The organism is Hymenobacter seoulensis (assembly GCF_054780535.1).
This window is the reverse complement of sequence record NZ_BAAGWD010000001.1, coordinates 1,724,030-1,779,928: the sequence shown is the minus strand read 5'-3', so window position 1 is coordinate 1,779,928 and position 55,899 is coordinate 1,724,030. Positions and strand designations below refer to the sequence as shown.

Sequence of the window (55,899 nt, the reverse complement as noted above, 5' to 3'; positions counted from 1 at the left end):
AGAAGCCGGAATCCGTTACCACTCAGTTTTTTCTGCTTTGCAATACCTCGAAGGCCGCAAGTACGTAGTCCAGGCAATTTTCCTGGCCGTCGCGCTGGTGTTTGCGACGCGCCTCTTCTATATCCAGGTGCTGGATGGCAGCTATAAGCTGGCCGCCGACCGCAACACGCTCCAACGAATTGTGCAGCCCCCTTACCGGGGCCTCATTTATGACCGCAAAGGCCAAATACTGGTACAGAACACGCCGGTATACGACCTGCTGGTAACCCCGCGGGAAGTGAAACAGCTCGATACGCTGCGCTTTTGTGAGTTGCTGCAACTGCCGCTGGAAGAAGTACGGGCCGGGTTGAAGGCCGCCCGCGCATTTAGCCGCGTGAAAGCCTCCCCATTGGTTCAAAACCTGAGCACGCCTGAGTTGGCTGCCTTCCAGGATAACCTCATTGATTTCCCGGGTTTCAGCGTGAAGGCCCGCATGGCGCGCTCCTATAACACGCCCAACCTGGCGCACGCTTTGGGCTATGTGGGCTCCATTCCGGCCACGTTTCTGGAGCGGCCGCAGTATGCCAAGTACCAGGCCGGCGAGTTCCTGGGCATTACGGGGCTAGAGTCGTACTATGAGGAGCAACTGATGGGCCGGCGCGGGGTGCAGTACCGAATGGTAAACGTGCGCGGCATCGAGAAAGGCGCCTTCCGGGGCGGTGAATTTGATACGCTTTCCGTAGCCGGCCAAGATCTGCACCTGAGCATCGACTCTGACCTGCAGGCGTACGGCGAGCTACTGATGAAAGATAAGCGGGGCTCTATTGTGGCCATCGACCCTAAAACCGGTGAAATCCTGGCCTTTGTATCGTCGCCGAGCTTCGAGCCGGCTACGCTTTCGGGCAAGGGCATGGGTAACCGCTACATGGAGCTACTCAATAACCCTGAGCGGCCCCTGTTCAACCGCCCTTTGATGGCCACGTACCCTCCTGGCTCCGTGTTTAAGCTGGTGAATGAGCTAGTAGCTCTGCAAATGGGAGTTGTGACCCCCACCACCGGCTTTCCCTGTAATCAGAGGCTAGTACGGTGCACGCACAACCACGAGTACCCGAGCAACTTGGGAATTGCTGTAAAGAACAGTTGCAACCCGTATTTCTACCAAGTGATGCGGGCCGCCGTTATGCGCGGACGCTCCGATAACCGGTTTGAAGACGCCCGATTGGGCCTGGGCGAATGGCGCCGGAAGGTGATGCAGTTCGGGCTGGGTGAGAAGCTAGGCGTGGATATGTCGCAGGAGAAAAAAGGCCTGATTCCGTCGCCCGATTTCTATGATAAGCGCAACGGTTACCACCGCTGGAACTACCGCACCGTGTACTCGCTTAGCATTGGGCAGGGTGAAATTGGTATTACCGGCCTGCAAATGGCGAATGTACTGGCAACCATTGCTAACCGGGGGTATTACTACACACCTCACTTCGTGAAGAATATTGGCCAGGGCGGCCCTTTGCCTCAGTTCCGGGAGCGGCACGAGGTTGGGGTTGATCCGATTCATTTTGAGGCGCTTATTCCGGGCATGCAAGGGGTAGTAGATGGTCGCGGTGGTACAGGTAGCTTGGCTTCCTTGGCCGAGTTTGGTATTTCGGTGGCTGGCAAAACCGGTACCGTGCAAAACCCCCACGGCGACGACCACGCCACGTTTGCTGCCTTTGCACCAGCCGAAGATCCAAAGATTGCCATTGCCGTCTTCATCGAAAATGCCGGTTTTGGGGGCACCTCGGCAGCTCCCATGGCCGCTCTGATGATGGAAAAATACCTGCGCGGCGACATTGCTCCCTGGCGCAAACGCTGGGAAACCTGGTTGCAAGGCCCCGCCGAAAAATTTGTCAAACGTCGTTAATTCAGCTGGCTGAGCGGAGTAGCAGCCCAAGCGAACTTCCTCTGAGAAGAGCTTGGTTTACTAGCCCCGCCCCGCCCAGCAACCCCTTATGCAAACCTCTCCCGCGCGCTACAGCCGCAGCATCGACTGGGTTACCGTCCTGATTTACCTGCTGATGATAGGCGTGGGCTGGCTCAGTGTGTACGCGGCCAGCTACTCGCCCGATGCGCCGGCTAATCCCTTCGACTCCCTTTCGTTTCAGGAGTTGATGGCCTTTAACTGGTTTAAGCAAATTCTCTGGATTGGTACGGCCATCGTGCTCATCGTTATCTTGGTCGTTGTCGATTACAAGGCCTACGATACGTTTGCCTTTGTGCTCTACGGGCTCATGATTGTGCTGCTTATAGTCACGCCATTTATTGCACGCCCTATTGCCGGCTCCCGCTCGTGGCTGGAAATAGGGCCGGTCCGGCTCCAGCCCGCCGAGTTTGCCAAGTTTATCACGGCCTTGGCCGTTTCGCGCTACATGGCGGGCATCAATCTGCGCCAGCAAAACTTCCGCGACCAACTGGTATTAGCCGGCCTTACCTTGCTGCCTCCCTTACTGATTGTGGCGGCTAATGAAACTGGCCAGGCGCTGGTATTCGGTGCGTTTCTGCTAGCCTATTTCCGTGAGGGAATGTCGCCCTTGATTTTGCTGATATTAGCGGCGGCCGGCGTTATCCTCATTCTGGCGCTACTAGTGCCCAAGCTATGGCTGATTGGGGCCTTTACTGTGATTCTAGGCCTAGTCTTTGCCTTCAACACCAAAGTGTTTCGCCACCACTTAGTGCTGGCCCTTAGCGTGTGGGCCGTGGTTGTTGGGATGGTGTTTGGTGTTGATTTTTTCTTCAACAACGTGCTGCAGCCCCACCAGCGCAAGCGCATCGAAGTGCTTATCAACCCTTCCGCCGATCCGCTAGGGGTGGGCTGGAACGTAACTCAATCCAAAATTGCCATTGGCTCGGGCGGACTGGCCGGCAAAGGGTTCCTGCAAGGCACCCAGACCAAGTTCGACTTCGTGCCCGAACAAAGCACTGACTTCATTTTCTGTACGGTAGGTGAGGAGTGGGGCTGGTTGGGTACAACAGTGGTAATTATACTGTTTATGAGCCTGCTGGCTCGAATACTGTATGTGGCGGAGCGCCAGAAATCGGTATTTGGGCGCACATACGGCTACTGCGTAGCCAGTATCATCTTTTTTCACTTCTGCGTCAATATCGGCATGACGATAGGGCTGGCACCAGTGGTAGGCATTCCGCTGCCCTTTTTCAGCTACGGCGGCTCCTCACTGTGGTCTTTCACCACACTGCTCTTTATTCTGCTCGCCATTGATGCCTACCGCAAGCAGGATTTGGAGCGGTACTAGGGGCACTGCGTTGTGAAACCCAACTGACGAGGGCAACTTGCAGACATGAACCAATCTAGCAGTTCGGCGGTGCTTTCTCCTCGTGTGCCGATGTGGGTGTGGGTTGGGTTACTGCTGCTGCATGCGCTGGCTTTGAGCTGGCAGATAACACATCATAACCACATCTTTCCAGACTCGAGGCGATACATACAGGCTGCCCACAACCTGCTACAGGCTGAAACGCTGTACACTAGGCCATTGTCAGCGCAGCCACTACAGCTGCAGGAGTATAGCATCCGCCCACCAGCTTATCCGGTATTTCTGCTCCTGACCGGCGGCTGGGGCAATAGCTTTCCGCTAGGTGCGCTGCTGGTGCAAAACCTGCTAAGCCTGTTGAATCTCGGCTTGGTGTTCCGCTGGGTTGCCCGGGCTACCGCCAATTTATCAACCGCGCGTTGGTTGGCCCTACTTACCTTAGTGGCTTTGGCGCCGGGGCAATTTATTTACGCCAATGTGGTGATGAGCGAAATGTTGCTCCAGACAGCCGTGGTACTCTTGGCTCTGGCCCTGCTTGCATTTTGGCAGAAGCCAAGTGGCCTTCAGCTTTATTTTGCGCTAGCAGCGGGCGCCGCAGCCGTTGCACTGCTCATAAAACCTGTCTTCTTTCCGTTTGCCGGCGTCTTTTTATTGATGGGGCTGGGCGCTGCTGTACTGCAAAAACGCTCCGAGCTGGCTTTGTTAGGAGCAGTACCGCTGGTGGTTGCTTTGCTGTGGATGGCTCGCAATGAGGCCCGCACCGGATACTTTCATTTTTCCAGCATTGCCGGAATAAATCTGCTGCGCTACAACATAAGAGGAGTGTTGCAAGCAACCGAAGGACCTGAAGCGGCAGAGGCTTTTGTGCGCCAAACAGTCGAAACCAGCACTGAGTTTACGGGGTTCAAAGCACAGCAGCAGTACATTCAGCGTCAGAGCTTAGGCAAGCTAGGCCAGCACCCGGTAGCGTACGCCGGGCAGCATGTGCGCGGGATGATCAACTTCTTTCTCGACCCTGGCCGGTTTGATATAGTCCAGTTTCTGCGTCTGCCTCAGGCTACAAGCCAGGGTGGGCTCCTGCAACAACTCAATAAGCACGGATACGGCGGTGTACTCAACTACCTGCAGCAGTTGCCGCTAGTGTGGCTGAGCTGGCTGATGCTTATTGCCGGCATGAATGTGATGCGGTTAGGCCTGGCTGTGCGCTTTCTCTTTGGTCGTTACTCCTTGGTGCATCGGCTAGTCCTGGGCGGGCTGATTGGCTATGTGGCCTTCCTAACTGGGCCACTGGGAGCAGCTCGCTTTGCCGTGCCAGTTCTGCCATTGCTCTTTGCAGCGGCCGCACTAGGCCTTCAAAAGCAAGCAGCCCCCACCATATAAAACCAGCTTCAATGTGGCGACTCTTGCTCTGAATGTACCCATCGAAATACAGGAAGGTGCGTGAGTAGAAGGGAAAATGCCACGGCAAACACAGGTGCTGCTAGGTAACCCATGCGGCCAAGGTCGCCGGAGAGCAGCATGTGTATACCTACGACAACACATAGGCCAAGTGCGGGTAAGCCAAGCGGTTTAAGCCATACCGCACGGGCGGTTTGGCTCCAAAGTCCGGCTAGTAGCGCAAGGCTGAAAAAGCCAAAAACACTGAACAGCTCGCCCGCGCCTTTCACCGAAAAGAGCCGGCGAATGGAGTACCCGATTGTATCTGCATGAGACAAGGCATTGTTAATGCTTTCCGATGGAGCTGCACCCACTTTGGTGTCAATCCAATACCTGAGTGCTAAAGCTGAAACGCTGCCCAGTAGCAGCCACAGCAGTTGCTTGTGCCAAGGCAGAGCGCGGTGCGCAAAAACCAGGAGCCAGGGCAACAGAAACACAAAGGATTCTTTGGCATGCGGGCCGAGCAGCAATATAGTAGCCAGTGCTGTGGCCGAGCGACTTCGCACCGCATAAAAAGCCAAGGCGAATACTACTAAATACAAGCTGTCAACGAGGGGTAGGCCCGCCGTATACACGGCCCAGCGGCTGGTTAGCACGGCTGCCACCGCTAGTGCAGCTGCCGGAGGCGCCGCGCCGTACAGCTGGCACGTACGGAATAAGATCAGCCCAAAGCCAGCCATTAGCAGGCAGTTAACCACGTAATATCCCAACCGCAAAGGCCATTCGCTAGCTGCCCGGTGCGGCCAAACCTTGGCATAGACCTGCTCAAGCGGCCAGGCTACAACTGCCGCCGCCCAGGGTACCAGCACCCGGTATCGCCGTGTGATACTGACACCTTTAAACTCGCCGCGAGCAATGCTCAAATAGCTGCGCGTATCAAGAGAATGAGAGAAGTCATAGTGCACATACATAGTGTAGGCCGGGCCTGCTACCAAGCCAAGTGCGAGCAGATACACTAAAAGCCAGCGTGGCCAGCGTAGTGTAGGAAAGGCCGCCGCAGTAAGCTCTGGCTTCATAGGAAGGGTAGGCAGAATAAATGAATTCGGATATAAACTGGCAGTCTCATTAAGCCATGTTGCCAAAGAAGCCGGCTGGTAGTATACCAGCCGGCTTCTTTCAAATCAACCCGAACGGCCTGACCAACACGCCCGACGTGCTATTGGCTGAATTTGCGGTCGATGAGTTTGAGCAGCTTGGTGACGTGCTCATCCTTGCGGACCCAGTTGTATTGGGCCGCTAGGTTCTCGGTTACGTAGCGCTTAGCGGTGCTGGCGTCAGGCAATGAGTCGAGGTGCTGAATAGCGGCGTGGTACTCCATATTTTCGCCATTAAACAGCTCATTGATAAAGCTGAACCGCTGGTTAATGGATATGGCCTCGCGCAATGATTCTACTTTGGGCGCCTTTTCGGCCAGCGTGGAGCCGGCCCGTTCTTGGCGTAGCGTTTCACTGAGGCTAGGCGCCGCCGACTGCTCTGCTTTCAGCTTGGCGTATAGCGGCACGGCGCTGCTCTCGGCCGGCTCCGAAAAAGTAGAGCGGCGTGGCTCTGGGCTAGGTGCTTCGGTGGGCTGAACCGCATGCGGCTTCTCCAGGGCGGGTTCTGGCTTAGGGGCCGGCTGGGGTGCCGCCGGCAGCGGCGGGGCCGCTACTGGCTGGCGCGGAATATCGGCTACGGGTGCTGCCTCTTGTTTCAGCGCCGGCTTATCGGCCGTTACAGGAGGGGGCGTTTCCTCATACAAATCGGTTTCCGTGAGCGGCAGTAGCACATTGAACTGCGTTATTATCTCGGCTACCGGTTGCAGCTGCGCTTCTGCAGACTCCTGGTGCAGCCGGAAGCGGCTCAGCAGGTAGTCCCGCTCCAGAACTTGCTCAGACGGCAGTGTGTCCAGAAAGCTCTCGAATACGGGCTTGTTTACATCGAGGTAGCGTAGCGCTTCCCGCAGTTGCTCGGGGGTGCCGGCCGTGAGCTCGCCAAACAGCTTGTGCCCAAACGTTTCGCAGGGGTCGAGGGCGCCGGCCAGGGTATCGTTGATGGCTTGCGCTAACAGGGGTTCAAATACGGGGCGGCTCAGCTTGATGCGGCGCGACAGCACGTTCATGAATTGGGTAAGGGCGTGGCGTACGTCCGCATCCTCAAAATCGAAGTACGGGCTGCGGAGCTTAGCCATTTCGGCCGTCCATTTGCCAAGCAGCTGCTGGACCACGAACAGGTTTACCTGCCGAATAGGAGTGAAACGCAGTACAGCCGGCCCATCGAGGGTGGCCGTAGGGCGGGCCCCAAAGTGCTGATCACAGAGCAGGGAGGCCAAAAGGCGGCCATATTGTTCACGCTTGGCGTGGCTATATTTGATCTTCATTGAAAGCCTGGTTCAACGGGCAATTTAGGGAAAGATGCCCACTCTACTTGTGCAAAATCTGCCCGGCGGGCCCATTTCCGTGCCTGCCGGTGCTACTCTTTTGGCTGCGGTGCAGGCCGCCGGTCACGACTGGCTGCATGCCTGCGGAGCCCGCGGGCGTTGTACCACGTGTCGGCTGGAAGTTATCAGCGGACTTGAGCTGCTAACGCCACCAACGGAGCCGGAGTTGCGCTACCGCGCCGCTGGCCGGCTCCTGCCTACTGAGCGCCTCACCTGCCAAACACGCCTACCCGAGGGCGACGTGGAAGGCCGGGTGCCCGAGGCCACCAAACTTCCCCACGTGCACTACCTCTAAGCAAGGCACCAAGTGGTAGGGGCGCGGCCCTAATTAGGCGTGCCGTTGGCTTCGCAAGCATCCGGCCAGAAATACTAGCCTGATTCTCTGAGGGTAGCGCCGGCCACCGTAATTTTTGCCGCGAGGAAGCCAAAGCAAACTCGTAATTTCGAAAGCCGGACCGTATGCCTTGCAGGTTATGGTCTGTTCCTTTTACCTCTTCTCATTTCATCTGCCGTGTTCATTGAACCCCGCGTCGGTACTGGCCGCGACGCAGCCCGCCGGGGCTGGATTGAAGTCGTGTGTGGCTCCATGTTTTCGGGCAAAACCGAGGAGTTGATTCGCCGTCTCAACCGCGCCAAAATTGCCCGGCAACACGTCGAGATATTCAAGCCCGCCCTCGATACCCGCTACCACGTGGAGGATGTGGTGTCGCATAATCAGAACAGCATCCGCTCAACCCCCATTCCGGTGGCCCAGGAAATGCTGCTGCTGGCGGCTGGCTGTGATGTGGTAGGCATTGACGAAGCGCAGTTTTTCGACGAATCGTTGGTGGAGGTGTGCGTGCAGCTGGCCAACCGGGGTACGCGCGTTATTGTGGCGGGCCTCGATATGGATTTCCAGGGCCAACCCTTCGGCCCCATGCCTGCCCTAATGGCCGTTGCCGAGTTCGTAACGAAGGTGCATGCCATTTGTGTATGTTGCGGCGAGCTAGCCTCGTATTCTTTCCGCGTAACGGCCTCGGAGGATAAAATTTTGTTGGGAGAAACCGAAGCCTACGAAGCCCGCTGCCGGCCGTGTTTTCAGGAAGGCATGAAGGAAAAAACCACCGAGCCGGTTGTTCGGGCCACGCTCAAGTAAGCCGGTTTACGCCAGAGGAAGGGGTAGTGCGCTAGGGCAGAACCAGGGCAGCACGAAAGCTAGGCGGGCAGCGTTATCTTGCCACTGCATTTGTTGCGCCACTAGCCTCTGCCGATGACCTTACTGTTACGCCTGCGCGCCGCTTTCTGGGCGTTACTGCTTTGCTTGCTCAGCTTATCCGGGAGTTTGGCGCAGTCTACGGCCGGCTACGGCGACTGGCAGCTGCATTTGCCCACCAACAGAGCTAAGGCGCTGGCTGAAGCCGGCAGCCGGGTGTATGTAGCCACCGAGGATGCTTTCTTCTTCTTTGACAAAGAGCGCAACACCACGCAGCTGCTTTCCCGGCGCGATGGGCTGAACGATGTGGGCGTGAACACGCTGGCCTACGACTCAGTAAGCCAGCAAGTAGTGGTAGCTTACCGCAGCGGCAACCTTGATATTCTGCGCCTGAAAGATGGAGCCGTTATCAACCTCAATGATATTGCCCGCAAACAAATCAGCGGAGGTAAAACCATCTACCACATTCAAATCAGCGGCCGCCTGGCGTACCTGGCCTGTAATTTCGGGATAGTGGTGCTGGACCTGGTGCGCCTGGAAATCCGCGACTCGTATACGGCCATCGGCCCGGGGGGCAGTGGGGTACGGGTGTATGCCACGGCTGTAGCGGGTGGCGCCTTGTTTGCGGCTACTTCCAACGGCCTGATGCGCGCGCCATTAGCGGGCAATTTGCTGGATTACCGCACCTGGACTACTGATGTGCCCGCCCGCCCCAATGACCCCTTCCGGACCTTGGCCGTGCAGGGAGGGGTAGTGTTTGCTGGCATCAACGGCGACCAGCTCTATCAGTACAATCCGGCGGCTCCGGCTAGTGGCTGGCAGCCGGTAACGGGCGCGCCAACTGGCGTTGAGTTTCGGCAGCTTAGCTCGTCTCGGGTGGGGTTGCTCCTAGTCGATGAACGCCAAGTTTCGGTGTTGAATACGGCTAGTGGCACCATAACCCAAACGCTGCGCCCAGCCCTGCTGCAAGACCCGCGGGCGGTGCTAAAAGCCAGAGAAGCCGGCTATTACCTCGCCGATTTCCGAAATGGCTTACTGAAAACCCTAGACGGCCAGCAGGCCGAGCAATTTGTAACCAACGCGCCGGCTCAGGCCACGGCTTATAGTGTGCTGGCCGATGCGCGCTCCAACACGGTAACCATATTTAGTGGCGGCTACGCCGACCGCTATTTGAGCCTGGATCGATATCAGGGGTTCTTTGAGTATAAAAACGGGCAGTGGACCAACATTACTGCCCAAACGCTGTCGGCAGGCCAGTATCCGAACCCGAAGGACGTGTCGAGAGGTGTTCGGACGTCTGATGGGACGCTGTATGTAGCCAGCTATGGCAACGGGCTGCTGGAATGGAAAGGTCCCGGCGAGTTTCGCTTGTTTAACCCTACCAGCAACCAGCCTAACCCCTTGCTTAGCGCCATTCCAGACCCCAACTATACCCGCATAACCGATGTCACTACGGATCAGGAGGGGAATGTGTGGGTAGTGAACCGGCATCAAATGCAAGGGCAATCGGGCTTGTTTGTGTTCAGCCCCACCCAGAACAGTTGGCGAACGGTGCCTTACTTCAGCGAAAGCGACAACCTAGATCGGATTGTGCTGGATGACTTAGGCGTGGTGTGGGCCAGCCAGGCGCGGGCTCCTGCGGGCCGCAAGCAGGGTATAGTAGCGTATGATGAAAAAAACGCAACCACTCGCAGCTTTTCCGATGCCGACGGCCTGCCCAGCGCAGAAGTGTACGACCTAGTAAAGGACCGACGCGGAGATATTTGGGCGGCAACGCTGAAAGGCCCCGCCGTTTTCAACGACCCGGGCAGTGCCTTTGACCCCAGCCTGGGCCTAGTATTTCAGGTGCCCAACGTGCAACGCGGCGAGGGAACAGGCTTACCGGTACTCTTCAACGAAGCGGTGCGGGCCATTGCCGTGGATGGTGGTAACCGCAAGTGGTTTGCGACTGACAGAGGCCTGTGGCTGTTCAATGAAGACGGCACTGAGGCGCTCCAGCACTTCACTACCGCCAATAGCCCCTTGCCCTCCGACCGTATTGTGGATGTAGAGGTGAACGATAAGACTGGGGAGGTATTCGTGGTCACGGACCTGGGCGTGGTGGCGTACCGCGGCACGGCCACCGTTACGGAAGGCAAGCCTAGCTGCGCCAGCGTATTCCCCAACCCCGTCCGGACCGATTTCACGGGGCAAGTAGGCATTGCGGGGCTGGCCAACAATGGCTTCGTCAAGATTACGGATGTGACTGGTAAGCTCGTGTATCAGACCCGCGCCAGTGGCGGCACCGTTACCTGGAACCTAGCCGACTATAATGGCCGCCGGGTACAATCAGGCGTATACTTGGTGCTCTCTTCTGATGCCGATGGCAAAAACGGGTGCATCAGTAAAATTGCCGTGGTAGAGCGCTAAGTAAGGCGCAAATCCACACGCCAAGCGGAATGCCCAACTCAAAAAATGCGTTTCAGGAGTAGCATAATTTGCTGCCGGCTGGTTGAAAGCAGCACTTACTAGGGTGCTACTTCTGGCAAACCCTTGCCTGGCTGCCGGCCAGTTCCTATTCACTCTCATGCGTCCAGATAGATGTTAATCAAAACCCGGGGTATTGTTCTCAATTACATGCGCTACCGGGAAACCAGTATCATTGCGCGCATCTACACCGAGCGCTTGGGCTTGCAGAGCTACGTAGTGAACGGCGTAAGAAAAGCCAAGCCTCCTGGCCGTATTGCGTTGTTTCAGCCCTTCACACTTCTGGATTTGGTAGCCTATACCTCGCGTAGCGGTGGGCTCACGCGCCTGTCGGAGTACCGTTGTGCCGAGCCTTTCCGGAGCTTGCCCTACGATGTGCGCAAGAGCAGTATTGCCTTGTTTCTGGCTGAAATTGTGGGGCGCGTATTGCAGGAAGAAGAGCAAAATGAGCCGCTATTCGTGTTTCTGCACGATTCCATCTTGGCCTTCGATCGGCAGGAGGAAGGCTTTGAAAACTTTGCCTTAGTATTCCTTCTCGGGCTCACGCACTATTTGGGATTCGGGCCTGAAACCGGGGAGCAGATTACCACGCAGGTGGCTTTTGCCTCTGAGGTGCCCGGGGGCTCCAGCGGCAGTGCCGGGCCCAAGGTTATGCGGTTTCAGGAATTCGATGAGCACTTTGATGCCCTGCTTCACAACCCAACGGCCGCAACTATTCCCAATGGCCGGGTCCGTCGCGAGTTGCTTGGCGTACTGATTCGGTACTATCAGCTGCACGTAGAGCACCTCGGCGACATTCGGTCGTTGTCGGTGCTTTCGGAGGTGCTGGCGGAGCTCTAAAGCCAATTGGGGAAGGCTACCTGCGTTGAACGCATGGCGGCCTTCCCCAATTGGTTATTTTACATCTACTAGCTCCACTGTAAAGCGAAGAATGCTGTTGGGTGGAATATCGGCGCCGGCGCCGCGGGGACCGTACGCCATGCTGGAAGGGATAAGCAGAATAGCTTTACTACCCTTATTGAGCATGGCAACCCCTTCGTCCCAGCCCGGAATCACTTGGCCTTCCCCCAGCGTAAACTCAATGGGCTTGTTGCCATGCTTTTCCGAGGAGTCAAACTCTTTGCCGCTGAGCAGTTGCCCTTTGTATAGTACTGAAACCGTTTGGCCCTGTTTGGGCTTGGCGCCCGTGCCGGGTTTGGTGATGACGTAGTACACGCCTCCGGCCGTTTTGAGCCCTTGCAAGTTGTTTTGTTTGAGGTAAGTCTGAATGCTGGCGTCTTCTTTCAACGCCAGGTCTGCCGCTTGCTTTTCGGCTTTCTCCTGGGCCTGCAGCATCTGTTGCTTCATGTCCTGCATGGCCTCCTCCTGGGTCTGAACTTTCACGGCTTTAGCCAGCACCGTAAGGGTAGGGCCGGCCTTGCGAACAAACGAGGGCACCGGCTGGCGGAATGATTTTTGAAAAACCGTATCGATGTTTAGCCGAAACACGCCGGAGTCGCCGGGCTGCAGCAACGACAGCGCTTCTTCCACGCCGCCTCGTTGCGCCTGGCGAATTGTATCCAAGGGTACCCGCACGGTTTGGCCGTTGCTCTGGCGCCTAGTATGCATCAGCACCGAGTCTTTAGCAGTCCGGAACTCTAGGTGCAGGCTCATGATGCGGCCGGTGCGGGCATTATACGTAGGGTCGCCGGTGGCGGCAAAAGCAGGGCGCAGCACGTAGCGGCCATTTTCGCGGCGGTATATCCGGTATTCCAGCCCCGATTTGAGCTTGCGAAAAGGAGTAGGATCTCCCTGAAAACTCATCAGGCCTGCGGCCCCGCACGTAGCAGCCAGGAAAAAGCGAAGTCGAGAGGAAGATGGCATACAAAACACGTGTGAGGCTATACTACTCTTGTAAAAAGGCTTTGGGCCAGAAGGGAGCCTAGGGAGTTTTCCGACGTCAAGTGAAAACAATACGGTCCGATGGGTGTGCCACCGGACCGAGCTGCTATTTGATTTTTACTACCTCCAGCTCAAACACCAAGTCGGAGTTCGGCGGAATAAGAAACCGTTTTTCGTCGTCCGGGTCGCGCTGGCCTTTGGAGCCGTACCCCAGTTTAGCCGGAATCCAGACGCGGGCGCGGGCACCTTCCGAGAGCAGCAGCAGCACTTCATCCCAGCCTTTAATTACCTCGCCGCGGCCAGCCCGCAGTTTTATGGGGCCACCCTGCTTCACGGAGGCATCGAAGATGTGGCCATCCGGCAGGAAGCCGGTGTAATGCACCGTCACCTTGTCGCCAGGATGGGCCTTAGCTCCCGTGCCCGGCTGCCGAATGGCATACCGTAAGCCAGAGCGCGTAGTAACAGCGCGCGTTAGCAGGCTATCGGGAGTGGCTGCGGCCGTGCTGGCATTGGGCAAGCTAAACTGCGCGTAGCCTAGCCCTGGCGCCAGCACCAACCCTGCTACTAGGCCTGCGGCGGCCATAAAGTGTATGCGGTGCAGCCTACTCAACATTAAGAATTTCCATATCGAAGAGCAGAGGCGTATTGGCCACGATAGTGCCGTAATTCGTCGCCCCATATGCCAGGTAAGACGGAATAAAGATCAGCTTCCGGTCGCCGAGGCGCATATTGAGTGAGGCTGTGTTCCAGCCGGTAATAACGCCCGCCGAGCCATTGGTGAAGCCAAAGCAGCCGCACTGCGTCCGGTTGTTGCTGGAAGCATCAAACACCTGGTCTTCGTTTTTCTCATCAATAAACTTCCCAACGTAGTTAACCGTCACCTGTTTGCCTGGTGTAATCAACGGGTTAGAGGTAGGGCCATCGGTGATGCTTACCAGATAGATTCCGGATTCCAGCCGCGTGAAGTTCGTGATGTTGTGGCGAGTCAGGTAGGCCTTGATGGCTTCCTCGTCCAGTTTTTTCTGCGCTTCCTCCTGGTTGCGAATCCGCTGAATATAGTCAGGCTCGGTGTTGCAGCTGGTAAGGGCCGGCGTCATCGTAAGGGACAACGCAAACAGGGCAAGGAATAAGGAAAATTTCTGTTTCATGGAAAGGGAAGCTTACGCTTGCTAGGTACCTGGGGCCTGTGGGCCATTGGCAGGAAGTGAAAGCGCTAAATTACTCAATGTTAGCTACCTCTACGTCGAAACGCAGGACAGCATGCGGCGGAATCAAGGCACCCGCGCCGGATTTGCCATAAGCCATATCCGACGGAATTAACAAAATGGCTTTGCTACCCAGGTTAAGCTTGGTAAACCCTACGTCCCAGCCTTTTATTACCCCGCCTACTCCCAGCACAAACGGAAATCCCACTGTTTTAGGATCACTTTTGTCGAACACGGTTCCGTCGAGGAGCGTGCCTACATACTTGGCCGTTACCTTTTGGTTTTTCACGGCGTTGGCGCCGCTGCCAGGTTTTGTAATAGAGTAATACAGGCCCGTTTCGGCATCTCGCTCGAAGCCGGTGAGCTTGTTATCGGCAATGTAGGCCGTGATAAGGGCCTCATCCCGCGCTGCGTAGTCGGTGGTGTCAATTTCCTCTTCATCCTTTTTACAGGCTGATAGGAACAAAGAGAATATGCTAATCCATAAGATTGGCAGCCAGGCCGCCCGAAAGCGAAAAAGAGAAGTACGCATACTCAAAAATAAGCAACAGTGTAGAGAGAAGAGCAAAAAGCCCCCGGCCCGGTTGCACCGGACCGGGGGCTTTTTAGGGGGTAGTACCTGAAAAGTTACTTGCCCTGCTGCTGGCGCTGCAACTCCTGCAACTGGCGCTGAATGTCGGCCGCGTTGGGCTGACCAGCGCCGCCAGCGGGAGCAGGCGGGGCGTTCTTCACGTCCACCAATTCCACGTCGAAGCGCAGGATAGCATCAGCCGGAATGTCGGCGCCAGCACCGCGCTGTCCGTAGGCCAGCGACGAAGGAATCAGCAAGGTAGCTTTCGAGCCCTTGTTCAGGAGCGGAATGGCTTTGTCCCAGCCCGGAATCACCTGGCCTACGCCAATTGGGAATTCAATGGGCTTGCCAGCGTTGCCTTTAGCTGAAGAGTCAAACTCTTTGCCATCCAGCAAGGTGCCTTTGTACTGCACCGAAACCAGCTGACCCTGCTTGGGCTTGGGGCCGCTGCCGGCCTGCGTTACGGCTACATACACACCAGACGCATCCTTCTGAGCCTTCAGGTTGTTTTTCTTGATATACTCCTGCAGCGTAGCGTCGTCCTTTTTCAGTTGGGTCTCCGCGTAGGCCATCATTTTCTGCTGCTGCTCACCTTGCATCTTCTGCACGTCGGCCATCGCTTCGTCGCGGCTCTGCACCTTGTCCACTTTCACGAACATGGTCATCACGTTGCCGGCTTTCTTCATGAAAGGAGGAACCGGCTGACGGAACGACTTGGCGAAAATAGTATCCACGTTAAAGCGGAATACGGCCGAGTCGCCGGGCTGCAGAAGGCTGATAGCTTCTTCCAGGCCGCCGCGCTGCTCTTTGCGCACGGAATCCAGTGGTACGCGTACCGGGAAGCCCATTTGCTGCTTGCGCGAGTTGAACAGGATGGAATCTTTGGCGGTGCGGTATTCCACGTGCAGCGCCATGATTTTGCCAATCCGCTCTTTGTAGGTCGGGTCACCTTCAGCACTTACCTCGCGGGCATCGTACTTGCCGGTGGTGCCTTTGAAAACTTTGTATTCAATCCCCGATTTGGTCTTGCTGAAATCACCGCCTTTGTTGCAGGAGGCGAGGCCCAGGACGCCGGCAGCGAGGGCCAGGCTCAAAAGGTTGCGTTGAAGGAGCATGAAAGGGTTTAGTGTTAAAACGGAATGTGCGCCCAAGTTACACGGAATTATACCGATGGTGGCGTTACGGCAAGCGGAGCGGTAACTAATTGGGTCTGGTATTCGGGAAGTAAGCCCAAGAAGCGGTCTACGGTAGCTTCCAGCGGCTCGTGGCTGATGCCGCCGGCGGCATTGTGGTGGCCGCCGCCCTGGAAATGGCGGCGCGAAAACTCGCTTACCGAGAAGTCGCCAACGGAGCGGAAGGAAATCTTTACCGCCTGCCCCCGGTCAATGAGAATAGCGGCAAAAACGATACCCTCAATGCTCAGGGCAAAGTTTACCAGCCCTTCGGTGTCGCCGGTTTTGGAGTGGTATTGGCGCAGCTCATCGGCGGTAATAGCAATGTAGGCCGTGTTGTATTCGCGCAGTACCGTGAGCTTATCCTTCAGCACAAAGCCTAGGAAGCGCAGGCGCTCCTCGGAGTGCGAGTCGTAGATGCGGCGGTGCACATCGCTGAGGTTAATGCCGGCATTCAGCAGCTCGGCAATAATCAGGTGCACGTTGCGCGAGGTGCTGGGGTGGCGGAACGAACCCGTATCGGTCATGATACCGGCGTACAGGCATTCGCCAATACCAGTATCAATCAGCGCTTGGTCGCCTAGGTCCCGGATTACCTCAAACACCAGCTCCGCCGTAGCAGCCGCTTTTGAGTTGGAGTAATCAAGGTCGGCAAAAGCCTCCGGCTCCTGGTGGTGGTCAATCAGCACCTTGGTGCCCCCGGCGTGGCGGATGTACTCTCCAAGCTCGTTGATGCGGTTCAGACAGGAGAAGTCGAGGCAGAAAATTACCTCCGCTGATTTGATGATGTCGCGAACTTGGGCGTCGTTTTCACGCGGCTCGTACACCACCACTTCCTCATTGCCGGGCATCCAGGCCAGAAAGCTAGGGTAGTCCGACGGCGTAACCACCGTAACGGAATGCCCCTTTTTGCGCAGGTAGCCAGCCAAACCCAATGACGAGCCCAGAGCGTCAGCATCGGGCTTGTGGTGGGTGGTGATAAAAATCTGTCGGGGTTGCGCCAGCAGCTCCTTCAGCTCAGATATTGTGGACATTGCCTACAGGTAGGTGACTGAATTTCGGTCGTTTAGGCCGCGTACAAAGGCGGCAAAAGTCGGAAATATTCTGGGTTCCAACAAAACACCTTTCCGAAAGGTGCGTTTAAGGCGGTCATTGCCTGTTGAGAATAGCAAGACAGTTTTCTGCAATGCTTCAGTTCCAACACGCAATACCAGCGAAACCCGCTACTTTTGCGCCCGCAAACTCGCGTTGCTTTTCACGCAGCAATTTACTTAACCTCAACCATACCAGAGCCCATGGCCACGAACCGCACGTTCACGATGATTAAGCCCGACGCAACCCAGGAAAACCACATTGGTGGCATCCTGAGCATGATTGAAGAGGGCAGCTTCCGCATTGTAAGCCTGAAAAAAGTATTGCTGACCCCCGAGCGCGCCGGCCAGTTTTACGAAGTACACAAGGAGCGTCCGTTCTACGGCGACCTAGTAAAATATATGTCTTCGGGCCCTATCGTAGCGGCTATTCTGGAGAAAGACAACGCCGTAGCCGACTTCCGCACCCTGATTGGTGCTACCAACCCGGCCCAAGCTGCTGAAGGCACCATCCGGAAGAAATACGCTAAGAGCATTGAAGCCAACGCCGTACACGGCTCTGACTCCGACGAGAACGCACAGATTGAAGGCAACTTCTTCTTCACTGCTGACGAGCAGTTCTAAGCGCACCTGTCGGTTTACACGTTACCAGTAGCTAGTACTTCGGTAGCGCTGTTTTCCAAAGAAAAGCCCGCCCTGCAGCTTGCAGGGCGGGCTTTTCTTATGTTCAGGAGTAGGTATTACGCTTGGTTTACCGCCAGCTGGGGTTCTTCGGTAGTTTCTTCTACCGCCTGCGGATTATGCTTGTGCTTGAAGAGAATAACAAACAGCACCGCAATAACCAGCGCGTAGGCAGCAAACGTGAGCCAGATGTTGTGCCAGTCCTTGGTTTGGTCAATGGGGTTGGTGAAATACTTCTCGATTACGATGCCGCTGACGGAGCTACCTAGTACGGCACCAAAGCCGTTGGTCATCATCATAAACAAGCCTTGCGCGCTAGCCCGGATTGAGGACGCCGTTTGGGTTTCCACGAACAACGAACCCGAAATATTGAAGAAGTCGAAGGCCATGCCGTACACGATGCACGAGAGGATAATCAGCCAGATGCCCGGCTGATCGGGGGTGCCATACGCCAGCAGACCGAAACGGAGTACCCAGGCAATCATGCTAAACAGCATCACTTGCTTGATGCCAAAACGACGCAGAAAGAACGGAATAGCCAAAATGAACAGCGTCTCCGAAATCTGGGAGATGGACATAATGATGGCCGGGTACTTCACGGCAAACGTGTCCTGATAAGCAGGTACCTTGTCAAAGTCGTGCAGGAAGGTGTCGCCGTAGGCATTGGTGAGCTGCAGGGCGGCTCCCAGCAACAACGCAAACAGGAAGAACGTGAGCATCTTCGTGTCGCGCAATAAGGCAAAAGACTTTAGGCCCAAGGCATCAACCAACGAACGGCTTGAGGCACCCTTGGAAGGAGGCGGGCAGGCGGGTAGGGTGAAGGAGTATACCCCGAGAGCAATGGCTGCTGCCGCTGCTACGTAAAATTGGTTGGCTGATTTTTCGAAGCCCAAGCCACTCACCGTCCACATGGCCGCAATGAAGCCGATGGTGCCCCATACCCGGATGGGGGGGTAGTCTTTCACCACATCGAGGCCTTCGCGTTTGAGTACCGAGTACGATACGGCAATGGACAAGGCCAGCGTGGGCATATAGAAAATCATGTTCAGCAGGATCACCCAGAACATGGTGCTAGGGTCATTCACCAAGGGTACCGTGCACAGTACGATGCCGCCTAAAATGTGCAGAATGCCGTAGAGTTTCTCCGCATTAAACCACTTATCCGCTACGATGCCCATAAGCGAGGGCATGAAGATGGAGGCAATGCCCATGGTGGAAAACACTGCTCCGAACTCAGCTCCCGACCACTGCTTGGTCTGAAACCAGTACGCTCCGATGGTTATCAGCCACGAGCCCCAGATAAAAAACTGTAAAAAGCTCAGGATAATGAGACGCAGCTTGGTACTCATGTAAATGCGGTTGAGAAGAAGGGGGGAATACAATTCGGAACCTAAAGATACAAGAATTCTTTCCGGAGAAATAAGCTGCTAGGCCCCCAAGGAGCCTGAACTGTACGAAGCGCACCCCCAAACAGCTAGCAGTGCTCAACACGCAAAAAGCCCTTTTGCATGGCTGCAAAAGGGCTTTAAGTGAAACGAGAACCTAGTGTTTAGGCTACGCGGCTGCGGCGAAGCGCTTGTTTACTTCGTCCCAGTTAATGAGGTTATAGAAGGCCGCAATGTAATCGGGGCGACGGTTCTGGTACTTCAGGTAGTAGGCGTGCTCCCACACATCAAGGCCCAACAGAGGAGTGCCTTTGCAGCCAGTGTCGGGCATCAGGGGGTTATCCTGGTTGGGCGTAGAGCAAATCTGTACGGAGCCATCGGGCTGCTTGCACAACCACGCCCAGCCGGAGCCGAAACGGGTAGTAGCGGCCTTGGTGAATTCTTCCTTGAACTTCTCGTACGAGCCAAACGACTGGCTGATAGCCTCGCCGATTGCGCCTGTGGGCTCACCGCCACCATTCGGCGACAGAATCGTCCAGAACAGGGAGTGGTTCCAGTGGCCGCCTCCGTTGTTGCGCACGGCAGCTGGTGCGGCAGCAATATTGTGCATCAGCTCTTCCAAGCCTTTACCTTCCAACTCAGTGCCAGCAATGGCATTGTTGAGGTTCGTAACGTAGGCCTGGTGGTGCTTGGTATGATGGATTTCCATGGTCTGCGCATCAATGTGCGGCTCCAGGGCGTCGTAGGCGTAGGGGAGTTGGGGCAGTTCGAAAGCCATAGTAGAAATGTTTTTGTTGGTTGGATAGGACAAACTAAAACGCCGCGCCCCAGAGCAGCAGAACCGCTTGCCAGGAAGCTCGTAGGGTTTGCGGCCCTAAACCAGCTAGTGCGCGTGGCCGTGAAGCCTGCTCCAGCTCGTGCGTGGCGTTCCAGTACTAACCGCTTCACTAGGGCTAGGGTTGCGGAAGTAGTCAAAAGTAGCCTATTTCCGCTTCTGTGCGAAAAAATCACGCATCAGGCTTTCGCACTCCGGCGCCAATATGCCACTGACCAGCTCCGCCCTAGGGTGTAGCAGGTTGCCGTGGCGCCGAAACCCAAATTTTGGCTCGGCCGCGCCGTATACCACGCGTCGCACCTGCGCCCACGCCGTCGCGCCGGCGCACATCACGCAGGGCTCCACGGTTACGTACAAGGTGCAGTCTTGCAGGTATTTGTTACCGAGGTGGTTGGCGGCAGCCGTGAGGGCCAGCATTTCGGCATGGGCCGTTACGTCCTGTAGCTTTTCGGTCTGGTTGTAGGCGCGGGCAATGATGCGCTTGTCTAGCACTACCACGGCCCCAATCGGAATTTCTTCTTCCTCGAACGCATAGCGGGCCTGTTTCAGGGCCTCCTGCATGTACTGCTCATCGGAATAAAGCGAAAGCGTCATAGATGGTGAAGTTGTGAAAGGGGAAGTTGTGAAATCCTCTTATTGCGCTGTTCCTGTAAGCTGAACCCGACACAATTTCACCTTTCACAACTTCACCGCTTATTTCATTACCACGCTGCTCATGACAGCCTTGGCCGTTGGCTGCCACTGCGCTTGCTCGTCGGCGGGTGCTACAAAAGTGAACACAAACAGCTGGTCGCCTTCAATAGCGTATTGCACAAACTGGTACTTGCGGATGGGGGCCAGATTACTACCCCGCTTATTGTCCGTAACCGTCGAGACAAACTCCAGGGCCACGTAGTCGCGCTTGTTTACCGTCCGGATGTCTTCCTGCAGAAACTGCACCTTGGAGTACATGTTCTGAATGCTGGCTTTGTAGATCTTGAGCAGCAACGCGTAGTCGCGGCTCTGGAAAGTGGTGGGCTTCTGCGAAACACTCAGGTCGATGCGGCCGCTGGGGTTGCTGAACACAGCCAGCGGCTTGCGCGGGGCTGGATACTTGGCCGCAATGCCATCATCGGGGAGGGGCGCGAAGCCTTCGGGCACACCAATGGTAATGTTTTTACCAACAGGCGTTTTCTTGAGCTTGGGGCCGGCAAAGGCCAGTAACAGCCCTAGTACCAGCAGCAACGATGCCGCACGAAAAAATCGAAAGTAGGTTTTCATAGATCAAAAAGGAAGTAGGCGCAACCTACTAGGTTTGCAGGAATTGGAAAACGCTCCGGAAACACGAAGCTCCGAAGCCGTAACGACTTCGGAGCCCAAAAACGTGCTAGTAAGCGCTTAGCGGCGCTTCTTGGTTTTGGCCTTGGCCACCGTTGGGTACTTAATCATCACCTTTTTCCAGTATACGTAGTTGCCAGTTTTGGCTTCAATCAGGTAGCTGCCCGCCGGAATGCGGCCCAGATCAACGGGTTCGCCGGTGTTGTTGGCCGGGTCAAGCTCCGTGGTATAGATGGGCTGCTTTTTATAGTTGGTCATTATCAGCGTGCCAGGCTTAGTGAACTGCTGCGTGAAGCTAAGCATGATGCTCTGTCCGTTAGAAGCCGGGAAAACATCAATACCCGACAGCGTTTCTACGCGCTTGATGGGGCCGGTCAGGGTAACAGCGTCAGACTCCGAAGTAGTTTTGATTTCGGTGCCGTTTGCTGCTTTGGTTTTGGTCTTGACCTTGGTCTGGGCCTCCGCGGCCGAGAAGGTAAACAGCAGGGCGGCTAGGGCGAGCAGAGCGGGGCGTTTCATATGCGTAGCGAAGAGAAGTAGCGCGTGAAGGTTGATTCTGGAGGAGCGGTTTGCATACTCCGTGCCGAAATTGTTTCGGCCGACAAAAAACGGCTTTTCCCGGCGTAAATCATATTTTCTATCAGCTGCGCCCAGGTCCTTGCCACTTCTTCGCTGCACGATTTTTCGGCTTCCGACTGATTTTTCCTGCCTACCTTCGCTCTTGTTATAGAACCCGGAACGCCGAAGGCAAGAGGCAGATGGGCGGCATGCCGTACCTGCTTTCCTGCTGAGGCTAGGCGCCGGGTTCTCACCTCACAGCTCTATTACCATGCTCCGGACTCATACCTGCGGCGAATTGCGCCCCGAACACATTGGTCAAACCGTTACGCTTTGCGGCTGGGTACAGCGCACCCGCGACAAGGGCGGCATCCTCTGGATTGACCTGCGCGACCGGTATGGCCTTACGCAGTTGGCCCTGGAAGAAGGGGTAGAAACAGCCGAGGTGCGCGAGCAGGCCCGCCAGCTAGGCCGTGAGTTTGTGCTCAGCGTGACCGGCAAAGTGGCCGAGCGCCACTCCAAAAACGACAAAATGCCCACCGGTGGCATCGAAATTCGGGTGCAGAAGCTGGACGTGCTGAACCCCGCTAAGCTGCCGCCCTTCCTGATTGAGGATGACACCGACGGCGGCGACGACCTGCGGATGAAGTACCGCTACCTCGATTTGCGCCGCAACCCCGTGCGCCAGAACCTGATGCTGCGCCACCGCGTGGCCCAAGCCACGCGCCGCTACCTCGATGGGCAGCAGTTCATCGAAGTGGAAACGCCCGTACTCATCAAAAGCACCCCGGAAGGTGCCCGCGACTTTGTGGTGCCTTCGCGCATGAACGCCGGCGAATTTTACGCGCTGCCCCAAAGCCCCCAGACCTTCAAGCAGCTGCTGATGGTGTCGGGCTTCGACCGCTACTTCCAGATTGTGAAGTGCTTCCGCGACGAAGACCTGCGTGCCGACCGCCAGCCTGAGTTCACGCAGATTGACTGCGAAATGTCGTTTGTGACGCAGGAAGACATCCTGAACACCTTCGAGGGCCTGGTGCAGTACTTATTCCGCGAGGTGAAAAACCTGGAAATCGGCCAGCTGCCCCGCATGACCTACGCCGATGCCATGCGCTTCTATGGCAACGATAAGCCTGACACGCGCTTTGAAATGCGGTTTGTGGAGCTCAATGACCTAGTAAAAGGCCACAACTTCCCCGTGTTTGATGCCGCCGGCCTAGTAGTGGGCATCAACGCAACCGGCGCGGCCTCCTACACCCGCAAGCAGCTCGATGAGCTGACGGAGTATGTGAAGCGCCCGCAAATTGGCGCCACTGGCCTGGTATACGCCCGCGTGGAAGCCGATGGAACCGTGAAATCGTCGGTGGACAAGTTCTACTCGCAGGAGGTGCTCCAGCAGGTGAAGGCAGCCTTCAATGCCCAGCCCGGTGACTTACTGTTGCTACTAGCCGGCGAGGCTAACAAAACCCGCAAGGCTCTCTCGGAACTGCGCCTGGAAATGGGCCAGCGCCTAGGCCTCCGCGACAAGGAAACCTTCTCGGCGCTGTGGGTAGTGGATTTTCCGCTGCTCGAGTACATCGAGGAAGAAGGCCGCTACTTCGCCATGCACCACCCCTTCACCTCACCCAAGCCTGAAGACATAGCGCTGCTCGATAACCCCGACACCATTGGGGAAGTACGCGCCAATGCCTACGATATGGTGATTAACGGCGTAGAAGTAGGAGGCGGCTCCATCCGTATTCATGACCGCGCCGTGCAGGCCCGCATGTTCTCCTTGCTAGGCTTCTCCGATGAGGAGGCCAAGGCGCAGTTCGGCTTCCTGCTCGACGCCTTCGAGTACGGTGCACCGCCGCACGGCGGCATTGCTTTCGGCTTCGACCGCCTCTGCAGCCTCTTCGGCGGCGCCGACTCTATCCGCGACTTCATTGCCTTCCCGAAAAACAACTCCGGCCGCGACGTTATGATCGACTCACCCTCACCCATTTCTGATGCGCAACTGAAGGAGTTGAGCATTGCGACGGCAGTGGTAAGGAAGTAGGAATGGAGCCTGAGGAGTACCCACACATATTTCGCACGTCGACTTGGGTTGGGTACCCCGTCATTCTGCTGGGTCTGATAATAATTTTGCTAGGCCTATATGGAGCAGCAAACGCCAGAGTAAACGCAGGCTTGATTGTAACCTTTTGGCTTCTGGGTGGCCTAGTAGTATGGCAGGGTAGGAAAATAGCAACTCACAAACCGCCGCTTTTCCAATTTGGATCAGCTGGCCTCTGGACACCAAAGATTGGCTTTAGGGCTTGGGAAACGGTAGAGGTCAGAATAGAGTCTGTATCTGGTTTCGGTGTAGGAGTTATCAGAAATTTGGTGATAACGCAGCGTAAACCTCATCAGTCGCTTGATACTATAGCTCTCATGTCACTAGGTGCTTCGGAAGCTGAGGTAGTGCGATTGATTAAAGGATATACAACCATTGAGACACCACGACGGTAACGAAAAAGCGGCTTCTGATGCATCAGAAGCCGCTTTTTCGTTATGTAACATGGTAGGATAAAGTAGACAAAAAGTAAAATTGTGTGGCTATTACATATTTCATGAATAATTAGATATTTGTCTAAATACCTAACAGCACTTGAACGCTCTCTTCAAAGCCCTCAACGACCCCACGCGCCGCGCCATTCTGGAGCTGCTGCGCGAGCAGCCACGCACGGCCGGGGAAATAGCCGACCACTTCCAGTTCTCGAAACCTACTATCAGCCACCACTTGGACTTGCTCCGCCAAGCCGACCTAGTAACCAGCGACAAACAAGGCCAATTCGTGACCTATACTCTTAATATGACTGTAGTAGACGAGCTGCTGGGCTGGCTGCTACAGTTCAAACCTAGTAACGATTCAAGTCTATGAAACCGAAACTTACCATCTGGAACTTGTTGGTTCTGCTGCTGCTCGTACTGCCCGTAGCATATCTGGTGTATACGTGGCCACTGCTGCCGGCTCAGATTCCAACGCACTTCAGTGCAGCGGGCGCAGCCAACGGATTCACGGCGAAAGAAAACGTCTGGTTGCTGTGTCTGGGAATGCCGCTGGGTACCTATCTGCTGCTGGCGTTCCTGCCTCGCCTCGACCCTAAAAAGCGCCTTGATACCAGCAGCGTAAACTACCAGAAGCTGCTGCTAGCCTTGGTGGGCCTAACGAGCGGGCTAGCCGTATTCAGCCTGTATGCTGCGCTGCATCCGGCGGTGCAGCCGGGTAGAGGGTTGGCCGTTATCATGGGCGTATTCTTTGCCCTGATGGGCAATTACCTGACCACCGTGCAGCCCAACTATTTTGTGGGGTTCAAGACGCCATGGGCCCTAGAGTTTCCGCTTATCTGGGCGCGTACGCATCGGCTGGGAGGTAGGCTATTTTTTGCCACCGGTGGGTTGAGCGCCTTGCTGGGCCTAGTAGGGTCAGCTGAAATAGCAATGGCAGTACTGCTCGTAGGCGTATTGGGTACAGTGGTGGCCGTGTATGCCTATTCCTATTGGCTATATCAGCAGGAAATGAAGCAAGCCCAGGCCCACTAGTCTAACTATAGGCACACAACCTCAATAAAAAGAGCCGCCTGGTAAGGCGGCTCTTTTTGTTACGTGTCGTTTCAGTGGGCAACAAGAAACTACAGCTCCACCGCTTTGGTATTGTCTTCCAGCGTCCGGTCCACCAGCATGTGGTAGGGGTCTACGCCAGCCTTGGCGGGCTTTTTCGGCACAATGAACTCCAGGTAGTTAGTGCCCGCGTGCAGGCGGCGCTTCGTCATGGCTAGTGGCAGCACAGGCATTTTTTCTTTGCCTTGCTCCGGGAAAACGGCCACCGGCACCCAATCCTGGTACTTTGCATCGCGCTCATTGCCGAGGCTATCGGCGTAAAACTTCCGCGACTCGATGGTCATCTTCACCTTGTACTGGCCGTTCGGAAGCTTCTGGGCGGTAGCGGCCGTCATGCGGTTGTCATAAAGCGTGATGTTCTCGAACATGTCCTTCACCAGGTACTGCAACGAGTCGGGGGTAGCGCGCTTGATGTAGCCCAGAAACTCGGTGGAGTTAGTGAAGGGCGGGCCCTGGTAGGCCACGGCTTTCGTGTACTCCTTTAGGGCGGCGTTCAGCTTGGCTTCCCCAATGTAGTCGGCCAGGGCATACATTACCACTGAGCCTTTGCGGTAGTGGATGTAGGGCTGGTTTTCTACCTGAGCCAGCGGTACTTCCTTTTTACGCTCCGAGGAGCGGCCGCCTAGGTAGCTGTTCAGCTCATACTTCAGAAACTTCTGCATGGTGTGCGCACCGTAATGGTGCTTCATCACCATCAGGGCGGCGTATTGCGAGAGGGTTTCCGACATGAGCGTCGAGCCCTGCACATCGCCTCCAATCACCTGGTGGGCCCACCATTGGTGCGCTACCTCATGCGAGGTCACGTAGAAGGGGTAGTCGATGTCGTCGGGGTTCTTGTCATCCACATCGGCAATGAACCCGATGCTTTCCGAGAACGGAATGGTGTTGGCGAAACTCTGGGCAAACGAAGCATACTGCGGAAACTCCAGAATACGCACCTGCCGGTGCTGGTAGGGGCTGAAGTTGCGCGAGAAGTAACTCAACGACTCCTTCACGCCCTTCATCATGCGGTCGAGGTTGTACTCGTGGCCGGGATGATAATAGATTTCAATCGGGATGGTGCGCTGACCCACGGAATCCACCCACTTGTCCTTTTTCACGGCGTAGCGGGCCGAGAGGAAGGAGTAGAAGTTGAGCATAGGCCGGTCCATCTTGTAGTGGAAGTAGCGGCGGCCATCTGTGGTCCATTCCTTCTGCAGGTAGCCAGGCGCAACGGCTACTTGGTCGGGAGAGGTGCTAACGGTGGTTTCAAAGCGAATCCAATCCGAGTCGTGACTGATATATGTGTTCTGTCGGGCCTTCAGGTCATTTACGCGGGCCATGCGGGGCTTGGGCTGCAAGTCGTTGCGCTTGCGCACATCATCGTCGCTTAGCTCTCGATTTTCCGAATACCCTAAGGAAGGCAGGTAGCTGCTGTTAAAAAACGTACCGTTGTACACGATGCTCGTGTTGGAGCCACTGTTCGGGAAGCCTTTCTCCTCATACGCTACCTCCAGGTTCAGGCGCAACGAGTCGCCGGGCGCTAGGGGCTGGCCCAAGCGGTAAATGCGGTAGAGGTAAGCCGAGTCGTTCAGTACTAGGGTCGCGCCGGGCCCAAAGTCGAGTTTCTGGATGTGGGCGTCCTGCGGAATGGTTACGTGCACCGAATCGAGCGGCCGGCTGGTTTTATTTTGCAGCACAAAGTAGCCCGTGAAGTTCACCCGGCGCGCCTCAGGAAAAATATCGGTGTTCAGGTTTACGGCCGTAATACGCGGCTGCGGAGCATTCAGGTAGCGGCGGTACTTCTTCTCGAAGGCGGCCTGCATCTGCTCTTCCGCCTTGGGCGTGCGGTAGTCGTTCAGTACGTTGGTGTTGTAGAAGATAAAGCCTCCCGACACCAGTATCACCAGCAGCCCCAGGCCGGCCGCTACCCAGGCCGGGCGCCGGAACCGCCGACCAGCTTCCTGCCGGCGCCAGCTTAGGGAAGCCTCCGTGCCGCGCACCCACAGCAGGTTGCTCAGCACCGCCAGCAGCACCGCAAAAGCCGCCCAGTACACCTTAAACCACACAAAACCCTGCACAAAGTGACCATATCCGTTCATGGCCGAATACGGAATGTCGGGGTTTCCGCCGTAGTCGAGCAGATGGTGGTTGAGGCCGAGCTGCCCACGGAAGATGTTGGCGACATAGTACAGCACCATCACGAAGTGGCCAACATACTTGTTGTTTACCAGCACCTGCACCAGCATCGCCAGCACGCACAGCAACAGGTAATCCGGTAGCCGTCCGCCAAACAGTCCTTTAAGGTACAGCAGTGGCTCGTATTGGAAGTAGCCGTGCGCTGTTTGTATCAGCACGCCGCACACCAGCACCACCAGCAGCAACACCACCTGAATCAAACCCAGGGCCGTGAGCTTGGAAAAGAACGGCACCCAGTTGGGTACCGGTAACGAATCGGTGATTTGAGAAATGTTGGATTCCCGCTCCCGCCACACCAGCTCGCCGGAGTAATAGGTAATGATGATGAGCATGAACAGGGCAAAGTTGCCGCCCAGCGCATCCATGATTTCGTTGGTGACGGGAAACACCGTGGTGCCGTACATCTTGCCCACCTGGGTGCCGATTACGAGCAAATAAATAGCGCCCGAAGCCACAAGGGCAATGAAATACACACTCCGCACAATACCGCGGAATTCCATCTTGGTCAGGCTCCACCATTGGCGCCAGCTCATGGCCGAAGTGAACAGCTGAGCAACCTTTGGGAGCTGCAATTGGGTAGGGGCGGGCATGGCGGCGGCTTGCGCAGCGGCGGCAGCTAGCGAAGCTGCTTTGCGTTTACCCGGTTTGGCCTCCGAAGCAAAGGCCGAGAAGCGGAACCGCGCAAAGCATAATGCCAGTAAGGCCAACGCCACACCGAGCCACACCCCGCGGTTCAGCAGGATGTATTTGCTCAGGGGCAGCAGCAGCGTGTTTTTCTCCGCTGGCGTCCAATAGCGGGTAGTGAAGTAAATGGCGCCCGCGCCAAACGCATCCAGGGAAGAGGCCAGCACCTCATTGTCCATGTCGGAAAGGTAGGATTGGGCCACAATGTACCCTAGCAGCAGCACCACCGAGCCAATGTACGTGCTCAGGATATTGCGCGTGAGTGTGGCCATCGTGAAGAACACTGCTCCTGAAAACAGCAGGTTTGGCAGCACCATAATCAGGTAAGGCCACACATAATGGCTCAGCTGCGTGGGCCCCAGCTTTTCGGGCTTGATCCAGGGCATAAGGGTAGCCAGCCAGATACCCAGCCCGATACCCGTAAACACCACAATGGCCACCACAAACGAGCCCAGGAAGCGCCCGCCCAAATAGCCCCACTTGCTGATGGGGGTAGTGAAAAACAATGAGTGCGTTTTGTGCTCGAAGTCGCGGTATACGGAGTTGCTCATTAGGGCCGAAGCCACCAGCACCCCAATCCAGCTCAGTACCGAAATCATGGTGCTGATGGTGTGCGGCGCGTTGAGCTTCACGTTGGCATTGCCCCCAATGCTCACGCTGGAGCCTGGCAAACCACCTCCGGCCGCCGTCACCAGCAGAAACGCCATCAGCAAAAACAAGCCAAAGTAAATCCAGGTAGCGGGCCGACGGAAGCGGTATTTCAGCTCAAAAAGGAATATGGGTAGAAACATACGGGAGGTAGGAAATCAGATGAAAAAAGGAGGGAAGCAGCCGGCCGACTAGGGTCCGCCACAAGGCAAACCTCAGCTAACGGCCGCCGGATAAAGCGTACCTGCGCCTATACCGCGGCGGCTTCTACCATCACCTTCCGCCCATTGATTTGGGCGAAGTACACATCTTCCAGGTCTGGGTTTACCTCTTCAAACGCGCCGTCGGGGCGGTCTTCGCTGAGTACGTGCACCACTGTTTTTCCCGCAAACAGGCGGGAGCTGATAACGTTGTGGTGGGTTTGCAGGGCCGCTAGCTCCGTTTTCTCCACCAACTTGCGCCACACGCGGCCGCGCAGCTCTTCCATTACCGTCAGCGGGTCGCCGTGCAGCAGCACCTGGCCTTTGTTGATGATGGCCATGTTGCGGCACAAATCCGACACGTCGCTGACGATGTGCGTGCTCAGAATCACGATGATATTCTCGCCAATCTCGCTCAGCAGGTTATGAAAGCGGTTGCGCTCGGCGGGGTCGAGGCCGGCGGTAGGTTCATCCACGATAATCAGGCGCGGATTGCCGAGTAGCGCCTGTGCAATGCCAAAGCGCTGCTTCATGCCGCCGGAGTAGCCGCCCAAGTTTTTCTTGCGGGCTTCCCACAGGTTGGTTTGTTGGAGCAGGGCTTCCACAGCCTCTTTCCGCTCTTTGGCATTTCCTATGCCTTTCAGCACGGCCAAGTGGTCGAGCAATTCCTCCGCCGATACGCGCGGGTACACGCCAAACTCCTGGGGCAGATAGCCCAGCACGCGCCGTACGCTGTCCTTTTCACGTAGCACATCCAGGCCGTCCAGCAGTATGGAGCCATGGTCGGGTTCCTGTAGCGTAGCAATGGTGCGCATCAGGCTGCTTTTGCCTGCGCCGTTGGGGCCCAGTAACCCGAACATGCCGGTCGGGATGGTGAGGCTGACGTCCTTCAGGGCTTGCGTGCCGTTGGGATAGGTCTTAGAAAGATGCTCAATTACTAGGGCCATATCAGAGAGAAAGTGGGTAAATGATATACTGAAGGCGTTGTCCGGTACCACATCAATATCCCGCGGAGCCGGGTAGGTGTCTGATGATGAGAATGTAAGATGCAGCTGGAAGGGCGCTAGGTAATATTATATAGCCTAATTCTAATGTTGGTGCATATTCAACCAACAGGCCACTATTGCCCCTCAAAAGGCAGTGGATGAGGGTTTAGCCGTGGTGCAAGGCTAGTAGGTAGAGTTGCGGTGCTTTGGTGGCGTAGGAGCTAGTTGCCGGAAAGGCAGAATCCTAAGGCATGATCAAAAATACCGCAGACGACTACAGCTATAAAGCCGCGGTTTTGCTTGAAACTGCGATTTTGTGGCTGTTTCTTCTATCTTTCCTGCTTCTCTGCACTTTTTTCCGCGTCCGTATGCGTCTGCTCCGCGACCTGAAGCTCGATGAGGTATTTGTCCTCGACATCGAAACCGTGCCTTGCGTGGGCTGCCACGACGATTTGCAGGAGATGCTGAAGGAGCTGTGGGAGCACAAATGCCACGCCCTGCGCCGTGAAAAAGGCTGGATTTCGCACCACGACCATATTGCACCCCTGCCCGATGCGCTGCACGCCGCTTCGTTGTTTGAGCAGGCGGGCATCTATGCTGAGTTTGGGCGGGTGGTGTGCATTTCGGTGGGCCGCTTCCGGTACGCGCCTACCGGCGAAGTGTGCTTCAGCGTGAAGTCTTTTTATGGGCACGATGAGCGGAAGCTATTGCTGGAATTCAGCAAGGCTATTAGTCACCGGCCACATTTCCGGCTGTGCGGACACAACGCCAAGGAGTTCGACTTTCCCTATATCTCGCGCCGCATGCTCATCAACGGGCTAGAGTTGCCGCCTCACCTGGATACTGCTGGCAAAAAGCCCTGGGAAGTACCCCACCTCGATACCATGGAGCTCTGGAAGTTCGGCGACCGGAAATCGTTTACGTCGCTGAGCTTGCTGGCCGCCATGTTCGGTATCCCTACCCCCAAAGATGATATCCAAGGTAAGGATGTGGCCCGGGTATATTACGAGGAAAACGACTTGCCTCGCATTGCCCGCTATTGCCAGAAAGACATTATCACTACGGCGCGCCTGCTGCAGAAATTCCGGGGCGAACAGCCTTTCACTGACGACGCCATAGCTTACGCCGACGAAGAAACCGTGCTAATGCGCCGTACCTAAGAATTGTTCGGCGTGAAGGCAGCAGGCTAAACCACTGAACTACAAGCTCATTATATAATAGCCTTTCTTCAGCTAGAGAAAGGCTTTTTTGTGTACGCGTGTATTTTACGTAATAATTCAAATAAAAAATTATACTTTACAATATGTTGGTTAGACAGGGAAAGCTATACTTATGAAACAAACACAAGTACATTCATCTCATGCCTTCTTTACGGAAGATGTGCTGGCTCGCCTTGCGCTTGACACGCAGGAAAGCCTCACTGCCATTGGCAAGGGCCTGACGCAACTGGTTCCCCTAGTGGTTCGTGCGCTGGCTGGCCGCTCCAACGGCCCCGACGGTCCAGAAGCTATATGGCGCCTCAGCCGCGAAGCCTACGGCGCCAACGTATTAGAAACAATATTTGGGGCTAGCCACACTGACTGGATAGCGCGCGGCGATACCATCATGCATGGGCTACTGGGCGAGTCCTATCACTTCACGGGCCTGCGTGTGGCCTCGGCAGCCGGTATCAGGGAAGCAACGGGGCATTATTTGCTGAGCTTAACCACCGTTGTGGCCCTGGGCATCGCCGGCGAGTACAGCCAGGAACATGGCTTCGATGCTATGGCATTGGCCCGTTGGCTACAGCAGGAAGAAGATACCATACGGCACTTCCTGTTGGCTGGTAGTGCGCCCACAGCAGCAACGGCGGGCTCTGTGGTATTGCCGGAAGTAGCGCTGGGCGTGGGAACTTCTGATTCTGCTGCCGGGGCCTGGGCGGCGGCCGGTGCGGGCCGAACCTATACGCCTGTTACCCCTGCGGTAGCGGCGAAAAGCAACGGGCTGGTGTGGCAAGGAGGCTTACTGCTGCTCACAGCCGTCGGGCTGGGGTATTTCTTTGGGCAGGGCAGCTTTTTCAGTATGGATGCCAAAGCAGGCCTAGCGACTACGGTGCAGGCTGCACCTACCACGGCCGCCGTACCGGATGGTGAATCGGGAGGGCGCTACGATGCCACTTCCGGTAACTACATCTACGACACCGGCCAGCCAATCATCCTGCGCCTCGCCGATGGTACCACGCAGAAAGTAGGCGCTACCTCAACGGAAAACCGCCTCTATACCTTCCTTTCTGACCCAACCATAGAAGTTGATTCCGTAAACCGCACCAAAGGCTGGATCAACTTCGACCGGGTGTATTTCGAAACCGGCCAGACGACCCTCACCGATGAATCGTTTCAGCAGCTGCGCAACGTGGCCAGCGTCCTGAAAACGTTTCCGAACTCCATTATCAAAATTGGCGGCTACACCGATAGCACTGGCAATTCCCTCAAAAACTTTCAACTCAGTGAAGACCGGGCCAAGACTGCCATGCTGGTACTTGCTACCCTCGGCGTCGACATAAACCGCATGCAGGCCAAAGGCTATGGCGGCAAGTACTTCGTTACGCCCAACACCACCCCCGAAGGCCGCGCCCTCAACCGCCGCATCAGCATTCGGGTGCTGCAGAAATAAAAGGCATCATTAAACAAGGAGAGCGGCCCAATGGGCCGCTCTCCTTGTTTAATGATGCCAGAAATACTAGGCTATAAAATTCCAGCTACTAGTCCCGGAAGTACGCCCAACACGACCGTCAGCAACGCAAGCAGGAGCAAGGCCGCCGACTGAAACGTGGTTACCGGAACTGGAGTGGCAGTCGTTACATCGGGGTTGCGCATATACATGGCGATGATGGGGCGCAGGTAGTAGTAGATGCTCACCATTGACATCACTACCGCAAACACCACCAACCCAATGTAGCCATTCTCCACCGCTGCCGAGAAGACAAAGAACTTACCGAAAAAGCCACCCGTGAGCGGAATACCGGCCAAAGAAAGCATAGCTACCGTCAGGACGAAGGCCAGAAGCGGGTTCGTTTTTGCCAAGCCAGTAAGTCCGTTATAATCTTCCCGCGAACGGGAATCAGCTACTAGTTTAAGCACCCCAAAAGCGGCTACAGTGGCAATAGAATATGCCAAGGAATAAAAGAAAATGCCGTTAGCTGAGGCCCCTTCCAGTTGCCCATTGAACGCTACCAGCCCGATGAGCAAGTAGCCCGCGTGCGATACGCTGGAGTATGCCAGCATGCGTTTGAGGCTGGTTTGTGCAACCGCCCCCACGTTTCCGATGAGCAAAGTAAGCACACACATAGCCGTAAGCGTAGGCAGCCACACCCCCTGGGCCGAAGCCGCGGGGAAAGCCTGCACCAGCAGTTTCAGGAAAGCCGCAAAGCCAGCGGTTTTCACCACGGTGCTCATGAAAGCAGTGAAGAAGGTGGGGGTGCCCTCGTACACATCCGGCGTCCAGAAGTGGAACGGAGCGGCCGAAACCTTAAAGCCAATACCAATTAGCATCATCAGCATGCCGATGTACAGCATGGGCGTTAGGGAGGCGTTAGATGGGTTTTGCACCGCAAAGCTGATGTCGCGGAGCACAAACGTGCCGGTAGCACCATATACCAGTGCCATGCCGAAGAGCAGGATGCCGGTCGCAAAGGCCCCCATCAGGAAGTACTTCAGGGCGGCTTCGTTGGAGCGTAGGTTTCGCTTATCAGAACCCGCCAGCACGTACATGGCAATACTTAGCGTCTCGATGCCCAGAAACAGCATCAACAGGTGGTTATAGGCTACCATCATGATAGCGCCTACCAGCGAGAACAAGAGCAGTGAATAATACTCCGCCAGATTTGCTTCTCCATCGCGCACGTAATGCTGCGAGAAAGGAATCAGCAAGAGGGCCGTCAGGACAACGATACCAGTGAAAGCCACCGAGAAGTTGTCAATAAGCAGCATGTCGTTGAAGTACGACTGCGACGTGCCCCAATCCAGGAAGTTAACGCCGAACACCACCGCCAGCATGAGCATGGCCGCAGGCAGCAGAAGCCGGTTGGAGCGGCGGAAACCTAAGAAGAGGTTACCGAGGCCAAGAACGGAAAGCAGAATGATTGAATTCATTAGCGTAGGAGGTAGCCGGGGCCGGAGCCGCGGGCTGCCGTCAGTTTAGCGTTTTACTACCTCGTTCAGAATCTGCATCACACTACCTTCCGATAGGTGCAGGAAAGTATTAGGGAACAAGCCAATCCAGAATACCAACAGGATGAGCGGGACCAGAAGGGCCAGCTCCGCGCCACTGAGGTCGGTGAATGTAGCGGTATGAGCCGAGTCTGGACCTAGCATAACGCGCTGGAACATGCGCAGCAAGTACACGGCTCCCAGAATGATGGTAACACCAGCTACCGCTCCCATCCAGGCGTTGTATTGGTACACTCCGGCTAGCAGCAGGAACTCGCCTACAAAGCCATTGGTGAGCGGCAAGGCCACTGTGCCCAGTAGCAGCACCAGGAAACACACCGTCAGGACTGGCGCCTGGCGGGTGAGGCCACCCAGGTCGGCAATGTTGCGGGTGCCGGTACGGCGCTCAATGGCATCGGCAATGAAGAACATGCCCACCACGTTGACACCGTGCGCCAGCATCTGAATGCTGGCACCCTGCATGCCTAGTTGCGTCAGAGAGAACACCCCGGCAATCATCAGACCCACGTGCGAAAGCGAAGAATAGGCAATAAGCCGCTTCACGTCCTGCTGCCGAATCGCAATGATAGCTCCGTAGATGATGCCGATAACTGCCAGAATCAGCACCAGATTTTGCCAGTAATCAGTGCCTAAGGGCAGCACCGGAATCAACCAGCGCATACAGCCGTAGATACCCATTTTCAGCATAATGCCCGAAAGCAGCATGGTAGCCGGAGCCGGAGCCTCAGTGTAGGTATCGGGCTGCCAGGTATGGAACGGGAAGATGGGCATCTTCACGGCGAAGGCCGCGAAAATCAGCCAGAACAGCCACAGCTGCGTTTCGGCGGGCAGATTCAGGCTGTAAAAGGAAGCCAGCTCCGAGTTGTGAGCTGATAAGCCGTTCGCGGCCGGGCCCGTCTGGAAGTAGAGGTACACAAAGCCCGCTAGCATAAATAGCGAGCCGACAATAGTGTAAAGGAAAAACTTGAACGTGACCTTGGCGCGGTTCTCGCCGCCCCAAACACCTGCCAGGAAGTAAATCGGAATCAGTGCTACTTCCCACATAAAGTAGAATAGGAAGGCATCCTGCGCCGTGAATACGCCAATCAGGCCGGTTTCCATAAACAGCACCAGCGCATAGAAAACACTTTCGTTCTCAAAATTGCGGCGGAAGGCAGCCAGCAGGATAATCGGAACCAGGAAGGTAGTGAGCAGCACCAACAGCAGGCTGAGGCCATCCATACCTACATGGAAGTTGATGCCTGCGGAGGCAATCCAGGGGTAGTTGGCTTCAAACTGAGCCGCAGCGGCATTACCGAAGGCCAAACTGGCACCAGAGAAACCAGCGGCGTAAAGCGCGATGGCAAATTCAACCAGCGCCGCGCCAAACGCCGCGACCCGGGCCGCACGACCTTTAAAGAAGTGCAGCAGCAGGGCGGCCGCCACGGGCCAGAGTAGGAGAAGGACAGTCAGCATTAGCTAATCAGGTTATTCCAATGACGTCTGCACCGGAAGGAAGCAACCGCTTCCTTATCAGCAGGCGACAGTTTCAGCGCAAGTTGAAGAGCAGCAAACCATCCGATGATAGTCCAGCCCAAAAGCAGATTTAAAAGAAATATGGTGCCTGCATTCTGCTGTTCGCGGCCGAAAATGGAGGGCATGAAGTAGCCAGCCAAAAGGAGGAAGATTCCGACCGGAGAGAAGCCGAATTCCAAGGTGTCCGCTAAAAGCAAAATGCCAAGCATATGCTTAAAACTTCACAAAGTTCAGTGCCAGCACCAGCACAATGCCCACTACCATCAGGATGAGGTACGTTTCCACGGAGCCGGTTTGCACGTAGCGAAGTAATTGCCCGCCACCCATGATAATGCGGCCTAAGCCATTCACAATGGGGTCGATGATGCCGTTTTCCACGAAGCGGTAGAGGCCGCGCGAAAGGCCCATGATGGGGCGAACGAACAGGGCATTGTACAGCTCGTCAATGTAGTATTTGTGGTACACCAAATTCTCGGGAGCCGAGCGCTGGGCTTCATCTTCAGCTGGGCGTACGCCGCGGCTTACATACTGCACGTAGGCTAGAATAATACCCAGCACGCCAGCCCCAACTGAAAGGCCGATGAGCATGTACTCCGTGGCATGGTCAACCTCAGCGCCGAAGGCTTCCGGGTTGATGCGCTGCGAATAAGTGAAGAGTGGCGCGAGGTAATCGGCTAGGTAGCCTTTGCCCAGGAACAGTGGTGCGTTCATGAAACCACCTACAGCTGCCAATATAGCTAGCACGATAAGCGGCAGCGTCATGGAAGCGGGCGACTCGTGCAGGTGGTGCTTCTGCTCTGCGGTGCCGCGGAACTCGCCGAAGAAGGTCAGGAACAGCAGACGGAACATATAAAACGCCGTCAGGAAAGCGGTAAACAGGCCTACTGCATACAACACTTTGCTGTGCTGATAGACGTGCAGCAGAATTTCATCTTTAGAGAAGAAGCCCGAGAAAGGCGGAATGCCCGCAATAGCCAAGCAGCCCACCAGAAAGGTGATAAACGTGATGGGCAACGATTTGCGCAAACCGCCCATGCGGCGCATATCCTGCTCATTGCTCATGGCATGAATCACGGAGCCGGCGCCCAGGAACATCAGGGCCTTGAAGAAGGCGTGCGTTAGGACGTGGAACAGGGACGTACTGTAACCCATTACGCCCAGAGCCAGGAACATGTAGCCGAGCTGCGAAACGGTGGAGTAAGCCAGCACCTTTTTGATGTCGTTCTGGGCCAGGCCGATGGTAGCGGCAAATAGCGCGGTAGCGCCGCCGATGATGGCAATAACCTCAAGCGTATCTGGGGCGAGCGTGAATAGTACGTTCGCGCGAATGATCATATAGATACCCGCCGTCACCATGGTAGCCGCGTGAATCAGGGCCGAAACGGGGGTAGGACCGGCCATTGCGTCGGGTAGCCAGGTATACAGCGGCAGCTGGGCCGATTTGCCGGTAGCGCCCACGAATAGCAGCAGCGTAATCACCGTGACGATGCTTGCCGTGTAGTCGCCAAACTGGCCTAGTGCTGCCTTCTGAAACACCTCGCCAAACTGTACCGAACCAAAGGTGAGGTAAATCAGGAAGATGCCGAGCAGAAAACCCAGGTCACCTACACGGTTGATAATGAAGGCTTTCTTGGCGGCGTTGTTGTAGCTGGTGTTCTTATTCCAGAAGCCAATGAGCAGGTAAGAGCAGAGGCCTACGCCTTCCCAGCCTATGAACAAAATCACGAAGTTGGCGCCCAGCACCAGCACCAGCATGCTGAACACAAACAGGTTCAGGAAGCTGAAAAACTTGCCCACATTTTCATCGTGGTGCATGTAGCCAATGCTGTACACGTGAATCAGGAACCCGACGCCCGTAACGAGCAGCAGCATAATCAGGCTGAGCTGGTCGATTTGGTAGGAGAAGGGGATATGCATGGTACCTACCCGAATCCACTCAAACAGCGTGACGGTGTAAGGGTACTGGAAGGTAGCAAACAGGGTAGCCGAAATCAGGAACGAGCCTAACACAGCCGCTGAGCTGATAACGCCTGCCACCGTACCGGAAAGGCGCCGGTTCAAGAGCCCGTTGATGAGAAAGCCCAGGAACGGCAACAGCGGAATCAGCACGTACAGGAAGAGCGGGTACGGAGCGCCGGCAGCGGGGATTACTTGTTCTTGCATAGGTTGGGGGCTTGGGCTCCTGGGGCGGCTGACTAGGTAGGCAAACAGCGTAAACCGCGTGCCCGGCCTGAAGTCTTCGGCTCCAGAATCCTAACTCAGAACTTCAGTCGGTTAAGCAGATTGACGTCGGTATTCTGGAGGTTGCGGTAAATCATCACGATGATAGCCAAGCCCACTGCCACTTCGGCGGCGGCCACGGCCATGATGAAGAACACGAAAATCTGTCCGTTTGGGTCAGCGCGATACGCCGAAAAGGCCGTCAGCAGCACGTTTACGGCATTGAGCATCAGCTCTATGCACATAAATATGATGATGGCATTACGCCTTGTGAGCACCCCCAGCACGCCAATCGAAAAAAGAGCCGTGGCGAAGAAGACGTAGTATTGTAGAGGTACCGTTTGGATAACCTGCGGTATGTTCTGATCCATGCAGTAAGGCTGACGGCGAAAGGACGTCCCGTTTTACGGATGAGGTAGGGACAACTAGCCGGCAAAGGTATCCTGAAAATCGGAAAACGCCACCCTTAAAATTGGCGTAGCTACGCGCCAAATCAGCTTATCTGCTAGGTGCCAGCCAGGGTGAAGCCTCCGGCCTGCCACCACGCGTGCCAAACCGCCTCCTGCGCATGTGCCCAGGTGAAAAGCCAGAGGCTGGATTGATCCAACGCATTACCTTCGTTCTATTCACCACCAACTGCACTTAAATGAGCATTACCATTAGCAGCCTAGCCGAGCTTCAGCGCTATGAAGGCCATGAGTTAGGCGTATCAAATCCGCATACCATCACGCAGGAGCAAATTAACCAGTTTGCGGCCGCTACCCTCGATTTTCAGTGGATCCATCTGGATGCGGAGCGAGCCCGTGTGGAGTCGCCGTTTGGGGCCACCATTGCCCACGGCTACCTCACCGTATCGTTGCTACCCTATCTCTGGACGCAAATCGTGACGATTGAGAACCTGAAGATGCAGGTGAATTATGAAGTGGAAAGCCTGCGTTTTAATCAGGCCGTGGTAGTGGATAGCCAAGTGCAGTTGCGGGCCAAGCTGCTTTCTGTAAAAGATTTGCGCGGCATTGCCAAAGCCCGGATTGAGGTAACGCTGGAAGTTATTGGCAGCCGTAAGCCAGCGTACACGGGCATCATTACCTTCCTATATCACTTCAACTAGGCTAGCAGTACCGGGCAAAGTTTCCCGCCATTTTACTACCCCTTCTATACTCAGCAACCCCCTTTTTTTGCCAGCGTTTTTTGGTTAGAAGGAGGGTTGCTGAGTATAGAAGGGGTAGTAAACGAGTGGGAGCGGAGCAGGTTAAATTATTTTCGTTTGGAATAAAGTATTTTCCGGTTGCCCGCGTCTTTCAGGGCAGAATGGATACCATCGCCCTACCACTCGACGCCTCACGCATGACGGCCGGCCACCAGGACCTGCAGATACAGGAAGCCGTGCGCACCCAACGCACCCGGCTGCTGGCCTTTATCCGCCGCCGTATTCCGGATGAAGCCGAAGCCGAGGATGTACTGCAGGATGTATTTGCCGAGCTAGTAGAAAGCTACCGCATGCTGAAGCCTGTGGAGCAGGCCGCCGCATGGCTGTTCCGGGTGGCACGCAACAAAATCACCGACCTCTACCGTCGCAAACGCCCTACTTCTTTGGAAGAAGAACTAGCCCGGGGGCTCGACGAGGAAGAAAGCACGCTGTTGCTGGCTGATATTCTGCCCGCGCCAGATGATGCACCCGAAAACCGGCTGTTGCGCGAAACCCTTATGGAAGCCCTAACGGATGCGCTGGCCGAGCTACCTGCTGCCCAACGGCAGGTATTTATCTGGCACGAGTTGGAAGACAAAAGCTTCCGCGAGATGGAAGCCGAAACGGGCGTGCCACTCAAAACCCTGATTTCGCGCAAGCACTACGCCGTACAGCACCTGCGCAAACGCCTCCAGACGCTGTACACGGAGCTGTTTACCGATTAAGCACACCCGCTTCCGCATGAGGCATTACGTTGCTGCAACTGCCCGTGCCTGCGCTTGGACTACTAAATTCCCTACTAAAATGAACCGCTCTTCCTGGCTGCTTCGCGGCCTCAAATTCCTGCTCTTCGGAGCGCTACTGGTTGCTGTGGCTGGCTTCGTGACCATGAGCCTCTGGAACTGGCTGATTCCCTCCCTGTTTAATGGGCCTTACATCACGTTTTGGCAAACCTTGGGGCTGCTAGTGCTTTCCCGCATTCTGTTTGGAGGCTTCCGAGGTGGGCGGGCAGGGGGCTGGGCCCGTCACCGCCGGGCGTGGCGGCAGAAAATGGAGTCGCGCATGGCCCACCTGACTCCCGAGGAACAAGAGAAATTCCGGCAAAAGATGCGCGCCAGCTGTGGCCCCGCCTGGTTGCGCCGCCAGCCCGCCGAAGACACGCAGACTGCTCCAATGCCCTAATACCTTGCGGGGCAAGCCCCACTACTAAACGCAACGAAGCCCGTGGGTAGATACTACGGGCTTCGTTGCGTTCAGTAGGCTAGTTCGTACTAGTGTGTCCGGTGAGCAAAGTTCGTAAGCGCACCAGATAGGAAGGCGTTCCGGCATGTTCAGCTGGGGCAGTACGCTTGGGCTGAACGGCCGGCACCGCTTGTTTCTTGCCTTTAGCACGCCCTTTACTAGCTAGCCCCCGGCGAGAAACCGTTGGTGCTTTTGCTTGGGCCAACGGAGCCGCCGCAGGCATCTGGAAGCGGAGTGTTGGGTTGCCATCAAATATATACACCGGCGCCATTTTGTCGTTTTCTTGCATCCGGTATTCCATCACGCGGGCATAGTAGATATGGCCCGGCTGAAGTCCGTTGAGCCGTACGAGGCTATCGGGGCCAGCGGTTACTACAAAGTTGCCGTGGCCTAAGGTGGCACCTTGGCCTAGTATGCGGCCGCCAGCATAGCTGCGTCCTTCCAGCGGAAACGCATTTACCGGCCCACTTTCGCGCACTACCAGCAGCCGGTGCGTACCATTGCCATTGGCCCAGGCCAAGGTGGCTGTATTCGGCGAAGCCTGAGCTAGGCGCAACTCAGAGGCATTTTGCTCGGGCGGGAACAGGTCGTAGCTAGGCCAGCTGTTGGTACTATTAATGCAGTCCCAGCCCAAGTCCTCTAAGTCTTTCCAAAAGCGGTTGTTGCTCGGGAAGGAATTTATCAGGATGGCCCAGGTGTAGCCATCGGCATTGCGAGCTACTAGGCTTGCTGACCCATTGAGGCATCCTGTATGCCACCACACGCCACGCTTATTTACCATCCAACCCTTTGCGTACCGCTTCATAACGTCGGAGGGGGCCGTCATGGTATCTAGGGTAGCACGCAGCAATAAGTCGGGGCGGGTCGGGGAGCCATCCACAGCCAACAACAAGCGTACTAGGTCTCGGGCCGTGAAAAGCCACCCGCCGTGAGCGTTCATGGCCTCTAGGTTTGCGCCGCCATATGCGTAGGGCACCCGCTTGCCCGTGCCGTAGCACGATTCGTTCGTCAGGGGGGAGTAATATTCCGCTTCGTTTTCCTGCTTGTCTTCGAGCAGATTGTGCGCCATGTGCGCTTCACGCACGCCACTAGGCTCCAGAATATTTGCACGCACCCACGCTTCGTACCGCTGGCCGGTTATCTTCTCAATGATTTTACCGAGCACCAAATACCCAATGTTGGAGTACGCAAAGCGAGTGCCCGGTGTAAAATTCAGCCCCTTGCTTAATAGATAGCGCACCAGGGTTGAGTCGCCGACTGGGTTAGGGACGCCCATTACCTGCGCCACATGCAAGGGAAAATCAATAGGGTCCGAGCTGCTGAAGCCATCCACGCCGGCGTCACGGTTCCAGCCGCCGGTATGCTCCAGCAGTTGTCGCACGGTTACATCATAGAGACGCTCGTCCTGGATAACGTCGCTATAGTACGCTCCATCAAGGTAGCCTGCCGACCCGAAAACCTTGTGCTGCAGATCAAGGCGACCGTCCTCTACCAGCTTCATAATGGCAATCGACGTCACTGGCTTCGATACACTGGCCACCCTTACTAGGGTCGCAGGTGTCATGGGCTGGGTGTGTTCAAGGTCCGAATACCCAAACCCGCGGGCATACACCAGTTTCCCTTGCCGGCTGATGGCCACGGATGCGCCAGGAATCTTCCAGCGACTCATAAACTTTTGCACTACCGCGTCTAGCGGAACAGTTTCCGGCGACGCTACCCCTGTTTGGGCCCAGGCCGGTATAGCAAGCAAGCCCAAAAGGAGGGCTAGTAACTTCTTCACAAATCCAACTTCATAAAAGTGCCTCTATAACAGCTAAATGCAGCTGCTGCAGTCTCGTGGCAGACTCACAATTTTATAAGATTAGAGGCAGAGTTACGCTAGCTTGATACGGGAATAAATTTGATTTTTCTAACAATATTAAAAGCCAGCGCGGCCTCTGAATTGTTCAGAGGCCGCGCTGGCTTAGCAAATGAAATGCTTGACTAGAAGTTCCGCTCTCCGGTTTCGCGCTTCCCTAACATTACGGCTCCAACCATAGCTACCAGAAATAGCACTGAAGCCAATTCAAAAGGAAGCAAGTACTGCTGATATAGTACTAGGCCCAACCGGTCGACCATGCCAATTTGGGAGTTAAAGGACGCATCAAGCGTAGCGCCAGTAGGTTGCACATCTTTCAGGGCAGCCACCAATACCAACAGCAACGACCCGCCCGCAACAGCGGCGGCAATTTTAGCTAAAGCGGGCTTATGCGGCTCCGTGTCCACGTTCAGGTTCAAGAACATAATCACGAATAAGAATAGCACCATGATGGCACCAGCGTACACGATAATGTTCACGGCCGCCAGGAACTGGGCATTCAGTAGCAGATAGTGACCTGATAACGCGAAGAACGTCAGGATCAGGAACAGCACGCTGTGCACTGGGTTTTTGGCAAAAACCACACCTAGTGCGCTAAGCAGCGCTACAAAAGCCAGAAAGAGGAAAATTGGAGACATTAGAAAAGCAGTAGCGCGAACACCTAGCTCGCAAAGGTCAAGACGGTGAAGAGAGGTAGCGCGGGCAGGGCACGAACGGTTAGGCTCGCGCTACTACCTATGCCAGCTGGCTGGTTATTTTGTTGCGCAGCGCATCAGCCTGCTCCGGCGTAAGCTGAATACCGCGTACGGAGCGTTCATCTGGCGAAACCGGCTCAACCAAGCGGTCTTTGCCATAGATAAACTCGTCCCGCTCGTAACGTGGCGGCGCCATTTTATCGGCCTGCAGGTACACGGCTGCTTTCGGGCAAGCTTCTTCACACAGGCCGCAGAAAATGCAGCGCAACATGTTGATCTCGTAGCTGATAGCATACTTCTCTTCCCGGTAGAGGCCTTCCTCGCCCTTTTTCCGCTCGCCGGCTACCATCGTAATGGCTTCTGCGGGGCAGGCTACAGCGCAGAGGCCACAGGCGGTGCACCGCTCCCGGCCCTGCTCATCGCGCTTCAGCACGTGCAGGCCTCGGAAGATGGGGGAGAAGGGGCGAACCTCCTCGGGGTAACGTACCGTGGCCTTCTTCATGAAGAAGTGGCGCATGGTAATGCTCAAGCCCTGGAAAATAGCCGGCAGGTAGGCCCGCTCGGCCAAAGTCATGGGCTTCTTTTCTAGTTTCTTGGCTCTATTGGTGAGTTGCATATCGTCAGACCGAGTGCCACGCTCTCTAGGTGAGAAGCCGTGACGAGGTAGTGGAAAAGTTACTAAATCACCCCGAACAGGATGAGCCCGCCGGTGATGAGGATGTTGATTACGGCTAGCGGAATCAGAATGGTCCAGCCTAGGCGCATCAGTTGATCATAGCGGAAGCGGGGCAAGGTCCAGCGAATCCACATGAAGAAGAAAATAAAGGCGAAGATTTTCGCAAACAGACCCACTGTACCCAGCACCGTAATCAAGTTTTGAGCTCCGGCGAGCGTCCAGTCTTGGTTGCTTACCAACCAGTCACGCAGTTCATATTGGAAGGGGAAGTTAAAGCCCCCAAAATACAGTACGCTCATCACGGCCGATACCACGAAGATGTTCACGTACTCCGAGAACAGGTAAAGACCCAGCTTCATCGAAGAGTATTCCGTGTGGTAGCCACCAACCAGCTCTGTTTCGCACTCGGGCAAGTCGAAGGGCGTACGGTTGGTTTCAGCGAAGGCACACACCAGGAAGATGATGAAGCCCAAGGGCTGTTTCACAATATTCCAAAAGTGCCACTCACCAGCAATGGACTGCTGCAGTGTGATTTCGCGCAGGCTTAGCGTGCCTGAAATCATGAGCACAGCAATAAGCGACATGCCCATGGCCAACTCGTAGCTAATGTTCTGGGAAGCGGCTCGTACGGCACCTAGTAGGGAGAACTTGTTATTGGAGGCCCAGCCGCCAATCATTACGCCATAGACTCCTAGCGAAACCACGCCAAAAATCCACAGCATCCCAATGTTCACCTCGATGCCCTGCAGGAAGAAGGCGTTTTCACCAAAGCTCACATTATTGCCAAACGGAATTACCGCTGACGACATCAGCGCCGTAATCATGGCCAAGCAGGGCCCAAAAACGAACAGGGCCTTATTTGCTCCGCCAGGGAAGAACTCTTCCTTGGTGAACATTTTAACGGCATCGGCCAGAGGCTGAGCTAGGCCATAGGGACCAGCGCGGTCCGGACCTACGCGGTCTTGCAAGAAGGCCGCAATAACGCGCTCAGCGTAGGTGCAGTAGGTTGCAATCAGCAGCGAAAGCGCAAATACAACGAAGATGACAATGGATTGCCAGCCTAATGCGGGTAGTTCAATCATTTCAGTTATGAGTTGTCAGTTGCCAATTGCCAGTTATCTGAAGTGCTAGCCTTGCCAAAATGGGCAATCGGCAACTCACAACTGGCAACGGATTACCCTAATTTCAGAGGAGGATTCTTTTCTAGGTCGCGCTGGGTGCTTTCAGGCAGGTCAGCAATAACCGACTGATTCAGGACAGGCAGCTCGTAGTGGTTGGCCGAAATTACCGAAGAACGGTCGATGTGCGCAGGGCCTTCAATGGTCCAGTCCGACGTCTCTTTCTTTTCAAAGCGGCACTCGTTGCAGATCCACTCCTTTACCTCACCGTACTGGTCCTTACGGGCCGTGGTGCGGAGTACTTCCTGGCCTTTGTACCAGAGCACTACATTGCCTGAGCACTTAGGGCAGTCGCGATGCGCGTTCACCGGCTTGGTGAACCACACACGCTGCTTAAAGCGGAACGTCTTATCGGTTAAGGCCCCTACTGGGCACACGTCGATAACGTTGCCAGAGAAATCGTTGTCGATGATGTTTTCGATGTAGGTGCCGATTTCAGCAGCATCGCCGCGGCCTAGTACACCGTGTACCCGGTCACCCTTAGCAATCTGATCAGCAGTGTACACACAGCGGTAGCACAAGATGCAGCGCGTCATGTGCAGCTGGATGAGTGGGCCGATATCAATTTTCTCGAAGGTGCGGCGCTCTTCTTGGTAGCGAGTCGTAGACACGCCGTGCTCGAAAGCAAAGTTCTGCAGGTCACACTCACCAGCCTGGTCGCACACGGGGCAGTCCAGAGGGTGGTTAATGAGTAGCATTTCTACAATGCCCTTGCGCACGTTCAGCACTTGCTCAGAGGTGGTGTTTTCTACTACCATCCCATCTTGTACCGGCGTCACGCAAGAGGCCACGAGTTTAGGCATCGGACGGGGGTCCTTGGCTGAACCAGCCGCTACCCGCACGAGGCAGGCGCGGCACTTACCGCCTGAGCCTTTCAGTGGGGTGTAGTAGCACATGGCTGGGGGCACAATGCTACCCCCAATCTGGCGGGCTGCATTGAGGATGGTGGTTCCGTCCGGAACTTCAACCTCAATGCCATCAAAGGTTATTTTAGCCATTATCAAGAGCTTCCGGAGAGGAAGAGAAAGTCAATTACTAGAAATTAAACCAGTACTGCATTTGCGCGGTACACGGCACCGGGCTGAGCAGCCTCTTTCGCGTGAGTCACGTGCCACTCAAACTCGTGACGGAAGTGGCGCACCGCAGCTGCAACCGGCCAGGCGGCCGCTTCGCCCAGTGGGCAAATGGTGTTGCCCTCAATTTGCTTGGCCACACTCACCAGTAGGTCGATGTCTTCCATGTGCCCGTGGCCGTGTTCGAGGCGGTGTAGCACTTTCTCCATCCAGCCTGTTCCCTCGCGGCAAGGCGAGCATTGCCCGCACGACTCGTGGTGGTAGAAACGGCTGAAGTTCCACGTGTTGCGCACGATGCAAGTCGTCTCGTCCATGGCAATGAAGCCGCCCGAGCCGAGCATAGTACCCGTAATGAAACCACCGTCCGAGAGCGACTCATAGGTCATCAGACGGTTTTCACCGGCTGCTGTTTTCAGAATCAACTCCTTGGGCAGAATCGGAACCGAGGAACCACCAGCCACTACAGCCTTTAGGTCGCGGCCTTTCCAAATACCGCCGCAGTACTCATCGGAGTAGATAAATTCCTCAACGGGCAGGCCGAGCTCGATTTCATAAATGCCGGGCTTGTTGAGGTGGCCGCAAGCAGAAATTAGCTTGGTACCGGTGCTCCGGCCCACGCCAATTTTGGCGTACTCGTCGCCACCTTCGTTTACGATAACCGGCACGGCGGCAATCGACTCCACGTTGTTTACTACCGTAGGACGAGCGTACAAACCTTGCACAGCCGGGAACGGTGGTTTGTTGCGCGGGTTGCCGCGTTTGCCTTCCAAAGACTCCAGTAGCGCCGTTTCCTCGCCGCAGATGTAAGCGCCACCACCAGGGTGCACATGCAGGTCCAGGTCGTAGCCCGAGCCTAGGATGTTTTTACCAAGAAACCCTGCCGCGTATGCCTCAGCAATAGCTTTCTCCAGAATGCGCAGCACGTACAATAGCTCGCCGCGGATGTAGATATACGAGGTGTTAGCGCCTAGGGCGTACGAGCTCGTAATCATACCCTCAATGAGCAAGTGCGGCAGCTTCGACATCAGCTGACGGTCCTTAAAAGTGCCCGGCTCTGATTCGTCGGCGTTGCAGACGAGGTAACGCGGCACTCCTTCAGGCTTGGCCAGGAAGCTCCACTTCATGCCAGTAGGGAAGCCAGCACCGCCGCGGCCGCGTAGCCCCGACTTCTTTACTTCTTCCACCACCTCGTCGGGGGTCATCGTTTTGATGGCCTTCTCTACCGAGCGGTACCCGCCATGTTTGCGGTATACCTCAAAGGTGTCGATGCCTTCAACGTTAATATGTTCGGTCAGCAGTTTGCGTCCCATAGGTTCAGAGCTGAAAGACGTTAGTTGTTGGCCAGCGCGTTCGGGAGGCCAGTTTCTTCCCAGGGCAGGGCGGGGCGGTGCACTTGGTTGCGCAGCTCAGAGAGCATGGCATCCACAGCTTCCGGAGTATCGAGCTGCTCGTAATACTTCTCGCGTACCTGCACAATGGGAGCAAAGCCGCAAGCCGCTAGGCACTCTACCTCCTTCAAGGTAAACAAGCCATCAGCTGAAGCCGGACCGCCTACTTTAGCACCGGTAATGCGCTCCAAGTGAGCCGTCAGTTCATCGGAGCCGCGCAGCATGCAAGGACCCGTGCGGCAGATCTCCAACACGTGCTTGCCTACCGGCTTGAGGTTGAACATGGTATAGAAGGACGAAACCTCGTACACTTCAATTGGCTTGATACCTAGCACCTCGGCTACTAGGTCCTGTACTTCAGGACTTACCCAGCCACCAAACTCGGCCTGGGCAATATGCAGCACCGGCAGTAGCGCCGATTTGCGGCGGTCGTCGGGGTAGTGGGTAAGCAGACGCTTGATTTCAGCCTGCGCGGCTTCGGAAAATTGCGGCTTGACGGCAGTCGTCTCCATAGGGGTCAAATTCAGCAAAAAACTACGCGTCCAGCTCGCCGGCAATTACGTTCATCGAAGACAAGGTCACGATGGCGTCGGAGAGGGTTTGGCCCACTACCATCTCGGTGTAGGCCTGGTAGTAAATGAAGCAAGGTCGGCGGAAATGCAAGCGGTACGGCGTGCGGCCACCGTCAGAAACCAGGTAGAAGCCCAACTCACCATTGCCACCTTCTACCGAGTGGTAGACTTCACCAACCGGCGCTTCAATTTCACCCATCACAATTTTGAAGTGATAGATGAGCGCTTCCATGTTCTTATACACGGCCTGCTTGGGCGGCAGGTAGTAGTGCGGCGCATCGGCGTGGTAAGGGCCTTCGGGCAGGTTTTCCAGGGCCTGCGTGATGATGCGCAGACTTTGCCAGATTTCCTCGTTGCGCACCATAAACCGGTCATACGTGTCGCCCTTGGTACCCACCGGAATTTCAAATTCGAAATCCTGATAGCTGGAATACGGGTTCATCACTCGCACGTCGTAGTCGACGCCAGCAGCCCGCAAGTTCGGACCCGTGAAGCCGTAGTTCAGCGCTCGTTCCGCTGAAATAGCGCCTACATCAACCACGCGGTCCATGAAGATGCGGTTGCGGTTGAACATCTTCTCAAACTCAGCCATAACGGCCGGGAAGGTCTTCAACCAAGCGCGCAGCTTTGCAATAGCCACGTCGTTGAAGTCGCGCTCCATGCCGCCTACCCGGCCCATGTTGGTGGTCAGGCGAGCACCGCTAACTTCCTCGTAAATTTCATACACCTTTTCCCGCTCATCCATCAGGTAGAGGAAGCCGGTGAAAGCGCCGGTATCTACGCCTAGGATACCGTTACAGATCAAGTGGTCGGTGATGCGAGCCAGCTCCATCAGGATAACCCGGATGTACTGCGCACGCTTCGGAACCTCTACACCAAGCAGCTTCTCTACCGTCATGTGCCAGCCCATGTTGTTGATGGGCGACGAACAGTAGTTCATCCGGTCGGTGAGAGGCGTAATCTGGTAGAAGGGCCGGCGCTCCGCAATCTTTTCGAAAGCGCGGTGGATGTAGCCAATAGTGGGCACCCCCGAAATGATCCGCTCCCCGTCCATCTGCAGAATGTTCTGGAAGATGCCGTGGGTAGCGGGGTGAGTGGGGCCCAGGTTCAGGGTGGTGAGTTCCTGGTTGAAGTCGTTTACAGTAGGCGCCAACGGATTGATCCGGGCCTGCTGCTCGCGGGCTTCTTCAATTATTTTATGGGTGCCTTCCAGCGTGTCGTTTACTGCCATGATATGGGTACCAGGGGCCTAGCGGCCGAAGAAAAGGTCAGTTTTATCTTCACGGGTGCCATCTTCCAGGGCGTACTCTTTGCGCATGGGGTGGTAGTCCATGTCATCCACATTGAGGATGCGCATGAGGTTGGGGTGGCCGGGGAAAATGATGCCGTAGAAGTCAAAGGCCTCACGCTCCATCCAGTTGGCAGTAGCGTAGAGGTCCGTCATAGTTGGTACTACCGGGTCGGCAATGGGGAAGAAGATCTTCAGCCGCAACCGGATATTTTGGGTCAGGCTATGCAGGTGATATACCATGCCTAGCTCTTGGTCCTTCTTCTCAGGCCAATGCATGCCGCACATGGTGGTCAGGAAGTTGAGCTGCAACTCCTGGTCCTGCTGCAGACCGGCAATGATATCGTGAATCCGCTCCCGCGTGGTAGTCGCCGTTAGTAGGCCATACGGTTCTTCTACCTCAGTAAAAGCGTCCTCGCCAAACAAGCGGTGCAGCAAGGCCAGCAATTGGGCGTTTTTCTGCGCGGCCGGGTCCTGGACAGCTGCCGCTTCCTGTGCCGCCGGGGATTCGTTTTGGTCAGCCATTCTTTCTATGAGAAGCTTGAAGACAGGAACTAGTAGCGGGAGGCAAGTAATAGGTTCTTACCTCCCACTACTAGCTGCTTACTTAATGTTATAAGACGCTAGCAAAGCCTGATACTCGGGTGAGTTACGGCGGCGCGTCGATTCGTTGCGGGCTAGGTCTTGGATGCGCATCAACCCATCCAGCACCTGCTCTGGGCGAGGCGGGCAGCCGGGCACGTACACGTCAACCGGGATAATCCGGTCGATGCCCTGCAGCACGGAATAGGTATCGAAGATACCACCCGAAGAGGCGCAGGCGCCCATGGCCAGCACCCAGCGGGGCTCGGCCATCTGCTCGTACACCTGCTTCACGATAGGAGCCATTTTCTTAGCAATGGTACCCATCACCATCAGCAGGTCAGCCTGCCGGGGCGAGAAGCTGGGGCGCTCGGAGCCGAAGCGGGAAATATCGTAGCGGGCGCCCATGGTAGCCATGAACTCGATGCCGCAGCAAGAGGTAGCGAATGGTAGTGGCCAGAGGGAGTTAGCGCGGGCGATGCCCACAACTTTCTCCAGGGAGGTAGCGAAGAAGCCCGCGCCTTCCATGCCCTCGGGGGCGTCTACCATTTTGATTTCAGGAGCTCTATTTTCCATGAGGATCAGTCAGTTTGGGAGAAGCGAAATGCTTCATACAGGCAACACACGCCTGGGCTCAAAGGTTGCCCTAGCGGGCCTCATTCCAGCGCAACACGCCTTTTTTGATGACGTAAGCGAAACCAGCCATCAGCAGCGCCAGAAATACAATCATTTCATAGAAGCCTTCTTTACCCAGGGCGCGGAAGTTCACAGCCCAGGGATACATAAAGATTACTTCCACGTCGAAGAGTACAAACAAGATGGCCGTGAGAAAGTACTTCACCGAAATAGGGGTGCGGGCGTTGCCCACCGATTCGATGCCGCACTCGAAAGCTTCGTCTTTTACTACGCTCTTGCGGCGCGGCCCCAGCAAGTGGGACGCAATCATGGAGAAAGCCACGAAAGCTATGGCAAGCACAAACTGCACGATAATCGGCAGGAAGTCAGAAGGTTGGTACTGGGTTGTAACAGCGAGAAGCATAGGCGTCTACAAAGTAAGGCCGCTCAGAAACGGCATGGAAGGCAAAGGTACCACGAAATGCGGGCGGAACAAACGTGAAATCTGGCTGCATGCCTGGCAACGCAACTAGGATGGGGAGCCGATGTGCCATATCGTACAAGTACAATCCGACACAAAGCCAATATGTTCTTGGTGAGATATTGATTCTTGTCTACTAGGCCCAGCCTCAGCCTAAAGCCCGCGGCTTAGTGGCGCCAGTAAACAAGAAGCCATTGCAGTTTCCTGCAATGGCTTCTTGTTTACTAGGTCTGGCTAGATTAGAAACCGCCCTGGCCGGTTACGTTCAGGTTTTCGCCGGTTTCCACGCCCAGGAAGGGGTAGCGGTAATCCGTTACGGGTACAAAGGTTTCCTTGATGGCGCGCGGTGACACCCAACGGAGCAGGTTCAGCAAAGAGCCAGCCTTGTCGTTGGTACCGGAAGCGCGGGCCCCACCGAAGGGCTGCTGGCCTACTACAGCACCAGTTGGCTTGTCGTTGATGTAGAAGTTGCCAGCCGCTTGCACCAGCTTCTTCGAGGCTAGATCAATGGCGTAGCGGTCTTGCGAGAAGATAGCGCCGGTGAGGGCGTACGGCGACGTGGTGTCTACTACCTCTAAGGTCTGCTCAAACTCGGCTTCGTCGTACACATATACCGTAACCACGGGGCCGAAGAGCTCGTCGCACATGGTGGTGTACTTGGGGTCTTTGGTCACGATAACCGTGGGCTCAATGAAGTAGCCCTTTGACTTATCGTAGCCACCGCCCGCCACAATTTCGGCATTGCTGTCGGCCTTGGCCCCATCAATATACTTGGCCAGCTTATCGAACGAAGCTTCGCTGATAACGGCGTTGATGAAGTTCGAGAAGTCCTCTACATCGCCCATTTTAAACGAGGCGAGGTCTTCCTTCACATAGCCCAGGATTTCGGTAGCCAGGTTGCTAGGCAGGTACACGCGCGAAGCCGCCGAGCACTTCTGGCCCTGGTACTCAAAAGCGCCGCGGGTAATGGCCGTAGCTACTGCTTTGGCGTGCGCCGAAGGGTGAGCCAGAATAAAGTCCTTGCCGCCGGTTTCACCCACAATGCGGGGGTAGCTCTTGTAGCGCTTAATATTCTGGCCAATCGTCTGCCAGATGTTCTGGAACACACCCGTAGAACCCGTGAAGTGGATACCCGCAAAGGCAGGGTGCGAGAAGATAACATCACCTGCCGTCGGGCCGTCTACATACACTAGGTTAATAACACCATCGGGCACACCGGCTTCCTTGAACAGTTCCATCAGCACCTGCGCCGAGTAAATCTGGGTGTTGGCGGGCTTCCATACCACCACATTGCCCATCAGCGCGGCCGAGGTAGGCAAGTTGCCGGCAATGGAGGTGAAGTTGAAAGGCGTGAGAGCAAACACGAAGCCTTCGAGGGGGCGGTGCTCCAAGCGGTTCCACATGCCGGGCTGGCTCTGGGGCTGCTGGCGGTAGAGCTCCTGCATGAAGTGCACGTTGAAGCGGAAAAAGTCGATCAGCTCGCAAGCCGCGTCGATTTCTGCCTGGAAGGCGTTTTTGCTCTGACCCAGCATGGTGGCTGCATTCAGGCGGGCCCGGTAGGGGCCAGCCAACAGCTCGGCGGCTTTCAGGAAAATGGCGGCGCGCTGCTCCCAGGGCAGTTCGGCCCATTCGGTACGGGCGGCCAGGGCGGCGTCAATAGCTTGCTGCACGTGCGAGGCGTCGCCTTCATGGAAGTAGCCTAGGGTATGCTTATGGTCGTGGGGCGGGAAAATGCGCTGGGTTTTGCCGGTGCGTACTTCCTGGCCGCCAATGTGCATCGGTATGTCGCGCTCCTGTTGCTTTAGCTCTTTGAGCATCTTGAGTAGCTCAGTGCGCTCCGGCGAGTTAGGAGCGTATGCCTTAACCGGCTCGTTAATCGGGACAGGAACGTTGAAAAATCCGTTGGCCATGGGGGTTGCTGGTTTTGGGTTGCGTGGATGGTGGAGGGTAGTGGCAAAGGTAGCCAGTGAACGGAAATAGATGCTTGCTAACCAAAATCTAAGTGGGTTGAGCGCGTATGGTGGCCTAGGACATCCTCGCTCCCCGAAATCCGTTTAGCTTAGCAGAATGCTTCTCGTTCCTTTTTGCCTGGTCTGCCGATGTCTGACGCTGCTACGTACCGCAACCCCATCTGGGATTTTGACTTTCCGGACCCTACCATTATCCGGGCTTCGGACGGATATTACTATGCCTACGGTACCCAAACCAAGCATCCTAACAGCTACATCATCAATCTGCAGGTAGCCCGCTCCTCTAACCTGATTGAGTGGGAGCACTTGGGCGAAGGCTTACCAGCAAAACCGCTGTGGGCCCTAACCACGCAAAAGTTCTGGGCGCCGCACGTGAGCGAGCACAATGGCATTTACTACCTCTATTATTCAGCCAAACCTGACTCTGGGGCTGGTTTGTGCCTGGCCGTAGCCACTGCTGCAACTCCTGCTGGCCCGTTTCGGGATATTGGCGCGCCGCTCAAGTGTGGTCGGGGGTTTCGAGAAATCGACCCCATGTCTTTCGACGACCCCGCAACCGGCAAGCGCCTTTTGTACTGGGGCTCGGGCTTCGGGCCGCTGCGCGTGCGGGAGCTGGCCGAAGACCGGCTTTCCTTTGCTGCGGGCAGCCAGGAAATAGTACTGCTGCAACCCGCCGGCGCCGGTGACCCGCGCCGCTACGACCAATTGCTGGAAGGCAGCTGGGTAGTACTGCGCAACGGCTGGTACTACCTGTTCTATTCCGGCAATAACTGCTGCGGCCCTGATGCGCATTATGCCGTGCTTGTTGCTAGGTCGCGCGCAGCCACAGGCCCCTTTGAAACGCTAGCCGAAGCCACTCACGACCCATACCGTACGCTGCTGGAAGGCAACGAGCACTGGCTTGCTCCGGGGCACAACTGTGTAGTGACTGACGCCGCCGGGCACGATTGGCTGGCCTATCATGCTATCGACCCGAAGCAACCCACTTTCCATGCAATTGATGATGAGCAAGGCTTTTCCCGCCGCGTAATGCTCCTTGACCGGCTGGAATACGTGGACGGTTGGCCGCGGCTAATTACGGGCGGCTCTCCATCGTATCAGGAGCAGGAGGCACCTAGTGTGTAGGAATAGCAAATATGCTATGTCAGGTTAGAGGAGAGGATGAAGAAGGCGATTAGTAAGACTATCGGTAGAAATAATATTTAGATTATTATGATATTATATTATACTTTGCATCGTAATAGTTAAGAAAAATATAATTTGCGGACAATATAATACCGCGTTCTGAATGCTGTTGTAGATACAAGGCATGACGGAACTCTGATTGCACCTTCATTTCATTCCACCTTCCTCCACACTAATCGTCTCTGTATGAAGCAGTTTAAACGCGCACTAGCATTACTTACCTTCTCCACCGTCCTAACAACTGGCTGTCAGAAGGAAATTGAAAGCGAAGTTAAACCTGTTGCTACCAAACAATCTGCTCAGTTGTCGGCACCAACGCTAGCGAAGCCCACACCCAATGCCTCGTTGGTTCTCACAACCGATCCGCAACACCGGGATATGGTGCTGCGCGCATTGGCTTTGCAGCCAACGCCCTGTAGCAGAAATACTTCAATAAATCTGTGGCTGAATGAGCAACTAGCAGATTGGTCGGCTGATGCATTCTACTATGCTGATTTCACGGCAATGTTTGATTTGCCTACATATGATGCTTATGTATTCGAAAACAGCTCTGAAAACCAGTATTTTGGCGTAAAGGGAGAGTACACTCAGCCGCTGACCAAGGCATTTAAAGACTTGCGGCGCTTCTGGAACATTCAGACCAGCGACATGGTGCTGGCTGCTATGCATGGCAGCATGCTGCAAGACCGCAGCAAAATTATCAGAACATACAAAGCAGTATATGGCCTGGATGATGCTTCGGCAGCGTATTATGCTGATTTTGTTTTAGTGCTTCTTGACGCTTTGCCGGAGCTAAGGAATGGCAACCATCCGATCTTCACTTTCAATGCCTTCGCACTGAAAGGCTTCAACTTTCCTCCTTACGGTACCATCCCTAATAAAATTATTATGGGAGATGGTATTATGGAAGCCTACACGGCCATCGGTTTCGACGATGTAGCTCCTCAGGCAATCTTAGCCCACGAGTTCGGGCACCAAATCCAGTTTCAGCTAAACTTATTTGGCAAAGTGTCTTCTCCGGAAGCTACCCGCCGAACTGAGTTGATGGCGGATGCTTACTCTGCCTATTACCTTTCTCATGCACGAGGAGCTGCTATGCAGTGGAAAAGAGTACAGCAATTCCTGCAGGTATTCTTTAACATCGGCGACTGCAGCTTTACAAGCAATGGCCACCATGGCACGCCTACTCAGCGCATGGCCGCCGCGGCATGGGGATATAGCATTGCAAATGATGCCCAGAAACAAGGACACATTCTCTCAAGCCAGCAATTCACGGCCTTATTTGAAGCAAAATTGCCGCAACTGGTAACTCAATAGAGCGTGAGCCAAGTGACAAAAGGAAAAGAGGACGAATTATTAATTCGTCCTCTTTTCCTTTTGTTAAGTACTAGGTAGCACATCTGGCTGAAGCGCAACCCTTACCGAAAGCGAGTAGAAGAGCAAAACACTAGTGGCTGGCGCACTCTAGCAGTACCTGATGCCTAGCAAAATAACCGCTGAGTGAGACGGGCCAGTTTAGCGTATTAGGAGGGTGTACTTTTCCGCAAGTATTGTTTACAGCCGCTGCATTAGCTCGCGCACTTGCCGCTCTAGGTCTGATAGGGAGCCAGAGTTATGGATAGTGAGGGCAAAATCCGGGTATGTATCGAGGGCAGTTTCGCTGGGGTGGTTGTCGTCGCGGGTGCCGTCGCCGCGCTGGCGCAGCGGGTCGCCTTCCACGCGCAGCATCAGACCACCGTGCTGCCGAATGAGGTCGGCCTCGCCAGGAAAGCGTACATCAGGCACCAGCACAAATGCGTTGGGCGGAAGGCGCGAGAAGAAAGCCTGAATCCAGATATCCGGCTCCCATAGGCGCATGGCCTGGCCCACCTGCTGGAGCATTTCGCCGCGCGTACGCCCGAATGCAGGCAGCAGCTCCGTTTTGCCACGCTGCGAGTAATAGGGCGCTACTTCTTCGCCCGCCAGGGCAGCACACACGGCTTTAATGGCATCACCAAAAGAGCGAATGTACCACTGGCGCTCCGGTTGCAGCTGCTGAAGCAGCCGCGCCACGGTGTCTTTGCCGCTGCCGCGCTTCCCCGAAAGACCTACTAGGTGTATCATAGCGGCAAAGGTCGGGAGTTCCGGCTGGCTATACCTACAAAATG

52 protein-coding genes (1 of these 52 running past the window's edge) are annotated in these 55,899 nt (G+C 55.6%); 18 read left to right on the top strand and 34 right to left on the bottom strand.

Going from position 1 to position 55,899, the window contains the following annotated elements; translation table 11 throughout:
* Window positions 1–37 precede the first annotated feature (37 nt).
* From mrdA to ACYVHC_RS07700, 3 genes are all read left to right on the top strand, one after another.
* On the top strand, window positions 38–1,876 hold the full coding sequence (mrdA, locus tag ACYVHC_RS07710; protein ID WP_460613090.1) for a peptidoglycan D,D-transpeptidase FtsI family protein: 1,839 nt from the start codon (window positions 38–40) through the stop codon (window positions 1,874–1,876).
* Window positions 1,877–1,964: 88 nt separating this feature from the next.
* Window positions 1,965–3,263 (top strand): putative peptidoglycan glycosyltransferase FtsW/RodA, encoded by a 1,299-nt coding sequence (gene rodA, locus ACYVHC_RS07705; protein ID WP_460613089.1) that lies wholly within the window; start codon window positions 1,965–1,967, stop codon window positions 3,261–3,263.
* 45 nt (window positions 3,264–3,308) lie between these two features.
* The gene (locus tag ACYVHC_RS07700) at window positions 3,309–4,658 is read left to right on the top strand and encodes a hypothetical protein (protein WP_460613088.1); all 1,350 of its coding nucleotides are present in this window, start codon (window positions 3,309–3,311) and stop codon (window positions 4,656–4,658) included.
* 8 nt (window positions 4,659–4,666) lie between these two features.
* Here ACYVHC_RS07700 and ACYVHC_RS07695 read toward each other — a convergent pair whose 3' ends face one another.
* Both ACYVHC_RS07695 and ACYVHC_RS07690 read right to left on the bottom strand, forming a co-directional pair.
* Complete coding sequence (locus ACYVHC_RS07695) at window positions 4,667–5,257, bottom strand: hypothetical protein (RefSeq protein ID WP_460613087.1); 591 nt, start codon at window positions 5,255–5,257, stop codon at window positions 4,667–4,669.
* 614 nt (window positions 5,258–5,871) lie between these two features.
* Entirely contained in the window at window positions 5,872–7,071 is a 1,200-nt protein-coding gene (locus ACYVHC_RS07690) for a hypothetical protein (protein WP_460613086.1), read from the bottom strand.
* 34 nt (window positions 7,072–7,105) lie between these two features.
* Between ACYVHC_RS07690 and ACYVHC_RS07685 the strand changes: the two genes are divergently transcribed.
* The 4 genes from ACYVHC_RS07685 (at window position 7,106) to recO (ending at window position 11,629) form a co-directional block, all read left to right on the top strand.
* Window positions 7,106–7,426, top strand: coding sequence for a 2Fe-2S iron-sulfur cluster-binding protein (locus ACYVHC_RS07685; RefSeq protein ID WP_460613085.1), 321 nt, complete (start codon window positions 7,106–7,108; stop codon window positions 7,424–7,426).
* Window positions 7,427–7,642: 216 nt separating this feature from the next.
* Window positions 7,643–8,266 (top strand): thymidine kinase, encoded by a 624-nt coding sequence (locus ACYVHC_RS07680; protein ID WP_460613084.1) that lies wholly within the window; start codon window positions 7,643–7,645, stop codon window positions 8,264–8,266.
* 114 nt (window positions 8,267–8,380) lie between these two features.
* A complete protein-coding gene (gene porZ / locus ACYVHC_RS07675) occupies window positions 8,381–10,732 on the top strand; it encodes a type IX secretion system anionic LPS delivery protein PorZ (RefSeq protein WP_460613083.1) in 2,352 nt (783 codons plus the stop codon).
* Window positions 10,733–10,903: 171 nt separating this feature from the next.
* A complete protein-coding gene (recO, locus tag ACYVHC_RS07670) occupies window positions 10,904–11,629 on the top strand; it encodes a DNA repair protein RecO (RefSeq protein ID WP_460613082.1) in 726 nt (241 codons plus the stop codon).
* Window positions 11,630–11,683: 54 nt separating this feature from the next.
* On the opposite strand, the gene ACYVHC_RS07665 is transcribed toward recO, so the two are convergent.
* The 6 genes from ACYVHC_RS07665 to ACYVHC_RS07640 all read right to left on the bottom strand — a co-directional run bounded on the left by ACYVHC_RS07665 (window position 11,684) and on the right by ACYVHC_RS07640 (window position 16,652).
* A complete protein-coding gene (locus tag ACYVHC_RS07665) occupies window positions 11,684–12,652 on the bottom strand; it encodes an FKBP-type peptidyl-prolyl cis-trans isomerase (protein ID WP_460613081.1) in 969 nt (322 codons plus the stop codon).
* A 124-nt stretch (window positions 12,653–12,776) separates the two neighbouring features.
* Window positions 12,777–13,253, bottom strand: a complete 477-nt coding sequence (locus ACYVHC_RS07660) for an FKBP-type peptidyl-prolyl cis-trans isomerase (protein ID WP_460613080.1) — start codon at window positions 13,251–13,253, stop codon at window positions 12,777–12,779.
* A gap of 19 nt (window positions 13,254–13,272) precedes the next feature.
* Window positions 13,273–13,818: an FKBP-type peptidyl-prolyl cis-trans isomerase gene (locus ACYVHC_RS07655; RefSeq protein ID WP_460613079.1), complete on the bottom strand. Its 546-nt coding sequence runs from the start codon at window positions 13,816–13,818 to the stop codon at window positions 13,273–13,275.
* Window positions 13,819–13,888: 70 nt separating this feature from the next.
* Window positions 13,889–14,407: an FKBP-type peptidyl-prolyl cis-trans isomerase gene (locus ACYVHC_RS07650; protein WP_460613078.1), complete on the bottom strand. Its 519-nt coding sequence runs from the start codon at window positions 14,405–14,407 to the stop codon at window positions 13,889–13,891.
* A 95-nt stretch (window positions 14,408–14,502) separates the two neighbouring features.
* Window positions 14,503–15,561 (bottom strand): FKBP-type peptidyl-prolyl cis-trans isomerase, encoded by a 1,059-nt coding sequence (locus ACYVHC_RS07645; RefSeq protein WP_460613077.1) that lies wholly within the window; start codon window positions 15,559–15,561, stop codon window positions 14,503–14,505.
* 47 nt (window positions 15,562–15,608) lie between these two features.
* A complete protein-coding gene (locus tag ACYVHC_RS07640) occupies window positions 15,609–16,652 on the bottom strand; it encodes a DHH family phosphoesterase (RefSeq protein ID WP_460613076.1) in 1,044 nt (347 codons plus the stop codon).
* Window positions 16,653–16,913: 261 nt separating this feature from the next.
* Here ACYVHC_RS07640 and ACYVHC_RS07635 point away from each other — a divergent pair, with 261 nt between their 5' ends.
* The gene (locus tag ACYVHC_RS07635) at window positions 16,914–17,333 is read left to right on the top strand and encodes a nucleoside-diphosphate kinase (RefSeq protein ID WP_460613075.1); all 420 of its coding nucleotides are present in this window, start codon (window positions 16,914–16,916) and stop codon (window positions 17,331–17,333) included.
* A gap of 116 nt (window positions 17,334–17,449) precedes the next feature.
* On the opposite strand, the gene ACYVHC_RS07630 is transcribed toward ACYVHC_RS07635, so the two are convergent.
* The 5 genes from ACYVHC_RS07630 to ACYVHC_RS07610 form a co-directional block, all read right to left on the bottom strand.
* Window positions 17,450–18,739: a nucleoside permease gene (locus tag ACYVHC_RS07630; protein WP_460613074.1), complete on the bottom strand. Its 1,290-nt coding sequence runs from the start codon at window positions 18,737–18,739 to the stop codon at window positions 17,450–17,452.
* 205 nt (window positions 18,740–18,944) lie between these two features.
* Window positions 18,945–19,553, bottom strand: coding sequence for a superoxide dismutase (locus ACYVHC_RS07625; RefSeq protein ID WP_460613073.1), 609 nt, complete (start codon window positions 19,551–19,553; stop codon window positions 18,945–18,947).
* 204 nt (window positions 19,554–19,757) lie between these two features.
* Window positions 19,758–20,204: a nucleoside deaminase gene (locus tag ACYVHC_RS07620; RefSeq protein WP_460613072.1), complete on the bottom strand. Its 447-nt coding sequence runs from the start codon at window positions 20,202–20,204 to the stop codon at window positions 19,758–19,760.
* A 99-nt stretch (window positions 20,205–20,303) separates the two neighbouring features.
* Entirely contained in the window at window positions 20,304–20,870 is a 567-nt protein-coding gene (locus ACYVHC_RS07615) for a hypothetical protein (protein WP_460613071.1), read from the bottom strand.
* A gap of 117 nt (window positions 20,871–20,987) precedes the next feature.
* A complete protein-coding gene (locus ACYVHC_RS07610) occupies window positions 20,988–21,446 on the bottom strand; it encodes a hypothetical protein (RefSeq protein ID WP_460613070.1) in 459 nt (152 codons plus the stop codon).
* A gap of 310 nt (window positions 21,447–21,756) precedes the next feature.
* Between ACYVHC_RS07610 and aspS the strand changes: the two genes are divergently transcribed.
* The 3 genes from aspS (at window position 21,757) to ACYVHC_RS07595 (ending at window position 25,046) form a co-directional block, all read left to right on the top strand.
* Window positions 21,757–23,520 carry an aspartate--tRNA ligase family protein gene (aspS, locus tag ACYVHC_RS07605; RefSeq protein WP_460613069.1) on the top strand — a complete coding sequence of 588 codons (1,764 nt, stop codon included), beginning with the start codon at window positions 21,757–21,759 and terminating at the stop codon, window positions 23,518–23,520.
* A 591-nt stretch (window positions 23,521–24,111) separates the two neighbouring features.
* Window positions 24,112–24,384, top strand: a complete 273-nt coding sequence (locus tag ACYVHC_RS07600; RefSeq protein WP_460613068.1) for an autorepressor SdpR family transcription factor — start codon at window positions 24,112–24,114, stop codon at window positions 24,382–24,384.
* The gene (locus ACYVHC_RS07595; RefSeq protein WP_460613067.1) at window positions 24,381–25,046 is read left to right on the top strand and encodes an SdpI family protein; all 666 of its coding nucleotides are present in this window, start codon (window positions 24,381–24,383) and stop codon (window positions 25,044–25,046) included. The genes ACYVHC_RS07600 and ACYVHC_RS07595 overlap by 4 nt, the downstream gene beginning before the upstream one ends.
* 89 nt (window positions 25,047–25,135) lie before the next feature.
* On the opposite strand, the gene ACYVHC_RS07590 is transcribed toward ACYVHC_RS07595, so the two are convergent.
* Both ACYVHC_RS07590 and ACYVHC_RS07585 read right to left on the bottom strand, forming a co-directional pair.
* A complete protein-coding gene (locus ACYVHC_RS07590; protein WP_460613066.1) occupies window positions 25,136–28,777 on the bottom strand; it encodes an ABC transporter permease/M1 family aminopeptidase in 3,642 nt (1,213 codons plus the stop codon).
* A gap of 107 nt (window positions 28,778–28,884) precedes the next feature.
* Window positions 28,885–29,781, bottom strand: a complete 897-nt coding sequence (locus ACYVHC_RS07585) for an ABC transporter ATP-binding protein (RefSeq protein WP_460613065.1) — start codon at window positions 29,779–29,781, stop codon at window positions 28,885–28,887.
* Window positions 29,782–30,188: 407 nt separating this feature from the next.
* Here ACYVHC_RS07585 and ACYVHC_RS07580 point away from each other — a divergent pair, with 407 nt between their 5' ends.
* Together ACYVHC_RS07580 and ACYVHC_RS07575 are read left to right on the top strand one after the other, a co-directional pair.
* Window positions 30,189–30,980, top strand: a complete 792-nt coding sequence (locus ACYVHC_RS07580; protein ID WP_460613064.1) for a 3'-5' exonuclease — start codon at window positions 30,189–30,191, stop codon at window positions 30,978–30,980.
* A 172-nt stretch (window positions 30,981–31,152) separates the two neighbouring features.
* Entirely contained in the window at window positions 31,153–32,472 is a 1,320-nt protein-coding gene (locus ACYVHC_RS07575) for an OmpA family protein (protein ID WP_460613063.1), read from the top strand.
* Window positions 32,473–32,543: 71 nt separating this feature from the next.
* Here the strand turns inward: ACYVHC_RS07575 and ACYVHC_RS07570 are convergent, their stop codons facing one another.
* From ACYVHC_RS07570 to nuoK, 5 genes are all read right to left on the bottom strand, one after another.
* The gene (locus ACYVHC_RS07570; RefSeq protein ID WP_460613062.1) at window positions 32,544–33,950 is read right to left on the bottom strand and encodes an NADH-quinone oxidoreductase subunit N; all 1,407 of its coding nucleotides are present in this window, start codon (window positions 33,948–33,950) and stop codon (window positions 32,544–32,546) included.
* A 45-nt stretch (window positions 33,951–33,995) separates the two neighbouring features.
* Window positions 33,996–35,483, bottom strand: a complete 1,488-nt coding sequence (locus tag ACYVHC_RS07565) for a complex I subunit 4 family protein (RefSeq protein WP_460613061.1) — start codon at window positions 35,481–35,483, stop codon at window positions 33,996–33,998.
* A complete protein-coding gene (locus ACYVHC_RS07560) occupies window positions 35,483–35,752 on the bottom strand; it encodes a superinfection immunity protein (RefSeq protein ID WP_460613060.1) in 270 nt (89 codons plus the stop codon). The genes ACYVHC_RS07565 and ACYVHC_RS07560 overlap by 1 nt, the downstream gene beginning before the upstream one ends.
* Window positions 35,753–35,756: 4 nt before the next feature.
* Window positions 35,757–37,706, bottom strand: a complete 1,950-nt coding sequence (nuoL, locus tag ACYVHC_RS07555; RefSeq protein ID WP_460613059.1) for an NADH-quinone oxidoreductase subunit L — start codon at window positions 37,704–37,706, stop codon at window positions 35,757–35,759.
* 95 nt (window positions 37,707–37,801) lie between these two features.
* Window positions 37,802–38,134, bottom strand: coding sequence for an NADH-quinone oxidoreductase subunit NuoK (nuoK, locus tag ACYVHC_RS07550; RefSeq protein ID WP_460613058.1), 333 nt, complete (start codon window positions 38,132–38,134; stop codon window positions 37,802–37,804).
* 275 nt (window positions 38,135–38,409) lie between these two features.
* Here nuoK and ACYVHC_RS07545 point away from each other — a divergent pair, with 275 nt between their 5' ends.
* From ACYVHC_RS07545 to ACYVHC_RS07535, 3 genes are all read left to right on the top strand, one after another.
* Window positions 38,410–38,871, top strand: coding sequence for a MaoC family dehydratase (locus tag ACYVHC_RS07545; RefSeq protein WP_460613057.1), 462 nt, complete (start codon window positions 38,410–38,412; stop codon window positions 38,869–38,871).
* Window positions 38,872–39,071: 200 nt separating this feature from the next.
* Complete coding sequence (locus ACYVHC_RS07540; protein WP_460613056.1) at window positions 39,072–39,674, top strand: RNA polymerase sigma factor; 603 nt, start codon at window positions 39,072–39,074, stop codon at window positions 39,672–39,674.
* Window positions 39,675–39,753: 79 nt separating this feature from the next.
* Entirely contained in the window at window positions 39,754–40,131 is a 378-nt protein-coding gene (locus ACYVHC_RS07535; RefSeq protein ID WP_460613055.1) for a hypothetical protein, read from the top strand.
* A gap of 79 nt (window positions 40,132–40,210) precedes the next feature.
* On the opposite strand, the gene ACYVHC_RS07530 is transcribed toward ACYVHC_RS07535, so the two are convergent.
* The 12 genes from ACYVHC_RS07530 to pruA form a co-directional block, all read right to left on the bottom strand.
* Window positions 40,211–41,872, bottom strand: coding sequence for a serine hydrolase domain-containing protein (locus ACYVHC_RS07530; RefSeq protein WP_460613138.1), 1,662 nt, complete (start codon window positions 41,870–41,872; stop codon window positions 40,211–40,213).
* Window positions 41,873–42,174: 302 nt separating this feature from the next.
* Window positions 42,175–42,687: an NADH-quinone oxidoreductase subunit J family protein gene (locus ACYVHC_RS07525; RefSeq protein WP_460613054.1), complete on the bottom strand. Its 513-nt coding sequence runs from the start codon at window positions 42,685–42,687 to the stop codon at window positions 42,175–42,177.
* Window positions 42,688–42,784: 97 nt separating this feature from the next.
* Window positions 42,785–43,360, bottom strand: a complete 576-nt coding sequence (locus ACYVHC_RS07520; RefSeq protein ID WP_460613053.1) for a NuoI/complex I 23 kDa subunit family protein — start codon at window positions 43,358–43,360, stop codon at window positions 42,785–42,787.
* Between the two features lie 62 nt (window positions 43,361–43,422).
* A complete protein-coding gene (gene nuoH, locus ACYVHC_RS07515; protein WP_460613137.1) occupies window positions 43,423–44,499 on the bottom strand; it encodes an NADH-quinone oxidoreductase subunit NuoH in 1,077 nt (358 codons plus the stop codon).
* 95 nt (window positions 44,500–44,594) lie between these two features.
* The gene (locus tag ACYVHC_RS07510; protein ID WP_460613052.1) at window positions 44,595–45,596 is read right to left on the bottom strand and encodes an NADH-quinone oxidoreductase subunit G; all 1,002 of its coding nucleotides are present in this window, start codon (window positions 45,594–45,596) and stop codon (window positions 44,595–44,597) included.
* A gap of 44 nt (window positions 45,597–45,640) precedes the next feature.
* The gene (gene nuoF, locus ACYVHC_RS07505; RefSeq protein ID WP_460613051.1) at window positions 45,641–46,981 is read right to left on the bottom strand and encodes a complex I 51 kDa subunit family protein; all 1,341 of its coding nucleotides are present in this window, start codon (window positions 46,979–46,981) and stop codon (window positions 45,641–45,643) included.
* Window positions 46,982–47,001: 20 nt separating this feature from the next.
* A complete protein-coding gene (locus ACYVHC_RS07500; RefSeq protein ID WP_460613050.1) occupies window positions 47,002–47,571 on the bottom strand; it encodes an NADH-quinone oxidoreductase subunit NuoE family protein in 570 nt (189 codons plus the stop codon).
* A gap of 22 nt (window positions 47,572–47,593) precedes the next feature.
* The gene (locus tag ACYVHC_RS07495) at window positions 47,594–48,862 is read right to left on the bottom strand and encodes an NADH-quinone oxidoreductase subunit D (RefSeq protein WP_460613049.1); all 1,269 of its coding nucleotides are present in this window, start codon (window positions 48,860–48,862) and stop codon (window positions 47,594–47,596) included.
* 18 nt (window positions 48,863–48,880) lie between these two features.
* Window positions 48,881–49,444: an NADH-quinone oxidoreductase subunit C gene (locus ACYVHC_RS07490; RefSeq protein ID WP_460613048.1), complete on the bottom strand. Its 564-nt coding sequence runs from the start codon at window positions 49,442–49,444 to the stop codon at window positions 48,881–48,883.
* Window positions 49,445–49,522: 78 nt separating this feature from the next.
* Window positions 49,523–50,077, bottom strand: coding sequence for an NADH-quinone oxidoreductase subunit B (locus tag ACYVHC_RS07485; protein WP_460613047.1), 555 nt, complete (start codon window positions 50,075–50,077; stop codon window positions 49,523–49,525).
* A gap of 70 nt (window positions 50,078–50,147) precedes the next feature.
* Entirely contained in the window at window positions 50,148–50,540 is a 393-nt protein-coding gene (locus ACYVHC_RS07480; protein WP_460613046.1) for an NADH-quinone oxidoreductase subunit A, read from the bottom strand.
* A gap of 296 nt (window positions 50,541–50,836) precedes the next feature.
* On the bottom strand, window positions 50,837–52,507 hold the full coding sequence (pruA, locus tag ACYVHC_RS07475; RefSeq protein ID WP_460613045.1) for an L-glutamate gamma-semialdehyde dehydrogenase: 1,671 nt from the start codon (window positions 52,505–52,507) through the stop codon (window positions 50,837–50,839).
* A 189-nt stretch (window positions 52,508–52,696) separates the two neighbouring features.
* Between pruA and ACYVHC_RS07470 the strand changes: the two genes are divergently transcribed.
* Window positions 52,697–53,692 carry a glycoside hydrolase family 43 protein gene (locus tag ACYVHC_RS07470; RefSeq protein ID WP_460613044.1) on the top strand — a complete coding sequence of 332 codons (996 nt, stop codon included), beginning with the start codon at window positions 52,697–52,699 and terminating at the stop codon, window positions 53,690–53,692.
* A 246-nt stretch (window positions 53,693–53,938) separates the two neighbouring features.
* The gene (locus ACYVHC_RS07465; protein ID WP_460613043.1) at window positions 53,939–55,069 is read left to right on the top strand and encodes a neutral zinc metallopeptidase; all 1,131 of its coding nucleotides are present in this window, start codon (window positions 53,939–53,941) and stop codon (window positions 55,067–55,069) included.
* A 237-nt stretch (window positions 55,070–55,306) separates the two neighbouring features.
* On the opposite strand, the gene ACYVHC_RS07460 is transcribed toward ACYVHC_RS07465, so the two are convergent.
* Complete coding sequence (locus ACYVHC_RS07460; protein ID WP_460613042.1) at window positions 55,307–55,855, bottom strand: nucleoside/nucleotide kinase family protein; 549 nt, start codon at window positions 55,853–55,855, stop codon at window positions 55,307–55,309.
* Window positions 55,856–55,889: 34 nt separating this feature from the next.
* On the bottom strand, window positions 55,890–55,899 hold the 3' end of the coding sequence (locus tag ACYVHC_RS07455; RefSeq protein ID WP_460613041.1) for a YjjG family noncanonical pyrimidine nucleotidase. The gene runs 686 nt beyond the window's last position; 10 of the gene's 696 nt are visible here — the last part of the coding sequence; the start codon falls outside the window, past its right edge; the stop codon is at window positions 55,890–55,892.

What these genes read in the sequence shown, in the direction of transcription:
- ACYVHC_RS07655 (WP_460613079.1), bottom strand. Translation starts at nt 13,818, where the DNA reads ATGAAACAGAAATTTTCCTTATTCCTTGCCCTGTTTGCGTTGTCCCTT.
- ACYVHC_RS07590 (WP_460613066.1), bottom strand. Translation starts at nt 28,777, where the DNA reads ATGTTTCTACCCATATTCCTTTTTGAGCTGAAATACCGCTTCCGTCGG.
- ACYVHC_RS07560 (WP_460613060.1), bottom strand. Translation starts at nt 35,752, where the DNA reads ATGCTTGGCATTTTGCTTTTAGCGGACACCTTGGAATTCGGCTTCTCT.
- ACYVHC_RS07650 (WP_460613078.1), bottom strand. Translation starts at nt 14,407, where the DNA reads ATGCGTACTTCTCTTTTTCGCTTTCGGGCGGCCTGGCTGCCAATCTTA.
- ACYVHC_RS07645 (WP_460613077.1), bottom strand. Translation starts at nt 15,561, where the DNA reads ATGCTCCTTCAACGCAACCTTTTGAGCCTGGCCCTCGCTGCCGGCGTC.
- ACYVHC_RS07535 (WP_460613055.1), top strand. Translation starts at nt 39,754, where the DNA reads ATGAACCGCTCTTCCTGGCTGCTTCGCGGCCTCAAATTCCTGCTCTTC.
- ACYVHC_RS07565 (WP_460613061.1), bottom strand. Translation starts at nt 35,483, where the DNA reads ATGCTGACTGTCCTTCTCCTACTCTGGCCCGTGGCGGCCGCCCTGCTG.
- ACYVHC_RS07545 (WP_460613057.1), top strand. Translation starts at nt 38,410, where the DNA reads ATGAGCATTACCATTAGCAGCCTAGCCGAGCTTCAGCGCTATGAAGGC.
- ACYVHC_RS07690 (WP_460613086.1), bottom strand. Translation starts at nt 7,071, where the DNA reads ATGAAGATCAAATATAGCCACGCCAAGCGTGAACAATATGGCCGCCTT.
- ACYVHC_RS07635 (WP_460613075.1), top strand. Translation starts at nt 16,914, where the DNA reads ATGGCCACGAACCGCACGTTCACGATGATTAAGCCCGACGCAACCCAG.
- rodA (WP_460613089.1), top strand. Translation starts at nt 1,965, where the DNA reads ATGCAAACCTCTCCCGCGCGCTACAGCCGCAGCATCGACTGGGTTACC.
- ACYVHC_RS07495 (WP_460613049.1), bottom strand. Translation starts at nt 48,862, where the DNA reads ATGGCAGTAAACGACACGCTGGAAGGCACCCATAAAATAATTGAAGAA.
- ACYVHC_RS07465 (WP_460613043.1), top strand. Translation starts at nt 53,939, where the DNA reads ATGAAGCAGTTTAAACGCGCACTAGCATTACTTACCTTCTCCACCGTC.
- ACYVHC_RS07665 (WP_460613081.1), bottom strand. Translation starts at nt 12,652, where the DNA reads ATGCCATCTTCCTCTCGACTTCGCTTTTTCCTGGCTGCTACGTGCGGG.
- ACYVHC_RS07700 (WP_460613088.1), top strand. Translation starts at nt 3,309, where the DNA reads ATGAACCAATCTAGCAGTTCGGCGGTGCTTTCTCCTCGTGTGCCGATG.
- ACYVHC_RS07575 (WP_460613063.1), top strand. Translation starts at nt 31,153, where the DNA reads ATGAAACAAACACAAGTACATTCATCTCATGCCTTCTTTACGGAAGAT.
- ACYVHC_RS07490 (WP_460613048.1), bottom strand. Translation starts at nt 49,444, where the DNA reads ATGGCTGACCAAAACGAATCCCCGGCGGCACAGGAAGCGGCAGCTGTC.
- ACYVHC_RS07630 (WP_460613074.1), bottom strand. Translation starts at nt 18,739, where the DNA reads ATGAGTACCAAGCTGCGTCTCATTATCCTGAGCTTTTTACAGTTTTTT.
- ACYVHC_RS07500 (WP_460613050.1), bottom strand. Translation starts at nt 47,571, where the DNA reads ATGGAGACGACTGCCGTCAAGCCGCAATTTTCCGAAGCCGCGCAGGCT.
- ACYVHC_RS07540 (WP_460613056.1), top strand. Translation starts at nt 39,072, where the DNA reads ATGGATACCATCGCCCTACCACTCGACGCCTCACGCATGACGGCCGGC.
- ACYVHC_RS07510 (WP_460613052.1), bottom strand. Translation starts at nt 45,596, where the DNA reads ATGGCTAAAATAACCTTTGATGGCATTGAGGTTGAAGTTCCGGACGGA.
- recO (WP_460613082.1), top strand. Translation starts at nt 10,904, where the DNA reads ATGTTAATCAAAACCCGGGGTATTGTTCTCAATTACATGCGCTACCGG.
- nuoL (WP_460613059.1), bottom strand. Translation starts at nt 37,706, where the DNA reads ATGCAAGAACAAGTAATCCCCGCTGCCGGCGCTCCGTACCCGCTCTTC.
- ACYVHC_RS07470 (WP_460613044.1), top strand. Translation starts at nt 52,697, where the DNA reads ATGTCTGACGCTGCTACGTACCGCAACCCCATCTGGGATTTTGACTTT.
- ACYVHC_RS07485 (WP_460613047.1), bottom strand. Translation starts at nt 50,077, where the DNA reads ATGGAAAATAGAGCTCCTGAAATCAAAATGGTAGACGCCCCCGAGGGC.
- ACYVHC_RS07625 (WP_460613073.1), bottom strand. Translation starts at nt 19,553, where the DNA reads ATGGCTTTCGAACTGCCCCAACTCCCCTACGCCTACGACGCCCTGGAG.
- ACYVHC_RS07640 (WP_460613076.1), bottom strand. Translation starts at nt 16,652, where the DNA reads ATGTCCACAATATCTGAGCTGAAGGAGCTGCTGGCGCAACCCCGACAG.
- porZ (WP_460613083.1), top strand. Translation starts at nt 8,381, where the DNA reads ATGACCTTACTGTTACGCCTGCGCGCCGCTTTCTGGGCGTTACTGCTT.
- ACYVHC_RS07460 (WP_460613042.1), bottom strand. Translation starts at nt 55,855, where the DNA reads ATGATACACCTAGTAGGTCTTTCGGGGAAGCGCGGCAGCGGCAAAGAC.
- ACYVHC_RS07685 (WP_460613085.1), top strand. Translation starts at nt 7,106, where the DNA reads ATGCCCACTCTACTTGTGCAAAATCTGCCCGGCGGGCCCATTTCCGTG.
- ACYVHC_RS07585 (WP_460613065.1), bottom strand. Translation starts at nt 29,781, where the DNA reads ATGGCCCTAGTAATTGAGCATCTTTCTAAGACCTATCCCAACGGCACG.
- ACYVHC_RS07580 (WP_460613064.1), top strand. Translation starts at nt 30,189, where the DNA reads ATGCGTCTGCTCCGCGACCTGAAGCTCGATGAGGTATTTGTCCTCGAC.
- ACYVHC_RS07525 (WP_460613054.1), bottom strand. Translation starts at nt 42,687, where the DNA reads ATGTCTCCAATTTTCCTCTTTCTGGCTTTTGTAGCGCTGCTTAGCGCA.
- pruA (WP_460613045.1), bottom strand. Translation starts at nt 52,507, where the DNA reads ATGGCCAACGGATTTTTCAACGTTCCTGTCCCGATTAACGAGCCGGTT.
- ACYVHC_RS07660 (WP_460613080.1), bottom strand. Translation starts at nt 13,253, where the DNA reads ATGGCCGCCGCAGGCCTAGTAGCAGGGTTGGTGCTGGCGCCAGGGCTA.
- ACYVHC_RS07480 (WP_460613046.1), bottom strand. Translation starts at nt 50,540, where the DNA reads ATGCTTCTCGCTGTTACAACCCAGTACCAACCTTCTGACTTCCTGCCG.
- ACYVHC_RS07595 (WP_460613067.1), top strand. Translation starts at nt 24,381, where the DNA reads ATGAAACCGAAACTTACCATCTGGAACTTGTTGGTTCTGCTGCTGCTC.
- ACYVHC_RS07610 (WP_460613070.1), bottom strand. Translation starts at nt 21,446, where the DNA reads ATGAAACGCCCCGCTCTGCTCGCCCTAGCCGCCCTGCTGTTTACCTTC.
- ACYVHC_RS07615 (WP_460613071.1), bottom strand. Translation starts at nt 20,870, where the DNA reads ATGAAAACCTACTTTCGATTTTTTCGTGCGGCATCGTTGCTGCTGGTA.
- nuoF (WP_460613051.1), bottom strand. Translation starts at nt 46,981, where the DNA reads ATGGGACGCAAACTGCTGACCGAACATATTAACGTTGAAGGCATCGAC.
- aspS (WP_460613069.1), top strand. Translation starts at nt 21,757, where the DNA reads ATGCTCCGGACTCATACCTGCGGCGAATTGCGCCCCGAACACATTGGT.
- ACYVHC_RS07520 (WP_460613053.1), bottom strand. Translation starts at nt 43,360, where the DNA reads ATGCAACTCACCAATAGAGCCAAGAAACTAGAAAAGAAGCCCATGACT.
- nuoK (WP_460613058.1), bottom strand. Translation starts at nt 38,134, where the DNA reads ATGGATCAGAACATACCGCAGGTTATCCAAACGGTACCTCTACAATAC.
- ACYVHC_RS07620 (WP_460613072.1), bottom strand. Translation starts at nt 20,204, where the DNA reads ATGACGCTTTCGCTTTATTCCGATGAGCAGTACATGCAGGAGGCCCTG.
- ACYVHC_RS07570 (WP_460613062.1), bottom strand. Translation starts at nt 33,950, where the DNA reads ATGAATTCAATCATTCTGCTTTCCGTTCTTGGCCTCGGTAACCTCTTC.